General features: G+C 57.4%; 30 protein-coding genes and 1 pseudogene. 16 read left to right on the top strand and 15 right to left on the bottom strand.

The genetic code is table 11. The features are described from left to right. Positions 1-58 precede the first annotated feature (58 nt). Positions 59-1,942, bottom strand: a complete 1,884-nt coding sequence (locus LN996_RS15485; RefSeq protein ID WP_231341251.1) for an FG-GAP-like repeat-containing protein — start codon at positions 1,940-1,942, stop codon at positions 59-61. A gap of 117 nt (positions 1,943-2,059) precedes the next feature. Further along, positions 2,060-3,934, bottom strand: a complete 1,875-nt coding sequence (locus tag LN996_RS15480) for an FG-GAP-like repeat-containing protein (RefSeq protein WP_231341250.1) — start codon at positions 3,932-3,934, stop codon at positions 2,060-2,062. Positions 3,935-4,428: 494 nt separating this feature from the next. Here LN996_RS15480 and galU point away from each other — a divergent pair, with 494 nt between their 5' ends. Then, positions 4,429-5,322, top strand: coding sequence for a UTP--glucose-1-phosphate uridylyltransferase GalU (gene galU / locus LN996_RS15475; protein ID WP_231341249.1), 894 nt, complete (start codon positions 4,429-4,431; stop codon positions 5,320-5,322). Between the two features lie 845 nt (positions 5,323-6,167). Here the strand turns inward: galU and LN996_RS15470 are convergent. Then, positions 6,168-7,244, bottom strand: a complete 1,077-nt coding sequence (locus tag LN996_RS15470) for an LCP family protein (protein ID WP_231341248.1) — start codon at positions 7,242-7,244, stop codon at positions 6,168-6,170. Positions 7,245-7,312: 68 nt separating this feature from the next. Continuing rightward, complete coding sequence (locus tag LN996_RS15465) at positions 7,313-8,974, bottom strand: hypothetical protein (protein WP_231341247.1); 1,662 nt, start codon at positions 8,972-8,974, stop codon at positions 7,313-7,315. A 701-nt stretch (positions 8,975-9,675) separates the two neighbouring features. On the opposite strand from LN996_RS15465, the gene LN996_RS15460 reads away from it, so the two are divergent. From LN996_RS15460 to LN996_RS15420, 8 genes are all read left to right on the top strand, one after another. Continuing rightward, positions 9,676-9,945 carry a hypothetical protein gene (locus LN996_RS15460; protein ID WP_231341246.1) on the top strand — a complete coding sequence of 90 codons (270 nt, stop codon included), beginning with the start codon at positions 9,676-9,678 and terminating at the stop codon, positions 9,943-9,945. Between the two features lie 4 nt (positions 9,946-9,949). Beyond that, on the top strand, positions 9,950-11,224 hold the full coding sequence (locus tag LN996_RS23685; protein ID WP_308102734.1) for a glycosyltransferase family 4 protein: 1,275 nt from the start codon (positions 9,950-9,952) through the stop codon (positions 11,222-11,224). Further along, positions 11,221-12,972, top strand: a complete 1,752-nt coding sequence (locus tag LN996_RS15445; RefSeq protein ID WP_308102733.1) for a glycosyltransferase family 4 protein — start codon at positions 11,221-11,223, stop codon at positions 12,970-12,972. The genes LN996_RS23685 and LN996_RS15445 overlap by 4 nt, the downstream gene beginning before the upstream one ends. Positions 12,973-13,131: 159 nt before the next feature. Then, on the top strand, positions 13,132-14,019 hold the full coding sequence (locus LN996_RS15440; RefSeq protein WP_231341245.1) for an ABC transporter permease: 888 nt from the start codon (positions 13,132-13,134) through the stop codon (positions 14,017-14,019). After that, positions 14,006-14,899: an ABC transporter ATP-binding protein gene (locus tag LN996_RS15435; protein WP_231341244.1), complete on the top strand. Its 894-nt coding sequence runs from the start codon at positions 14,006-14,008 to the stop codon at positions 14,897-14,899. Before LN996_RS15440 ends, LN996_RS15435 begins: the two co-directional genes overlap by 14 nt. A 238-nt stretch (positions 14,900-15,137) precedes the next feature. Then, positions 15,138-16,814 carry a glycosyltransferase gene (locus tag LN996_RS15430; RefSeq protein ID WP_308102732.1) on the top strand — a complete coding sequence of 559 codons (1,677 nt, stop codon included), beginning with the start codon at positions 15,138-15,140 and terminating at the stop codon, positions 16,812-16,814. Positions 16,815-16,827: 13 nt separating this feature from the next. Further along, complete coding sequence (gene wecC / locus LN996_RS15425; RefSeq protein ID WP_231341242.1) at positions 16,828-18,078, top strand: UDP-N-acetyl-D-mannosamine dehydrogenase; 1,251 nt, start codon at positions 16,828-16,830, stop codon at positions 18,076-18,078. Between the two features lie 622 nt (positions 18,079-18,700). Further along, a complete protein-coding gene (locus LN996_RS15420) occupies positions 18,701-19,495 on the top strand; it encodes a hypothetical protein (RefSeq protein WP_231341241.1) in 795 nt (264 codons plus the stop codon). A gap of 49 nt (positions 19,496-19,544) precedes the next feature. On the opposite strand, the gene LN996_RS15415 is transcribed toward LN996_RS15420, so the two are convergent. Together LN996_RS15415 and LN996_RS15410 are read right to left on the bottom strand one after the other, a co-directional pair. Then, positions 19,545-20,690 (bottom strand): DUF6270 domain-containing protein, encoded by a 1,146-nt coding sequence (locus tag LN996_RS15415; protein WP_231341240.1) that lies wholly within the window; start codon positions 20,688-20,690, stop codon positions 19,545-19,547. A gap of 110 nt (positions 20,691-20,800) precedes the next feature. Next, a complete protein-coding gene (locus tag LN996_RS15410) occupies positions 20,801-22,153 on the bottom strand; it encodes a UDP-glucose/GDP-mannose dehydrogenase family protein (protein ID WP_269215753.1) in 1,353 nt (450 codons plus the stop codon). A 212-nt stretch (positions 22,154-22,365) separates the two neighbouring features. Between LN996_RS15410 and LN996_RS15405 the strand changes: the two genes are divergently transcribed. Continuing rightward, entirely contained in the window at positions 22,366-23,202 is an 837-nt protein-coding gene (locus LN996_RS15405; protein WP_231341238.1) for a polysaccharide pyruvyl transferase family protein, read from the top strand. Between the two features lie 52 nt (positions 23,203-23,254). On the opposite strand, the gene LN996_RS15400 is transcribed toward LN996_RS15405, so the two are convergent. The 9 genes from LN996_RS15400 to LN996_RS15360 form a co-directional block, all read right to left on the bottom strand. Beyond that, entirely contained in the window at positions 23,255-23,920 is a 666-nt protein-coding gene (locus LN996_RS15400) for a hypothetical protein (RefSeq protein WP_231341237.1), read from the bottom strand. Then, positions 23,917-25,983: a glycosyltransferase family 2 protein gene (locus tag LN996_RS15395; RefSeq protein WP_231341236.1), complete on the bottom strand. Its 2,067-nt coding sequence runs from the start codon at positions 25,981-25,983 to the stop codon at positions 23,917-23,919. Before LN996_RS15395 ends, LN996_RS15400 begins: the two co-directional genes overlap by 4 nt. A 399-nt stretch (positions 25,984-26,382) precedes the next feature. Further along, positions 26,383-27,108, bottom strand: coding sequence for a hypothetical protein (locus tag LN996_RS15390; RefSeq protein WP_231341235.1), 726 nt, complete (start codon positions 27,106-27,108; stop codon positions 26,383-26,385). A gap of 38 nt (positions 27,109-27,146) precedes the next feature. Further along, positions 27,147-28,103, bottom strand: coding sequence for a GSCFA domain-containing protein (locus LN996_RS15385; protein WP_231341234.1), 957 nt, complete (start codon positions 28,101-28,103; stop codon positions 27,147-27,149). A 131-nt stretch (positions 28,104-28,234) separates the two neighbouring features. Continuing rightward, on the bottom strand, positions 28,235-29,440 hold the full coding sequence (locus LN996_RS15380) for a glycosyltransferase (protein WP_231341233.1): 1,206 nt from the start codon (positions 29,438-29,440) through the stop codon (positions 28,235-28,237). A gap of 62 nt (positions 29,441-29,502) precedes the next feature. Further along, a complete protein-coding gene (gene wecB / locus LN996_RS15375) occupies positions 29,503-30,684 on the bottom strand; it encodes a non-hydrolyzing UDP-N-acetylglucosamine 2-epimerase (protein WP_231341232.1) in 1,182 nt (393 codons plus the stop codon). Positions 30,685-31,273: 589 nt separating this feature from the next. Next, on the bottom strand, positions 31,274-32,923 hold the full coding sequence (locus LN996_RS15370; RefSeq protein WP_231341231.1) for a hypothetical protein: 1,650 nt from the start codon (positions 32,921-32,923) through the stop codon (positions 31,274-31,276). Positions 32,924-33,138: 215 nt separating this feature from the next. After that, entirely contained in the window at positions 33,139-33,717 is a 579-nt protein-coding gene (locus tag LN996_RS15365; protein ID WP_231341230.1) for a YdcF family protein, read from the bottom strand. Positions 33,718-33,777: 60 nt separating this feature from the next. After that, the gene (locus LN996_RS15360) at positions 33,778-34,242 is read right to left on the bottom strand and encodes an Lrp/AsnC family transcriptional regulator (RefSeq protein ID WP_231341229.1); all 465 of its coding nucleotides are present in this window, start codon (positions 34,240-34,242) and stop codon (positions 33,778-33,780) included. Positions 34,243-34,412: 170 nt separating this feature from the next. Here LN996_RS15360 and pdhA point away from each other — a divergent pair, with 170 nt between their 5' ends. The 6 genes and pseudogenes from pdhA to LN996_RS15330 all read left to right on the top strand — a co-directional run. Then, positions 34,413-35,606 (top strand): pyruvate dehydrogenase (acetyl-transferring) E1 component subunit alpha, encoded by a 1,194-nt coding sequence (gene pdhA, locus LN996_RS15355; protein WP_231341228.1) that lies wholly within the window; start codon positions 34,413-34,415, stop codon positions 35,604-35,606. Then, a pseudogene (locus LN996_RS15350) lies at positions 35,603-36,740 on the top strand (alpha-ketoacid dehydrogenase subunit beta). The gene pdhA and the pseudogene LN996_RS15350 overlap by 4 nt, the downstream one beginning before the upstream one ends. 2 nt (positions 36,741-36,742) lie before the next feature. After that, a complete protein-coding gene (locus LN996_RS15345) occupies positions 36,743-38,212 on the top strand; it encodes a dihydrolipoamide acetyltransferase family protein (protein WP_231341227.1) in 1,470 nt (489 codons plus the stop codon). A 111-nt stretch (positions 38,213-38,323) separates the two neighbouring features. Further along, positions 38,324-39,742 (top strand): phosphomannomutase/phosphoglucomutase, encoded by a 1,419-nt coding sequence (locus tag LN996_RS15340; protein WP_231341226.1) that lies wholly within the window; start codon positions 38,324-38,326, stop codon positions 39,740-39,742. Between the two features lie 338 nt (positions 39,743-40,080). Then, complete coding sequence (gene manA / locus LN996_RS15335; RefSeq protein WP_231341225.1) at positions 40,081-41,331, top strand: mannose-6-phosphate isomerase, class I; 1,251 nt, start codon at positions 40,081-40,083, stop codon at positions 41,329-41,331. 405 nt (positions 41,332-41,736) lie between these two features. Beyond that, a partial coding sequence (locus tag LN996_RS15330) for a hypothetical protein (protein ID WP_231341224.1) occupies positions 41,737-42,257 on the top strand: 521 nt, incomplete at its 3' end.

Raw genomic sequence — 42,257 nt, 5'->3', positions numbered from 1 at the left:
GGGCGGCTAGCCCCTGATGGTTCAAGGGCTAGCCGCATTGTTTATCAGGACGGAGGAACTAGAGAATAGCCGTCATGACGTTCCAGCCTGTACCGATTTTGCTCGCCGTAGGCCAGGACGTTCCGCCATGACCAGCGTAAAGCCATAACTCACCGGCCGCGTTGCGCGCGAGGATGTCAGCTCGACCATCACCATTGAAGTCTCCGGGGCCAACGAGGGAGTTCATGGAGTTCCAGCCTTGGCCGACCTGTTGCCGGGGGAGCCAGCCGCCGAATCCTGTGGGTGGGTAGAGCAAGAGAGTCCCAGCAGCGTCGCGAGCCACAAGATCGGTTGCGCCGTCGCCGTTAAAGTCGCTGGCGCCCGTAATCTCTGACAGTCCATTCCACCCAGTTCCAAGCCATGATCGAACATTCCAGCCGCCCTTGCCATCGCCGCGATACACCCACAAAATTCCGCCACTGTCGCGGGCGATGACGTCAGCTTTTCCGTCCCTGTCTACATCCATAAACTCGAGAGCGGTCATTCCTTCCCAGCCGCTACCAACCTGAATGCGGGTCTTCCAGCCGCCAGCGCCGTTTCCGGGGTATAGCCACAGAAGTCCGCCCGAGTCGCGGGCGAGCACATCGGCATTCCCGTCGCCGTCGAAATCACCGGGAGCAACGAGGGCGGTCATGACGTTCCAACCCTGTCCCACTTGGGCACGAGGCAGCCACCCGCCTGACCCATTGCCGGCGTAAAGCCAAAGAAGGCCGGCGGCGTCTCTGGCCAAGACGTCGGACGTGCGGTCCCCGTTGAAATCGTTTTTGCGTAGCTGCTCCGCGTTGCCGTCCAAGACGCCTAGCGAGAAAAGGGCGGTGTTGACCACGTAAACCTTGTTGTTGAGGGGATTTACGCTCACAGCACCTGGATTTTGCGAAACTGACACCGCGGTGGTGCTGTTGTTTTTTCCATCTAGGATGGTGATCCCCCGCTGATCCATGGGGGCGTAAACCTTGTTATTAGTCGGATTAACTACCAAGCTCTGCACCCGCGTTGGTGTAACTATGTGCGCAGTTTCAGTCATCGTGGCACCGTCGATGGCCTTAATGGCGCCCTCCGAGGATTGACGTCCAGCGTCGACGTACACTCTGTCTATAGCCGGGTCAACCGCCAAGCTCCCGAGAGAGCCGCGGACGGTTACTGAGCCAGTGATCGTGTCGCTGGCTCCGTTGATTACCTTCACGCTCGACCCATGTGCTGGGGACGTCGTCACGTAAATCTTGTTCTTGGTCGGATTCACCGCCATGGCGAGAATGCCTCCCTCGCCGATGGACACGGAAGACATCGTTTTGCCTTCCTCGTCGAAGACGGTGATGATTCCTCCCGCGAGAACGTAGACCTTGTTAGTGACGTCATTGACGACTATGTCTTGCGTCTCTGCGCTGGTGGCAACGGAAGTGGCGGTGTTGGAGACACCATCAATGATTGTCAGGGTCTTTCCCGCGCTGCCATAAATCTTGTTGGACTTGTGATTTATCGCCAGGTGGTCGAGGTCAGATTCGCCTATTGGGATCGACGTGGTGGTTTGCGTTGTCTCGTCCACTGCGGCGATGGAACCGTTTGCACTGATATAGACCCTGTTTGTGACGCTGTTCACGGCAATGTCTGTTGCCACGGAATGATCCCACCGGGAACTGCTGTTGCCATCCCTGCCACTAACTCGGTAGACACCTTCGCTGGTGGCTACATAGGCTGTGTCAGTCACTGGATTCACAGCCATCACGGACGGATAAGCACCAACGGAGACGACGTCCGTGACCACGTCTGCTGCAGCGGGTGAGATTGAGGTGCCGGGCAGGAGGGCCAAAGCCAATCCAATGATGACGGTTTGCGGCGTAATCCGGCGTCGTCGTCGTTGGTGCTCTTTCCCGAGCGCGCGAGGTTGATCCAATGCAATGGACATGGAGTCCCCCAAATTTCGTGACGCTATAGCGCGTCGATTTCTATAGCGGATAGTCCAACGGCCAGTCCTGATTTCGATCAAGGCTGGCCGTTGATTGTCCTTCTGGAGCAGGTCGAATTAGAGGATCGCGGTCATGGCGTTCCAGCCTGTGCCGACTTTGCTCGCCGTAGGCCAGGACGCTCCGCCATTGCCGGCGTAGAGCCACAGCTCGCCGGCGGCGTTGCGCGCCAGGATGTCGGGCCTGCCGTCGCCGTTGAAGTCACCGGGTCCAACGACGGTATTCATAGCATTCCAGCCTTGCCCGATGGTCTGCTTTGGCATCCAGCTGCCGTATCCGTTGGGCGGATAGAGCCACAGGGCACCGGCGCTATCCCGGGCCGCAATGTCGGGCAGGCCGTCACCGTTGAAGTCGGCTACCCCGGTGATTTCAGACATTCCCAACCAGCCCGAACCGGCCCACATGCGGGGCAACCAGCCTCCGGCGCCGTCGCCGCGGTAAACCCAAAGCGCACCACCGCGATCACGGGTCGCCACGTCAACTTTCCCGTCTCCGTGGAAGTCGACTCCGACAATGGCGCTCATGCCTTCCCAGCCTTGGCCCGCCTGCACACGAGGCTTCCAGCCTGCTGAACCGTTGCCGGGATACAGCCAGAGGACACCAACACCGTCGCGGGCGAGAACATCCGCATGGCCGTCACCATTGAAGTCGCCTGGAGCCACGAGCGCTGTCATAATGTTCCAGCCTTGGCCGATTTGCACGCGAGGGAGCCAGCCGCCTGAGCCGTTGCCCGGGTAGAGCCACAGCACTCCGGCGCTGTCTCTAGCCAGGACGTCGGCCTTGCGGTCGCCATTGAAGTCGTTCTTGACCGGCGCGGAGGCCCGGCCATCAATAACCGCTACGGAGTCGCTGCCTCTATTGACCACATAGGCTTTATCGGAGGCAGGGTTGACCGCAACGGAACCGGGTTCCTGACCCGTGTACACCGCGGTGATGCTGTTGCTTTGTCCATCGATAACGGTTGTTCCTCGGCCATACATGGGAACGTAAACCTTGTTGCTGGTCTCATTCACCTCGATATCAGTAACCGCCCATGCGGTGGTGAGGTGAGCAACCTCAGAGAGGGATACGGCGTCAATGACTTTGACCGCACCTTCGTACGCGTAAGTCTCCACGGAGGCATAGATCGTGTTGGTAGTTTGGTTGACTGCCAAGTGCCACAGTTTGCTTGCAGTTGCGAATGTTCCACTTACTTTGTCAGTTGCTCCATCAATCACACTGACACCGGATCCGTACTTTGCGGCCCGGGTGAAGTAGATCCTGTTGCTCGCCTCACTGACTGCCAGGTCCTCAATCCCACCAGCGCCGATGCTGACCGACGCCGTGACAATACCGCTGGCATCGATGACCTTGATGATGCCGTCCGACAGAACATACGCCTTGCCCGAAGCAGCATTCACCACAATTTTTTGTGCCCCGGCCAGAGGGACTGAAGTCGTTGTGTTCGTTGCGCCGTCGATGATCTTCAGGGCAGCATTGACGCTGACGTAGATCTTGTTGGTCTTCTCATTTACTGCCAGGGCACTCACGGAGCCTCCGACTGGCACGAGTGTAGCCGCGTGCGTCACTCCGTCAACTACTGCGACCGAGCTTGAATCGCTGACGTAGACCTTGTTCGTCATAGAGTTCACGGCCACGTGCGACGAATGGTCGTTGGGTTGGTACACGTTTCCCGTGCCACCCCCGCCGATGCTGTATATGCCCTCTAGAGTCGACACGTAAGCTGTGTCTGTTACTGGGTTCACAGCAATGGTGGACGGCTGCTCACCGACCACGAAAGTATCCTTGACAGCGTCAGCCGTTGCTGGCGCGGTGGCCGTTCCCAACACCAGCGCCATCGCCAAACCGGCGGTCCCGAATCCAGCGATTGCCCGCCGTCGTCGTCGTGACTTCACCGTCCCAAACGCGCGCGAAACACTCAAATCAGCACTCATAGAATCCCCCAGAAGTCGTGACGCGGAAGCGCGTCTTCAAGGGCATTCTATAGTGGGGCGCCAGTGGCAGTGAACTGCCGGCTGAACCCACTACTGCCTAACAGGCGCCAGCGGTGTCCGAGAAACAATTCAACGGAGGCACTCCCTCAAAGACACATCCTTCACACACGGGCGGGAACGCTCCGGAAGAAGAGTGGTGTCTGCGGTGATTGCATCGAAGGCAATTGTCGGCATTATAGAAAGGCTAGCGAGTGCGCAACGTTCGGAGACGATAGTGGGGCGCAGCCAGGGTCAGGGTTCCCATACGAGAGGCTCTGAGACACGGCCAGCGGACGCCGAGGGAGGCCGAAGTGGGGCAGAGGCTTGTGACCAAAAAGATTGGACTCCTGAAACTTGGCCAACGCTTGTATGGGCTTTCGTCTAGTCCTAGACGCTCTCGGTCTTATGGGTCGCCAAATTCGTATATTCCGAGCGAGTTTTATATGGTTTCGTCCATGACTACGTTGGGTAAGACTGTCCGAAAAGCTGTAATTCCGGCCGCTGGCTTGGGCACGCGTTTCCTTCCTGCTACGAAAGCTATGCCCAAGGAGATGTTGCCGGTGGTGGATGCCCCGGCCATCCAGTACGTCGTCGAGGAGGCTGTCAAATCGGACCTCACCGACATCCTAATGATTACGGGCCGCAGCAAGCGAGCCCTGGAGGACCACTTTGATGGTGCCCCAGCCCTAGAACGGACGCTGGAACTTAAAGGCGACCAGACCCGCTTGGAAGCGGTGCAGTATGCTTCGGCTCTGGGACCTATTCACTACGTGCGCCAAAGCGAACCAAAGGGCCTCGGGCATGCCGTGCTTTGCGCACGTCAGCATGTGGGAGATGAACCTTTCGCGGTGCTGCTGGGCGACGACCTCATTGATGAGCGCGACGAGTTACTCGCCACGATGATGGAGGTACAAGCCCAAACTGGCGGTTCGGTGATTGCATTGATCGAAGTGGAGCCATCACAGATCAGCGCCTACGGATGTGCGGACGTATCCGCCATCGACGGCGAGGGCTACGTTCGAGTTAACAGCTTGGTTGAAAAACCAGACGTGCACGAGGCTCCTTCTAACCTTGCAGTCATAGGGAGGTATGTTCTGCACCCCTCGGTGTTTGAGGTCCTCGAACAGACTGAGCCTGGCCGAGGCGGTGAGATACAACTAACTGACGCCTTGCAGACACTTGCCGCAGGTGACGGCGAAGGCTCTGGGGTTTATGGTGTGGTATTCCGCGGCAGGCGGTTCGACACCGGGGACAAGCTGAGTTACTTGAAGGCTGTAATCACCTTGGCATCAGAACGCCCCGAGTTCGGCGAGGACCTTAAGTCATGGATGAAGGGTTTTCTGGGCTGAACAGGCTGTGTACCTCCTGGCGGCTGGCATAGTTGCGTCTAAACGCTCCACGTTCGGTATAGTGGGCATTCTTCGCAGGCTTGCCCGCGAAGAACCACACACAAGATCCGTCCACACCCTCAAGGTGTGGACGGATCTCTTGTTTGAAGACTCGCTATACGTGTGTGATTTCTCTGATCGTTTGGACGTGACCCTTGAGCCGTGTCTCTTGCGCACGGTTGCCAGAATCGTAGAACCACCACTGAATGTTGCCTTCGGTGGCGCTAGCGGCAAGAATCACTTCTTCTGATTCCAACCCCTCGTTGATTACATATGTCGGCATAATTCCTCCCCAATTAAAAGTGCAACCTTGGAGTGAGTACCTACAATCGGTCCCATGTTCAAGGTGAGTTCGCACTGGATTCTATCTCAGTCCAGGAAGCCCGGCTGTGGCTCCGAATGCGAGGGTCCGCGGTTCCACGAAACGCGTAGTGGTACGACCCGCAGATTCTGTGTCTGCCGCGGTGTGTTGTATCGTTATTGACGAGGGCCCCCCGCTTGAATAGTGGTTTCTAGACATCTCCACTGGCCATCGGGGGGCTTTTCTTGTCTTATTTATGCAGACCCCTGGCCAGCGATGACCTTGGGTGTCGGAGCAAATCCTCTGAGGACTCCAAAGTCCTGGTCCGGAGTCCACGAGCCGGAAGGCTAAATTGCAGGCATGAACTGCTGCCGCGCAGCACCCCCCGAGGCGGGCTTTGCTACCGCGGAAGACGGATTCGCCACCAGAGGCACTAGCTGATGGGCATGGTTACACGGCATGGCCGGGAGGACAGGGCTTGCCTCGGATCCTAGACTTATCCTGGCTAGTTACCCTTTTGAAGGGCATGGGCTGTGACATACGCGCTCATCTGGTCTTTCGAAAGGGCTGTGGAGATCTCTGAGATGGCTGTTGTGTCTGCGACAACAATTGACTGGCCATCAGATGACGTACCGGTGCCGAGCGTGGGCAGCGTGAACATTACTGTGTCGTTCGCTCGAAGGTCCTTCATGCCTAGCGCGAGGCTGCCGATGGCTGCGGCGTCGAAACTCTTGTCGACACTAACGAAGGGTGACACTGCGCTAACCATACTGTTGACCGTTATCGGGTTGGTAAGCGTCTCACGGGCGATCGTCTTGCTGATGATTGCCTTCATGTAGGCCTGTTGGTTTCGCACGCGCTGGTAGTCGCCGTCACTGAAGGACATGCGTTCACGGACAAAGGCAAGCGCTTCGTCGCCGTTCAGGGTCTGCTTGCCTGCTTCGTAATAGTGGCCCTTCATAGGACCCTTTGCTGGCGCGAACGGAATCTTTACGTCGACTTCCACTCCGCCTAAGGCATCAGTGAGGCCCTTGAAGCCTTCAAAGTCGACCATTGCGACATGATCAACGCGCTGCTGGAAAAGGGATTCGACGGTCTGGACCATCAGTGGCACCCCACCAAGAGCCAAAGCAGAGTTGATCTTCGATTCGCCCTTCCCGGGGATATTAACCCAGAGGTCACGCATGAGCGATACTGCGTACACGTTCTTCCGGTCGGCCGGAATATGCACAAGCATCAACGTGTCGGCCCGCTGGTCAGTGGACGCCGGAGTATCGACATCGAGCTCAGCAGATCCGCGGGTGTCGCTGCCCATCACCAGGATGTTCATCGGTGCAGTGCCGTTGACGGGCTCGGTTTTCTGAGGCCGTGTCGACTCTTCCGGGAAGGCCGTCTCAATCTTGGTTGTTCCCGAGTTGAAGGTCTGTGCCAAGTTGAAGACGTAGGCGCCTCCAATGAGGCCGGCCACGAGCACCGCGGCTGCGAAGCCAAGGAGCACGTTGCGAGCCGTTTTCTTGCCCTTTTTCTGACGTCGAGGACGGGACTCTGCAGAAGAAGTTTCGGTATCTGTCGGGAGCGTCATGTGTTCCTTGGTGTCGGCATCAGCAGTAACAATTCTATCAAGGCGCGGAGCCCGCTAGCCTCAGTCCCTCATTGGGCTGACCTTTGGAGTGGGGCCGACGCCATTTGGGAAACAAATTGTGTCTCCTCGTCCCACCCATTTGTTACCGTCACAACGAATTCCCTGCGGTCGTCTATGGTTGTCGCGCCAACGTTGACCGTGATTAGTTCCAACTTGGGGTTAGCCCCCAGCTCCGCTCCATAGGTCAGATCCACACCCGTGGGTTCCACTACCGACCTCTTCAATTCGCCGGCATGGGTGGTCCAGCTCACTCCTACTGCGCCTCCCGTAAGGTTGAATCCTGCTATCTCGACGTCGCCCTTGGATGCATGGAATTTGGTATCCGTAATGATCGGAGTTGCCAATCCGGTCTTGACTTGACTCTTGAGGGGATCGCCGGTGCCCGCACAGGTGTAATACGAATCCCACATGAATGAGACAACTTTGTGGGCATTCGACAACTGTTGGAGCTGCCTATCCAACCTTTGCTTGTTCGACTGTCCCCGCAGACTATTTCCGCAAATATTTGACGGTGTGGCCGGCGCCATGCCTTCTAAATTTGCCCACAGGACGGCGTCAGTCCCTGCAAGTCCAGAGGCAGCTGCCAGGAAGTAGTCCTTGATAGGTGCTACGTATTTATTAGCCCAGGTTCCTTCACCCACAACGGTGGCGGCGTACCGATCGACAGCGGCATCCGCTTCCTGAGGCAAGAACGCACCTGCCTTGCCGGTCCCCATTCCGTCTTGGATGGCTACGTTCAGAAGGAGCCCTCCCGAAGTCTCGGCGATCCTGCGACTTCCTTTGCGAGCCTCCTCGAGGCTAATACTGATGGCGTTTCGCCGCGTGTCGAGGTAGGGACTTACTATGGCACCACGCGTAGGAAAAACACGGTGCACAGCCTCGTTTTGCATTTTGTAAAGCGCAAGTATTGGGTCGAAAGTCTTGCTATCGGTGAGTGGCATTTCGGTGTGGTGGTAGAAGCCTGCCAAGCCGGGCACGTCGTTTACTGCTGCTTGGTACTCAAGGAACCGCTCCGTGAAAAGACCGAGGGTTCGTTGGTAAGAGAGGTCAGGGAGATAGTCGGGGTCCGAGCGTTTCACGGGCGAAGGTAAACCTGCGTAATAGTTCATGTCCAAGTCCGTTGAAGCGGAGGCCAGGGATGTTGAAGGGTCGCCGGCGTCCTCGCTGCTCCCTCCGACAAGGATGACGTCGTAGCTGCCGTTTGTTGAGTCGCAACCGTTGCCTTTGGCCGGGAATACTAGAATTGTGTAGTGCTTCCCATTGCTCGTCGTCGCTCGGTCGCGAGGGCATTTAGCCGCGGGGGTGCCCCACGGACTGCCGTCAGAATATGTGAAGTAGCGGTTTACTTTGATGCCGTCTGCAACGGCATCGGCGCAACTGCGCCCGTCGATACGGCAGTCAGCCGGCATGGCTTCGGCAGTTGCGGGTTTGAGCAGCGTTCCAAAAGTGATGACAGTGTCACCGCCTAGGGCCTTGATGTCCGTCAGCTTCTTTTGGTTCGTTTCGTCACTTGAACTTGCGGAGATGAAGTACCCGCTTATGGGATATGAGGGAGCGGCTGTTGCACCCTCACCGGAACCATCTGGTGCCGGTGATGATTCGTGCATGATTCCGAAAAGCCTGGCCACAAGGGCAATGACAAGCACGGCAACGATGAGACCTGCACTCATCCACCGCTTTCGACGGGGCGTGTTCCCATTGGAGTCGGGAGCAGGATTCGTGGCATGACTCCGCAACCTTCGGTGCGTCATCTTCTCCTCATGTCGGGGTCGGCAGAGATGACTCTATCAATCAGTACCGCTGAGTTGGAGGGACCCGCGGCCGGACGGGCTGGGCACTAAATCATACGATAAACTAATGCGGGTCGCCCTCCGATGGTGACCGTCCGCTCGGCGCCGAGTCTCAGGTGGCGAGCATGATCTGGAAACGTTAGCGTTCCGACAGACACTCAACGGGGGTAAAGATGGGAAAGGTAGTCAGGCGCGTTCAGGCTGCAGGTGCCGTTTTGGTGCTGGCCATTCTCGGGTTCACAGGTACCCAACCTGCCTATGCGACCGATACTGGTCCTGCACCTGGCACAGAACAGCCTGGCGAAACTCCTACCCCTGAGCCTACGGACCGACCTCCTGTAATCCCGCCTGTGGTCCCTGTTCCCGAAGTCCCACCTGTGCTTGTTCCGTCCGATCCGAATCCGGCTCCAGTTGAACCGGATCCGCAACCAGCACCACAGGTACCTCCTGTGGAGCCGCCTGCGCCGACAGAACCGCAGGTTGCCCCGGTTGCTCCGGTTGCTCCGGTGGTCCCTATGGTCTCCCCAGCTCCCGTTTTCCAGCCACCATCGCTTTCGGAACAAGGCGTAGGTGATGAATACGTGGAAGTTGTACCCGCCGAGGCTGAAACCTCTGCTGCCGCAGACCCATCTCCTGCAGCGATCCCTTCACCATTAGCCACCAAGACGGCTTCTCCGCCTATCTCAAGTGCTGAGATTGCCGGGCCACTTAAGGCAGCCTTGGCGCCCGTGGGAGAGAACAACCTTATTGCTCAGGGTCTAACCGTGCTGGTGCTGATTCTGTTGGGTGTTGCATACTTCCGGGCGTTGCGTTCCAAGGGGATCCGCGGACCCCAAGTTAACGGCAAGTAGGCCCATGGTTAGCTCCCTCCCCAGGGATATAGATGCGGTAAACCTGGCATTGCCGATGCGCCTCATGCTCCTCACGCACTCCTACTGGCCGGAACACAGCCCGCCGCAGCGCCGGTGGGTGTCTCTGACACGGGAATTTCGACGTGCTGGATGGAACATCGACGTCGTGGCGCCGGTGGCGCACTATCCGAATGGTCGCCGCAACCTGCCTCGGCGTGAGGCGGGATTTGCTTTTGCACACCAGCGCGGACCTCACGGCGAGATAATTAGACGAGTCCCCTACCTACGCCATCTGGGAACCTCATCATTAGCGCGTTTTGTGGACCAGCTCTTCTCCGCAGTGATGTCTGTCCCAGTGGGACTCTTCGGGCAGAAACCGGACGCAATTCTTGCTACGGCGCCCAGTCTGCCCACCTTAGCCACAGGGTACGTCCTATCCAGGCTCCGCCGGGTGCCGCTCATAGTTGAGATGCGGGACGCCTGGCCCGACTTGGCGCGGGATGCGCGGATGGTCCAGGGTAGCGTGAAAAGTCTCGTGGAACGGGTCGTTGAATTTGTACAACAGCGTGCGGACCTTGTCGTGACCGTCACCGACGGCTTCGCCGCAACCTTACGTGACCGTGGTATTCGGAATGTCGTGACCGTAAGTAACGGACTCGATTTAAGTTCGATTCCTTTCCTGGAACCCCCGGCATCCGACCGAGAGGTCTTTCAGGCCCTATACCTTGGCAACCATGGCAAGAGCCAGCGGTTGGACGTGCTGATTCGGGCAAGCGCTTTGCTGGGTGACGGATTTCATTTGACTTTGGTCGGACACGGAACCAGCCGCCCTCAATTGGTAAAGCTTGCTCGTGAAATCGATGCGCCGGTTACTTTCTACCCCTCGCTCCAGGGGGCGGAGGTCATTGACAAATACCGCGAAGCAGACACGTGCATTGTGTCTCTCCGGGACGACTGGAAGTCGTTTGAAACTACTGTTCCGTCAAAGACTTACGAGGTTCTTGCGATCGGCCGGCATGTGACGGCGGTAGTGCGGGGAGAGGCCGAGCGCATCATCCTTGAAGCCCGCGGCGGAGACGTCGTGTCTGCCAGCCCTGAGGCCGTAGCCCAGCTATGGCGGGAACTCGCTGCTGATCGAAGCCGTCTCACATCAGGCGCCAGCGGACGTGAGTGGGTCCGGAATAACGCCGACTACACAAAGCTGGCTGTTAGATACATGCAGGAAATTTCGGCGCTTGTGCGGCCTGAAAAAGCAGTACCGCAGGAGCGTGGCCAATGATCCATTTCATTCGAAATATTCGATTGGCGGCGGGGACTGTTTCCGAGCATTTGACTGAGGCGCCATTTGTTCTCGCCTTACAGGTCCTACGACGACTTCCCTCCGGTTTAGTACGGCCGTCTGCCCGTGTCGTTTCCCGTTTGGCGCCTGGTTCTTGGCGCCCAATACTCCTTTTGGCCAGTCATGCGGCGGGAGATGCTGAAGGGTTGGCCCGTCGCCTAGATCGCGCTGTAGCGGCCGGCATCGGAGGAGATCGAGCCCGTAAGGCTGCCGAAGTTGCTGTGGCTGCAGGCCAGCCGCAGCATGCGGATCGCCTTTTGCGAATGGTGGCTGATTCATCCCAAACGGCGTCTACTGTAGCTCGGCGCAAATGGTACGACGGCGACATGAGCGGCGCGGTCGGCGTGCTCCATGGTCAGACTGGCAGCATATCCAAGCAGCGGCTCCGTTTGGAATCAGAACTCGCGGTCTTCCAAGGCTGGAACCCTCTGGCACCGACCGTCCTAATGACGCCAGAACCTCGCCGCGTCCTTCACCTAGTAACAAACTCGGTACCCCATACCGGAAGCGGCTACGCGCGACGCACGCAATCTGTTTTATCTGCGCAGCAGGAAGCCGGTTGGGAACCGTTGGCCGTGACCCGAATGGGATACCCCGTCCAAATTGGGGTCCTGACCGCGAAGAACTGGGACGTGGTTGGCGGTGTCAGATACGAGCGAATCCTGCCCGGAGCAATGGCGTCAAAAATGGACGATCGCTTGCAGCAGCAAACGACCGAACTCCTGGCAATTGGCAAGAAGTTCCGGCCATCGGTCCTCCACACTACAACCCATTTCGTGAATGGTCTTGTGGCCAGGGAAGTCGCCAAGGCATTGGATATTCCGTGGGTCTATGAAGTACGTGGACAGCTGGCAGACACTTGGGCATCCAGCCGTAGTGAGGATGCACGCAACAGCGAACGGTACAGGCTCTTTACAGAACGCGAAGCTGAAGTCATGCGGTCAGCTGACCTTGTGGTAACTCTCGGCGAATCGATGAAACGGAATATCGTGTCCTTCGGCGTAGAGAAGGACAAGATTTTGATAAGTCCCAACGCCGTCGGGGGTGCCTACCTCGAGGCTCCAATCGAGCATGGGGAGGCGCGGCGGATTCTAGGTCTTGATCCCAACAATCTCTACATAGGGACAGTCAGTAGCCTCGTTGACTATGAAGGCCTTGACGACCTAGTAGCATCATTTGCGCTGCTTGCGCCTAGACTGCCAAAGTTGAAGCTGGTTCTCGTGGGGGATGGAACGGCTGCTCCCACGCTTCGAGACCAAGTGAAACGTTTGGGGCTCTCGGACCGGACGATCTTCACAGGCCGGGTCTCTCCGGACCAGGCGCGACTCTATCACTTGGCGTTGGACGTCTTTGTCGTGCCCCGAAAGGACCTTGCGGTTACGCGGTCAGTTACGCCGCTGAAGCCTGTAGAAGCTTTAGCCTCTGGGCGACCAGTTGTGGCCAGTGATTTGGAGGCGTTGAGGGAGATCGTGCACGACGGTGTAAACGGCAGATTAACGATGGCTGAGGATCCGGTCCTGTTGGCTGATGTGCTGTTCGAACTACTGGACGATGAAGGTTTGCGGCGGCGGATGGGATCCGCGGGGAGGGTTGAAGTACTCGCCTCGCGGACGTGGCGAGCCAATGCTCTTGCATACGGCCAGGCATATGAAACTTTGGCGTCTAACTATTCGAGGAGGGCCAGCTGATGTTGCGACGACAGCTCGAGAGCCAAGGCACGCTCAGATGAGGCCTGAAACTGAGGACATCGTACAACTGGAGTGGGTTGCGGACAGGCCATCTGTTGAGCAGGACCCTGTGGGGCGAAAAGCCCTTTGTCGACTTGAAGGAACAAGGGGAATCATCTAGTGTCCGCGAAAAAGCCTAGGCTACCAGCGCCTGCGGCCGTCCAGCCAATGTCGGTAGACATCCGGAAGCTGTCTCGCGTCGGCTCAAGGCCTGGCTTCTTGGACTACTTGGTCCGGCTCTGGGATTACAGGCAGTTCATTTTCTATGATGCCCGGGCGCGCGTGCAGAGCGGCACACGCAAGGATCGGCTTGGAAGCGCGTGGCTGTTGCTGAACCCGGTGTTCAATGGCCTCACCTACTACGTGATCTTTGGCCTGTTACTCCAAACAAGTCATGGGATTGAGAACTTTGTCGGGTATCTGGTTGTTGGGATATTTCTGTTTCAGCTGAGTGCAGGAGCGATAACGGCGGGCGCACGATCCATCCGCAACGGGAAGTCCGTGGTCCAAGCCTTTAACTTCCCTAGAGCGGCTCTGCCTCTGGGAGCCAATGTCCGCGAGATGCTCTCGGCCGTGCCCCTCATTCTGGGTATGCTGCTACTCGTAATAGTTCTGCCTCCCGCTGAAGTCATCAGCTGGAAGTGGCTTCTAATAGTCCCTGCGGTTGTGCTCCAGGGAGTCTTCAACCTCGGCATTGGCATGATCCTTGCCCGGATTATTTCAACCGTTCATGACGTGACCCATTTGCTGCCGTTCGTAATCCGGGCATGGATGTATGGATCTGCGGTGTTCTACTCCTACGAGAGATTCATTCAGGATCCCACTGTGCTGGCTGTTATGAAATTCAACCCTCTTTTCAATGTCATCGACATCGTCCGGAGTTGTGTTCTGTATGACAGGGTTCCCGCGTGGGAGTCCTGGACGAGCCTGGCCGTAGTTGCGCTGACAGCACTACTTATCGGCTTCTTCTTCTTCTGGAAGGGGGAGGAGACCTATGGTCGGGATTGACCAAACGGTTTTTTTGGATGGTCCGCCCTGTGTCGTGATCGATAAGGTGAAGATGACTTATCGAGTAGCGTCGTCGGACGAGCGGACGACGTTCGCGCGCAAGGGCCTCAAGGGCAGAATCAGCAGGCTTTTCCGTCAAGCCAACCTCGTCACAGTCAGTGCGCTCAAGGAGATTTCCCTGGTAGTCGAACGCGGTGAGTCTGTCGGGATCATCGGTCGCAACGGATCCGGCAAGAGCACACTAATGAAACTGATCAGCGGGCAGGCAGCACCGTCCGAGGGGGCTGTTTATGCGTCGAGTACCCCAGTCTTGTTGGGGGTGAATGCCGTCTTGGTCCCCGAACTTTCAGGTGATCAGAATGTGGTGTTGGGATGCCTGGCCATGGGTATGAGCATGGAACAGATAGATGAGCAGTTTGACAGCATCGTGGAAGTTTCCGGGCTGGACTCAGCCATCTATCTGCCGATGAAGTCTTATTCTGCAGGTATGGCATCACGCCTTCGCTTCGCGATTGCGGCAGCCGTTAATCCAGAGATCCTCCTTGTCGATGAGGCACTGAATACTGGTGACGCCCAGTTTGGCAACCGCAGCAAGGCCCGGATGGACGAGCTTCGGTCGCAGGCGGGGTGTGTGTTCATTGTTAGTCACAGCCTCGACACCATCCGCGACATGTGTTCTCGCGTGCTCTGGCTGGACAAGGGTGAGCTGATCATGGATGGGGACCCCGAGGAAACAACCAGGCTTTATCAGGAGTTCTCGTCCCATCTTTCGAAGGGAAACAACATCAGCGCGGCCAAGATCAAGGACGACGCTCGAGCAAATCTTGTGGCTACCCAAATTATGGAGAGAGCCAGCGGCAGACGAACGGAGGGACGCTGACATGCTCATAATTGATGAGCTTCGAAAGGCAGCGTGGCATTTGCGCCGAGGCGGGTTCGCTGAACTTGGCGAATGGCGACGACGCCAAAAAATTGAAAACAGGATGAAGAGGGTGCGACACTCGAAAGCTCTGGCCCCCGGCCCGCACAACGAAAAGCCTGAGTCAAAGAAGCAGCAAACATTTGGACCGCACCGTGTACCGGACCGGGCTCCACGGCGAACAGATCTTACAGTTGGCGTGATCTTAGATGATTTTTCAGCGGCCTCCTTTGCCTATGAGTGGAACCTCCTGCATTTGCGTAAGGACCAGTGGCGGGATCAGCTCACCGAGACGAAAGTGGACTTCCTCTTTGTAGAATCGGCGTGGAACGGTAACGACGGATCTTGGCAGTACCAACTCATGGGGAACTCCGGCCCCAAGCCTGAGTTCCTGGCCCTCATGGCGTGGTGCCAAGAGCAGTCCATTCCCACGGTCTTCTGGAACAAAGAGGATCCCCCACACTACGACGACTTCCTCCCGGCCGCGAGGCAGTTTGACGTCATTTTCACAAGTGATTCGGATCGAATTCCGGTTTACCAGGAGGACCTGGGGCATGACAGGATTGCCGCACTTCCTTTTGCAGCTCAGCCAGCCATCCACAATCCCATGCGTGTTGGACAGGGGAGGCACTCCAAGGGCGTGGCCTTTGCCGGCATGTACTTCGCCCATAAATATCCGGAGCGTCGGCAGCAGATGGATTTGTTGCTAAGTGCCGCAAGAGACGCGGCCGCTCAGTCAGGTCCGAAACTCGAAATATTCTCCCGGCAGTTGGGCGGGGACTCGAACTATCAGTTCCCCGTACCTTTCAACGAACACGTGGTAGGTAGCCTGGACTACGCAAGGATGCTTACGGCCTACCGTGCCTACAAGGTCTTTCTGAACGTGAATTCGGTTGTTGATTCGCCGAGCATGTGCGCCCGTAGGATTTTCGAAATCACTGCATCCGGGACCCCTGTGGTCTCCACACCAAGCGCCGCCATCAGGCAATTCTTCGAGGCAGATGAAGTCCTGGTCGCGGACACCAGGCAGCGTGGTGAGCATCAGATTCGCATGCTTGCACGCAGTTCGGAATTCAATGATCGAGTGGTTCACAGAGGTCAGCGACGGATCTGGTCTGAAAACACATATGCTCACAGGGCCGAGACGGTAGTAGCTTCGGTCTTGCCTGAGAGGACTCAGCCAGTAGCTCACCCGTCCGTAAGCGCACTTGTGCCGACAATCCGCCCTCACCAGTTGGAGCATGTCTTCGCTACTGTCGGCAGCCAGTTGGACGTGGATATCGAGCTAGTGATGCTGACTCATGGCTTTGAAATAGCATCAAGCATGGCGCAGAGTCTTGCCGAAAAGTACGGTGTAAGCAGATTCAAGATTTTGTCGGCTCCTAGGGAAGTCACCCTCGGGGAATGTCTGAACATGTGTGTCAGCGCGTCCAGCGGAGAAGTGCTTACAAAGATGGACGACGACGACTACTACGGTCCACGCTACCTGGCAGACTTGCTGCATGCCTTGGAGTTTTCAAAGGCTACCGTCGTTGGCAAGCTTGCCCATCACATGCATTTCTCAGCTACCGGCGCGACAGTGCTTCGCATGCCGCATATGGAGCACCGGGAAAGCCGCCTGGTTATGGGGCCGACGATAACGGCTCGCCGGACGGTGTTTGAGGAGACGCCCTTTGAGGCTCTGAACAGAGGTGAGGACACCGCGTTCCTTAAAGCTGTGACAGATGCCGGGGGGTCGATTTATTCGGCAGACAGGTTCAATTTCTGTCAGCTGAGAAAAGGCGAAGGCCACACGTGGGATGTTTCTGATGAGGAACTGGCTGCGTCCGGTGAGATCAAGTTCTTTGGAGACCCCAAAGAACACTTAACTGTCTAAAAGGGGCAATGGAATGACGTCTATCGAGACAGCTGCGGTAATCGGCCTGGGCTATATTGGACTGCCCACTGCGGCCATCCTCGCAACCAACGGCATCAACGTCATCGGCGTAGATGTAAATCAAAGCACTGTCGACGCAGTGAACCGAGGCGAGGTTCCGTTCGTGGAACCAGACCTGGGCGTCCACGTTGCCGGCGCGGTAAGCCAAGGTCACCTAAAGGCCACACAAGACACTCCAGCTGCCCAGGCGTATATCGTGGCCGTCCCTACTCCGTTCCGGGACGATCGGTCGGCAGACCTTAGTTTCATCGAAGCTGCCGCACGTGGGATTGCACCGCAGCTGCAGGGCGGTGAACTTATTATTCTGGAGTCGACGTCCCCGCCACGCGCCACCAGGCACCTGGCCGAATACCTACTGGACCTTCGGCCTGATCTGTCACTCGATGGTGCTGGCGGGTCTCCCGTGATCCACGTCGCCCACTGCCCGGAGAGGGTATTGCCGGGCCGGGTCATGATTGAACTCGTTACCAATGACCGCATTGTGGGGGGGCTTACGCCCGAAGCTGCCAGTCTCGCGCGCGATCTGTACGCTGTCTTCTGTAAGGGTGAGATCCTGATGACGGACGATGTAACGGCTGAAATGGCCAAGCTCGTCGAAAACTCGTACCGGGACGTCAATATTGCTTTTGCCAATGAACTCTCCGTGATCAGCTCCAAGCTGGACATTGATGTCTGGGAACTAATTCGTCTCGCGAACCATCACCCCCGCGTCAATATTTTGAATCCGGGTCCTGGCGTAGGCGGCCACTGTATAGCGGTTGACCCATGGTTTATTGTTTCTGCTGCCCCGACTGAATCGCGATTGATAAAGACGGCCCGCGAAGTCAACGACGCAAAACCCGGTTGGGTTGTCAGCGAAGTGGTGGCGGTTGTTGAGTCCTTGGTTCATGGAGCTGAAGTTGCAGTGCTGGGTCTTGCATTCAAAGCCAATATCGACGATCTACGCGAATCGCCCGCCATCGAAATTGCTGTTGACTTGGCAAGCAAGTTGACAGGTAACAAAATCAATATTGCCGAGCCGCACGTGAGAGAGCTACCCTCAAGGCTGCAGGGACTTGAAAATGTTGAACTGATGGACCCGATCGCGGCTGTGCGGAGGTCCGCGGCAGTTGTGCTTTTGGTAGACCACGAAGCGTTCAGGGACGTAGCCGTCCATCTTGATGGCAAGCTACTCGTCGATACGCGTGGGTTCTTCAAAGGGTGACGGCACTCCGGACTGTGCGCTAATTTAGCGGCGCGTTCTGGGGGATCTGTTCTGTGCGCCTGATTTGGGAATGGAAGCAGGCTGCCTGGTGCAAATTCTGGGGTAGGAAGACTCTGGTCGGGCGAGAAGAAGCGCAATAGGATTGGAGGTCCAAGGCCATTCTTTCTGGGGACACTCCTTTATGACTGCACGTAAGAAGTTGATCGCAGCGTTCATTGTTTCAGCCTCGCTGGGGGTATGCGGAGCTGCTCCGGCACACGCGGCGAGTGCGCCGGACTATTCGGGTGTGGGTTCCAGCAGCGTGGCACCGGCATCTGCGGGCGGTAGGACGATATACGTGGACGATCAAGGATCGGACGTTGTCGGGGTGAATCAGCCTTGGGGGTACGTCGAGTACAACCGCGTGACCTGCTTGGACACAGGGACAATGCCACCCAACCAGCCGTCGTGTCCCGAACCGACTATCAATCAACCGCTCAAGACCGTGCAGGCCGGCGTCAAGATAGCCAAGCCGGGAGACGTAATCGTAGTTCGGGCTGGTACGTACGATGAGAAGGTCGGATGGGCCGCCCGTCCAGCTAGGTCAGATGCCCCCATTCATCTCCAGTCTTACCCAGGAGAGATGGTTCAAATTAACGGGTATCTGTCCCTCACAGGTGCCGACTATTGGACCGTCCAAGGAATCCGCTGGGGTTACAGTTCAACCAACACCACGGGTCAAGCTATTGTGAGCTACTTTGGTGGGACTGGCTGGTCATTCATTAAGAATGAAGTTGCTGGTACCCGCGGTGTGGCCAACATTCTTGTGCGGGAGAAGACTCCGGCGAACTGGACCAATGAAGGCCGAACGGCGGCGGCGCCGCACAACTACATGATTGCAGCCAACTGCATTCGGGATGCGGCCAAGACCGGGAACGTGGGCGAAATGCATAACATTTACCTCATGCCCACTGTCTACTCCGGCGGGGGCACCATTGAGAATAACCTGATGGGCGGCGCCCCGCTCGGCTCCAATATCAAAGCGTCCGGCAGTACCGACCCCAGTAGTGCACCAAAGGACGTGGTGATCCGTAACAACACGTTGCTTTATGGTGCTTCTGGGATTGTTATCGGGCAACAGGCCGAACGAGTCGAGACCGTTGGCAATCTAATCGCCATGGGAACGCAGTCAGGACCTTACGATGGCGGCGTCAAAACATACGACTTGGTGAAAGCGGACACTGACTCGGTAAAGGACACTCTCATTCAGGGCTACGCGACGCCTATCCGCCAGCCTTGGCAGGCGAGCCCCGTTCTCTACGTTCGTCGAAACGTTACCCCAGCTACGGTAGCCCTGACCGGCTCCCTTGCGAACTGCACGGCTAAAGCTTCAGATCCAGCTGTACGCCTTGCATACGGCCATCTTTCAACTAAGTAAAAGGCTGTTCCACTTGCTGGGTGTGCTCTCTGAAAGTTCATGACTTAAGTCACCGGGCTCCCTTTTTTGCGTTAGTGAAGAGGGACATATTGCCGAGTTCAACGTTTCCCTTTCCGATCTGCCAGCCCTTTACGGTCAGGGACTTGCAGGAAACGCCCTCCGGAAGATCGAAGCCCGCAAAGTACGTGCGCTGGCCGCCATCAAGATTCAGATAGCGAAAATGGCCAATATCTGCCATGACAGATTTAGTGATCCTGTGTTTGTAGAGGTGTAGGCCATCTGCTCCCTCAAGCTCAAGTGACAAAATGAGCCTAACCGCGGAACCCGCACTGCGTGCATCAAATTGAAGCCCGAAAGCCGAAGTGTCAGGCGGAATCGAAAAGGTTGGGGGGTCGGCGACAGCGTCTCGCCAGGCAAGATCCGAAGTGGACACCACGCCCCCCTGTCCCTCTCTACCACTAGACTTCGCCGTCTCCAGAATTTTGAACTTATCCGCTACGACTTCGTAAACATGGTCTTCGTAATGATAAGGCGCCACACCCCATTTGTGGGTTTTGCTGGCCGCCACCTGCGCCCAGGGGATGTCGAGATAGTTCACGTCCATGTGTTGGCGAACGACGGCTACATAACGAGCCAAGACATTGTTCGCTTCATCGGGGAACAAGTCCCAAATCTTTTTGAGCGGAGTGCCTTCGTCATCCCACATGGACCACGGGAGGTTGAATAGTACGAGCTTCGACTGCAAGCCGTGTGCCCTTGTGAACTCGGCGAATTGCCTTACTGACTCCTGCCAAAGTTCATAATGTTCCTCCGTTCCAAACTGAATCCAGGCGGCCTTTTCAAGGTTCTCTATGAGGCCGCTTTGGATTAGCTCGACTGAACGGGTTACGTAGGTGTTTTCCGCGACCTTGATGACACCCAATCGTTCATCTGTAAGGTCCCAAAAGATATAGTCCGCTTGATCCGCAACGTCTAAGAGCGTTCGGAAGATGCTGCCATCGAAGTCACCTTGGAGATTGCGGATTTGGAAGCGGCTTTCCAAGGTGCCTTGCTGTGCTGAGGCCGGGTAAACATCGCCGACTGCACTGATGAGAGACTGCCTGGCCGTATATCCCAGAAGTCGATGCAGGGACATGTCGAGAAACTCGACTGAGTCCCGGGATACACAGCTGCCGTAAACGTAAATACGTGCCAATGGTCGAACACCTAAAGGATAGAGGGTTGCAGTCGTTCCGTGTTGTCGCGGCGACGAACTAAGTTGTAAGGCCACTCGGCCGGCCCGTGGAGAGAGCCGGCCGAATGGTTCTAGCTAAGCGAGTTAGAGGTTGCCAGGGCTGGAACTGATCTGCGGCCGAGCGACTCGAAACGCCATCCACGATCTGTCCACGTGTCAGGGTTCAGAACATTTCGACCGTCAATGATCGCTTTTGACTCGACCAGTGGTTCCAGATCCTGCGGTTCCAAAGCGGAGAACTCCTGCCACTCTGTAAGCAGGATCGTCAGATGGCTGCCCTGAAGCGCCGCTTCAAGAGACTCAGCGTACTTGAGCCGCGGGAATCGTGAGCGCGCGTTGTTCATGGCCTCAGGATCATAGATTGAGACTTCGGCTCCAGCGCTATAGAGCTGTGCCGCTACGTCAAGAGCGGGGGAGTCGCGTACGTCATCGCTGTTCGGCTTAAATGCTACGCCCAGAACGGTAATGGTCCGACCGTCTAGTTCGCCTAGGAGTTCCGTTGCAAGGTGCACAACTCGCTCTCGTCGGCGAAGGTTGATTTCATCCACTTCGGACAGGAATCGCATGGTCCTGTCCAGCCCGAGTTCACTGACCCTGGCCTGCAGGGCGCGTATGTCCTTCGGCAGGCAGCCACCACCAAAACCCACGCCTGCATTCAGGAATCGACGGCCTATCCTCTGGTCAAGACCGATGGCGTCCGCAAGGACTCGAATATCCCCTCCGACATGCTCGGTTACCTCTGCGAACGCATTGATAAACGAAATTTTAGTCGCCAAGAATGCGTTGGCTGCGACTTTGACCAATTCGGCGGTTTCAAGGTCGGTCGTGATGAAGGGTGTGTCGGTAGACAGCGCAGATGCATACACCTGACGGAGGGTGGCGACAGCATCAGCCGAGCCACCGCCCACAACGAGGCGATCCGGCGTCAGAGTATCGCGAACTGCGTATCCTTCGCGGAGGAATTCCGGGTTCCACATGAGCTCTACATTCAGAGAGTCGGTTTTTACCGAGTTCACAAGCTCCTGAAGTCGGCGCGCTGTGCCCACTGGGACGGTGGACTTCCCGACGATCAATGCATCCTTGGTGATGCTCTTAGCCAAGGAGACGGTCGCGTTGTCGACATAGGTCATGTCGGCTGCGTGGTCTCCCGCCTTCTGCGGTGTTCCCACCGCAATGAAGTGAACGTCGCCCCAGGCGCCTGCTTCCTCGTAGGACGATGTGAATCGTAGCCGTCCCGTCGATGTGTGCTTTCTCAGAAGGTCCGGCAGTCCAGGTTCATGAAACGGAAGGACGCCGGCGCTGAGCTGTTCGACCTTTTTCGGATCTGTGTCGAGGCCTAGCACCTCGAAGCCTAGTTCGGCCATGCATGCTGCATGCGTGGCACCCAAATAGCCTGTTCCTATTACGGTGATTCGAAGCGACATACTTCCTTCTCTGCGAAGTCGAAAGCGATAGCCGAGTTGCATCGCCTTGATATGGTGTGGTTGAACCGACGAAAAACGAACTGGTGCTTGCCAATGTTGCTTCATCGTTGGTAAGAACAGATCCGTTCATCGGAGGCTGGATCGGTGACGTGATGTTACGTTCCGCCCTGACAGAATGGCCACGAATGCCTTGAAACGTCAGGAGAACGCAGTTGGTTAGCATCTACGGAGTCGAGGTTTTTGCATGGAACCCCGTTCGGGCGGACGTCTCTGGACGCATGTGTCATGTCAATAACTTCGGTGACCTCCTCGGCCCCGCATTGGTCGGAAAGCTTGCTCAGAAGCAATTTTTCGAGCCCATCTTGTCTGACGATCCCGAGAATGGGTCCGCCATAAGCCCGAAACTGCTGACAGTGGGTTCCATAATGCACTTTGCCGGGGACCTGGATACCGTATGGGGCTCCGGGGTAAACGGAAAAGTCGGTGTGGTGCACCACAAGTTCTCCAAACTCGACCTAAGGGCGCTCCGAGGTCCGCTTAGTGGCAAGTGGCTTGAAGAGCACAAGGGCATTGAGGACCCCGGGGTGTACGGGGACCCTGCCCTTCTCCTGCTCGATGCCATGCCTAACCTCGCTGATTTGAGCCAACAAAAGCGTTTCAAGTTGTCTGTCATACCAAACTTCCACGATTTCGACACCTACCGGGATCTACCGGAAGCAGTTAATCCAAGAGGATCTGTAATCGAAATCCTCACCCGTCTTGCCCAAAGCGAACAGATCGTCGCTTCCTCCCTGCATGGGTTGATAGTTGGGGAGCTGCTTGGCATTCCTACAGCCCTTTTCAAGCCCTCTCAGGAGAGTATTTTCAAGTACGAGGACTATGTCATGGGTACAGGGAGGAAGGGACTTCTTTGCCATGCAACTCTAGATGATGCCGTCAGGGCGCTGGCTGGAGATCGTGAGATCTTTGATGAACCTTTGGCACTTTGGGATCCCGCTCCGCTCCGGCAATCGTTTCCTTCTGACTTGTGGGAGCCCGGGAAGCAGTAGTCATCGAATCGTCAACACGACTGCTTACCGAGCACCCACAGGTGGTGTCAGGCTAGGAAAGATGCTCGGCGCACTCGGCCATGCCCAAAGTCAAGCCAACGCTGTCGAGCAGACGTTGAGCACCCGAGAGGACTGGCGCAGGTAGTGCTTTGCCTGACCGACAGATGGCAACCCCAGCTGCGCTCAAGTCCGTGGACAACAACACGCCACTCGCTATTTTGCATAGATCATCTGCGTATGGCTGCGGCAAGAATTCAGAATGCAACCACGAATTTGTAGCGACGTCCAAGCTGTCCATGGTAAGAAGAGCACCCGAGTTTTTGTCCGTCGGTAGGAGGGCAACATCGAGTCGTCGCTGTTGTCCGATCCGATTCGAACGCGTCGTGTGTTTATGCCCCGAACTCATGTGGAGGATGGAATCTCCATGGGGTGAGTGGTTCTCGCCATAGCTCACAGGCTCAACGCGCACGCCATCCGTCCGGTGAAACGCTTCAATTGCACGGGCTACTTCCGACGACACGCGCCCTGTAAAAGAGAGGCGGTTTCCACTGTACGAACCAAATACCAGGGCCGCCGCAATTGCTAGGCGATCTTGATCGAGGTTCTCGATCAGATAATCCATGTAATACGTTTCGAGTACCGGATGGGAGTCACCCGCCTCAGGGACGGCAAGGATGCCCGATCTCCCGAAATCGTTCTTTGTCCATTGAACTTTCATTTTGTTTCCTCAGAGACTCGAAGCGCTAGGCAGAGGTCACGCGCAGGGTCGGCGGAGCCCTTCGCGACCAGGAACGCTCTACCGTCAGAGTAATTAGCCTCTGCGGTCAACGAATTGATTACCGACACACTCAGGCTGAGATCGTGTTGATCCAGCACTGTGTACTGGTAGGAGGCTTCCGCATCGGAACCACTGAGGACTACGCCCTCCGACTTGTCCACGTCTGCGTCCTTTATCACGGTACTGGCTGATGGGTGGGTCAAGACCAAGTTGTACCGGCTTGAGGCCCGGGTTGCGTGGTCAGCAACGCCTTGCATGAGAATTTCCTGAGCTGAAGCTACTCCGTCTTCAAAGGCCGAGAACTCAACCCCACTAGTTCGGAGAGCTGCCAGCCCCGCCCACGACACTCCGGCAAGGATATTGGTGCGGGGTAGCAGCTCATCCCATGCAGGTTCCACGGGTTCGAGGGCTCCGGTCTGACGCGGACTTGCAGGATCGAGGCTGCTATCGATTTCCCCGGGCATAACATTGCAAGTCACGCGTCGCGTGACCAGGTGGTCAGGCAGATATGGCCTGACCGTCTCTTCAAAGGCCTTGTTGGCCATATTGGAGAGCCATTCCTCGGATGCGACAACCTTTGTTGGGTCACCAGAAACACCGTTGGCAAACTTGAGCATGCGTTGAGACATCTTGGCCGAAGCTTGCTGAATTTCACCGGCGCTACGCGTTATTTGGCCGCCATGAAGACGACGAAGAATGAGGTTTTCACCGGTGTGCTTCATCTTTATGCCGGAACGCACCATTCGAAGCGCAATGTTATTGTCCACACCGCTCTTGAGCGATTCATCGTAGCGGAACCTTCTAAAGACATCCGCACGAATTAACCAAGTAGGGTGTGTGGGATTGTTTCCGTACCGTAGAGCTGTTTGCATGTTGAACAGACGATGCACGAGGCGGTGAACTTCGCCCGTGGCGTTGTCAAAATGCACGGATACACCGAAGCTACCGTGGTCGCCAGGCTCCAAGGACTCAAGCTGGGATTCCAATCGCCAGGGGAGCATAATGTCGTCGTCGTCATGAACTGCGATGAAGGCACCTCGCGCTTGGTCTGCTCCGAAATTCCTCGAGGCAGAGATGCCATGGTTCTCGCGCGGGAAATAGCGGATTCGCTCATCAGCGAAGGCCGTGACAACTTCGCCTGTATTATCCGTACTTCCGTCATCAACCAGGATCACTTCAAAGTCCTGTACCGACTGCGCAACTATCGAATGCAAGCACTCCGCCAGGTACTCACCGCGGTTATAGGTTGAGATGATGATTGAGACTAGTGGACCATCATGGGGCGCAGAGGAACGCCAGCCCAACAGGTCGCCAAACATGCCAGGCTTCGAAGATCCTCCAGCCAGCGAGTTGACATCGACGTTCGGGATCGAATGCATTTTGGTTGCAAAGGTGAAGACTGCCGCTGCCGGAGAGGCCCATTCCTCGCTGAACCCAAAGTGCTTGCCACGCTGGGCAAGATCTTCCAGTGCCGCTGGTACATCGGCTATGGCAGGCTTAAGCCCGCGCAGGGTATGAAGAAGCCGACGCGGGATCGCCACAGCTGAGAACGACGCCTTACGCGGGGCCAGGACCGCGTCGGTTCGCGGCTCTCCTTCTGAAACAATGAGCGCGTCTATCTCTGTTTCATCCAGAGCGCTAAGCGGCCTGACGACTCGCTGAGGGAACCGGATAATCGAATCTGGATGGCTCTCTGCCAATTCCGATAGTGCGGTGCTGGCTTTCTCTGCGAGCACAGTGCCAGCTGCCATTATCAGCACGAAAGGTTCCGAAATCGATGACAGCGCTGTGTTGACGGCTTGGGCTGCTGTCTCGGATGCTGGGTCGTATCGATAGTTCCCACCGTCAACCCCGCCGGAAGCTTCTGTTCGGTCTGGCGTCAAGACAACGGGGTTTATGCCGGCCCAACGCAGAGACTTCAGTGTGCGTTCAACGGTGTCGCTGTCGGTGCCGGGTCCCGCCACCACAAGCGCTCCGACCTTATCGGACAAGTAGTCAGGCATCAGACAAGTCTTCCTTTCACAATGACCTTAAGGTCCTCCGCGTCGTCGCTGCTGAAGTCTGATACCGCCCAGATACTGGATACCGCTCGAGCGGGGGACAGCAGTTTTTGACCCCAAGGAACCACTTGCAAACGGACTTCCGTTACGCAGTTATCGAAATTCAGTCTCGGCAGGGCATAGGCGTTCGGGCCGGCTGACGTGACGTACTTGAAATGCCCTTGGAGTGCGCCAGAGAAGGACCACGTACCGGGGACGACGTTAGCCATTGCAGGTGATTTCACGAGCGCGACAAGTAACTTCTCATCCACAGACGTTTTCAAGTCAACGACGAACTCAACGGACCTAACAGGTTTTGGGAACTCCAAAACATACTCAATAGGCGAAGGTATTCCCGCCATCTTATTCTCCCATGCCAATCTTTAGTTCATTCAAAATATCCTGCGTAACGAGTTCGCCGTAGTGGGAATTCATATGAAAATAGTCACCCTTCGTGTAAGGGCTCTCAGGGGTTTGGTCTTCGACATCAGCCATCCCATAATGAGATTTCGTGAAACCGGGTTCGGCCAGGGTTTGCGGTGGCTGCCGTAGTACACGTACACCCTCATCCTCAAGACGATTCAGCATGACGCCGTAAGTGTCGAGCAGTTGATCTATATCATCTGAGTCGACTATAGATTTGAAGAAGCCAAGATTGCGGTCTTGGCGACCGATAATCCATTCGAGAGGCATGGGTTGCTGAGCGTAGAATACCGGAAGATTCGAGTTTTTTCGAACAGCGTCAATGACTCGCTTTGCCTTGGAAAACTGAAAAAGCTCATCCGTCATGGCGCTGTATGCGGGTTTGGAAAGGAGATAAGCTCCGTTATTTCCTTTGTTCTCAGCGGACCGATATTTGGCATGGGTCTTGGCGAGTGCCGTGAGTGAATAATGCATACCGAAAACAATGAAAGCGTCATAGCTGTTTAGGTCAACATCCGCCGAGTAGGCGCAAGTAATGTCAGGAAACTCCGCAACCTTTGTTGACCCACTCTGCAACGTCAAGGGCAAGGTTCCGTACGTGCGTTCAATGTGGAACCCGGCCTGCATGGTTGGATTTGTCGCGGCCTTCGCCTTCCATACCGGCATGATGTGGCCTAAGTGAGAGTCTCCTATAAAGCACAATTTCATTTCCCAAACACCTCCAGGAGAGCTTCCTCGCAGAGGAGTTCCTCTGCAGTCACAATGTTCTCTGTCTCGGCTCCACCAATTGCCGGATGTGAGCTAAAGAAGTGCGTCATGACCTCGCGAACTCCTTCCGGAGTCACTGACCGCAGCGTGTCGTCCCAGTGGCGGCCGCGTGCAGGGCTGCCGGTAATGATCTCAAACGAAGGGAAATAAGCAACGTCTTCGTACTTCTTTGCGAGATCACCTACTGCGGCTCGCAGTACGGACTTTGAGTAGGTTGTAGAAACCAGAACGTGGTCGTCCGTTGCCGTGGCGGCGAGGGCAACAGGGGAGACAGTCAGCAAGAACTTGATATGCGGGTTGTGGCGTTGGATGAGTCCGCGAAGTTCTTCGAAGTCTGCAACGACTTCCGAGTAGCTGAAGTTCTTGAAGCTGAAGACGTCTGGATCGAAGTCTCCACAGAGCGTTCCTGGCGCTGTCGGGAAAACGGTACCGGAATTGTGATCGACCCATCCCTCAGTCAACCCGAATGTGTAGACCAAGACCGAGGCAGTGCCGAGGAGCTTCCTCACCGCAGCCAAGTGCTGTTCCCGGTGCACTATTACTTCGGACTCGCTGTCCAATCCGACCGGTTCCACTGAAGGTCGCAGGGCATCAAAATACTTGTCACCCTTTTTCCATATCCAGTTGCTCGGCTGACGTTCACCATAAGCTTCTTGAACCAGCTGCAGGAGTTGGCGCACGTAGTATATGTTGCCAAATCGCGCCGAATATACGCCGAAGCCGAACCGTTCTCTGGTTTGGGGTGTCATCGAGCCGGGGGCCGGCTCTGCGTCGACCACGTTGAAGCCATTGGAGCGGAGATTAGTGGCAATGTGCTGAGCGAAGCAGCTGCCGGCAGTAGCGACTGCATCGTCGGGGCCGATGTCGAACTTCTTCTCGTAGAGTCCACTCATGGACGTGCCCTGATTGTCTGATATCGCGGCTCGCCAGAATGAGGTCGCCGGTCTTCCCCGATAGGGTGAGCGGGCTCTGGGTTCCTCGAGCTTGTCGTGAGTATGTGCCATGTTGCTTACTGCTCCTCGCACTAGGGGTTCCTTGAGCTAGATTTCGTGGCGTTGCTGTCGAGCTTCCAAAGCACGCGGCGGGAGAATTCTCTGGATAGCTCGGTAGCGTCGAACTGATCTGCGTAGATTCGGACTTTAGATCGCACATCGTTTTCAAAGAAACGATCCGCCTTTGCGAACGCCGTCACCAGGCTCTCAATTGAGTTGTCCGCCACTCGTTCCCCAATTTCGTCGGACATGTTCTCCCAGATCGCGGGGACATCGGAGGCGATGACCGGCAGATCGAAGCTCTGGTACAACAGGACTGCCCCGCTATTCAACATCCGCGTGTACGGAGCCAAGCCCACGTCTGCCGCTCGCATATAGTTCTGCACTAGATGGTTTGGAACCTTTTTGGGCTCAATCAAGACGTTCGGATGCTTCAAACACTTCTTGACGAAATCGGCTACCTCAGGTGATTCGTCGGCCATGCCGCCGACAAGGAGGACGCGTCGCGTGTCTGGATCTTGAGAACTGAATTCTTCGAACGCCTTCAAGAGGCGATCCAAGCCCTTGTATGCCTTGAGAGCGCCGAGGAGGACGTACACACGATCGTTCGGCCCAATGCCGAACTCAAGCCTCGCGTTACTCCTTGTAACGTAATCTTCGTACGTCAGCCGATAGTTCGGATGAGGCACATTTACGAGCTTGTTCTTGTCAATGGTCAGGGCTGCGGACATCATTTCCGCCGAAGCGTCGGAAAGAACATGGAGCACGTCTGCCTCTTCAGCCAAATACTGCTGAATCTGCATTTCCAGGTCTGGGTAACGGGAGTCATGAGGGATAATATTGTGGAGTGTCCATATGATTTTGCCACCCTTGGACTTTATGTCGCTGACGGCCGCGCGGAAATCTTGAATCTTCTTTTTAGCCGTGGCATAACTCGTAATCCCTTGGAGGATAAATGAGGTCCAATGGATGTGCAAAATTACAGTAGAAGATTCTGCAGATGGCATTTTGAAAAGTTTGTGGAAGTCCCAGCTCTTGACCACTGGAACTGTTGCGATGTTGTAGTCTTCGGCCGCGCGATATAGGAGGGCTTGGTAGGGGTTGGTGCGGCCCACTGGCGTATATCCGAGAACGTGTGGCCTACCCACGGAGTTTGCCTCAAGCATCTCGACCGCCTTGACTGCTTCCGTGATCGGCGAGTTGTCCTCTTTGAAATAGCCCTTTAGTTTTAACTGCATTCTGTTCCTCCTGCCGCGTTCTCACGCGGAGTCAATGATTAAAGTCCAAACTGGGGGCCTGCTTAGTTCGTGCTTTTGGTGCTGTAATCATCTTTGTCAGAGTCGCATAGGAAATCCGCGCACCTGACCCCTATGTTCAGCAACTGCTGCAATGCAGCCACAGTTCGTTCTGCTGCTTTTCCGTCACCATACGGATTCACTGCATTGGCCATTGATTCGAATGCAACATCGTCGTTTAGGAGTCGTTCGACCTCTTTAAAAATTCTCTCCTCGTCAGTGCCGATGAGGGCGACAGTACCGGCATGTACCGCTTCCGGCCGCTCAGTGTTGTCGCGCATCACCAACACAGGCTTTCCAAGGCTTGGGGCCTCCTCTTGAACGCCGCCCGAGTCAGTAAGGACAACGTGCGCCAAAGAAAGCAAGCGAGTAAATTCCCCGTAGGCAAGCGGTTCCGTGACTAAGACATTCGACAAGTTGTCGATTGCGGGGAGGACCGCTTCGCGGACCACGGGATTCTTGTGGGCCGGAAGAACAATTAGGAGGTCCGGTTCGGACTCTGCAATGCGTGCTAGGGCTCTCCCCATTCCACGCATTGCATCACCCTGGTTTTCCCGCCGATGTGTCGTGACGAGCAGAATCCTGCGACCGCTGGCAGCTACGTCCTCAAGCTTGGGGTCGGAAAACGGCAAATTCTTGTTGACCGTGGCCAGAAGAGCATCAATCACCGTGTTACCGGTGACGACGATCGCATCCTCGGAAATTCCTTCGGCAAGGAGATTCGCCTTGCTTGTGTTCGTAGGCGCGAGGTGCAAGCTGGCGATTTGGCTCGTAATCTTGCGATTGGCTTCTTCGGGAAACGGGGACATTGGATCGCCGCTACGTAGTCCTGCTTCCACATGCACGACGGGAATCCCGTGGTAGAAGGCGGCTATGGCTGCAGCGGTGGAGGTGGTCGTGTCTCCTTGCACGATAACAGCGTCAGGTTTGTCCATGGTGAAAAGTCGCTCAAGTCCATCGATGGTGCGGGTCATGATGGCCGATAACGACTGTCCGGGCTGGAGGATGTCGAGATCGTGAACGGGCACGATGCCAAATAGCTCGTTTACCTGGTCCAGCATCTCGCGGTGCTGACCTGTGACCGTAACCACGCACTCGAAGTCTGTGGACTCATTCAATGCGGTGATGATCGGTGCCATTTTGATGGCCTCTGGACGAGTACCGAAAATTGGCATGACTCTGGGCATGGATTCCCCCGGGTGCGGCAGTGGCTGACCAGCCGATGCTACCTCACGGTCAATCGACGTGATTAATTATGTAGAACGGCGAATATTGCTCACCCTGCAAAGATCAAGGTCAGCACCATGATGGGGATACTTAGTGAGACTAGGATCACAGCAACCAGGGCTACTAGCCGCTTCTTGCGCGGAGTGGTCTTTTCGTGACTTTTTGCCCGTGGTAGTTCATCACTGGCCCGTCCGGCAATCAGCTGTGGGTCTTTGGGCGGTCGGACTGCCCCCGGGCCCCTCTGCTCGGGTTTCAGCGGCTTGGCGAGAGCCTGCGGGCTACCGTGCCCAGTCGGAACGTCCCTACCGAAACTGCGTTTGCGCATGTGCCGCGGGGAGGGCGAAAGGGCCGCCGTTTGGCGGACACTATCCGTCATTTCTTCACTCCTCAGATGCGTCCAAAGGAAACATGGCCACAATCAATTCTTGCATCTGAGGAGTGAAGCACCACATCTCGCCCTGCGTTGGCGTCGATTGAAGGCGCGGTGGAAGTCACCGGCCAAAGCGGCGGGCTTACAGTACCTGCTGTCGCCCGCCGCTCGAAGGCCTTTCAGCCGCGGTCGGAGTAGGGGGCGTCGTTCCTGACTCCATAGCTATTGACCACATTGATCATGTAGTACTTACCTGAGCCTAAGGTCGTGCTTCCCAACTGGGCCAAAACGGATTCCAGCCGTGGGTTGATTCCCTGCTGTGCGCCGTAGCTGGGGTTGTAACTTGAGGAAGCAACCGTTTTGTCGAACACCCGGCCATAGGCATCGGTCCACTTGACCTGAACTGTTCCGCCGCTCAGATTGTGCCCTGTTACTAAGACATTGCCATTTCCGTAGAAGATAGAATCTGTGATGACTGGGGTCGTACTCGTGGCTTTGAGTCGGTCCAGCATGGGTGCGTAGGTCCCGTTACACGTGAAGTATGGATCCCACATGAACGATATGACCTTCCCGGGCGTGTTCCCCAACTGCTGGAGCTGCCTGTTGATGCGGCTCGTTGTCGTTTGACCCCTCAGGCTGTTTTCGCAGGGATTCTGGCTCGTAGCAGGGGCCATTCCTTCCAAGTTGGCCCACAGCTCGACGCCCGTGCCTTCAACTCCTTCTGCCATAGCCCAAAAGTAGTCCCGATTAGGTGCTAGATACTTGCTGCCCCAGGAGCCGGTGCCGACGATCGCGGAGGCGTATTGATCGACAGCGTTTCCGCTCTCGTTCCCGAAAAATGCTCCCGCCTTTCCGGTGCCCATACCGTCTTGTACTGCAATAGCGAGGGAAGCTCCGTTCGATGTGTTTGCGATGTTGTGAACAGCCTGCCGAGCTTGGTCGATGGTGATTCTGGCGGCTGCGGACTTCCGGGTGTCGATGTAAGGGCTCACTATTGCCGAGCGGGTAGGCAGTATTTCTTCAATTGCGGCGTTTTGGATGTCATAGATTGTCAGCACCGAATCCCAGACGGGGCTGTCACTCAGAGGCATCTCGGTGTGGTGGTAGAAGCCTGCCAAACCTGGCACGTTGTTCACCTTGGCTTGATACTGGAGGAAGCGATCCGTGAACAGGGAGAAGGTTGCTTCATAGGAGAGATCGGGTAGGTAGGTGACATCGGTTCTCTTCACAGGCGCTGGCATGCCAGCGTAGTACTTCATTCCTAATGCGGTGGCCACCTTACCAAGAGATATAGAGATTGAACCGAGACCACCACTGATCACCACAACGTCATACACTCCGTTCGTCGACGTGCATCCGCTTCCTGACGTGGGTAATACGAGAATTGTGTATACGGAGCTTCCAGAAGTTACGGTCTTGTCCCGTGGGCACATGAGTGCCGGAGCTCCCCACGAACTGTTATCCGAGTATGTGAAGTATCGGTTCACGCTGATCCCAGATGCAGCTGCCTTTGCGCAGTTGACGCCAGATATCGTGCATGCCACCGGGATCGTGGAAAGCGTTGCTGGCTTGAGAAGGGAGCCGAAAGTGATGACTGTGTCACCGCCCACCGACTTAATGTCCGTCAGTTTCTTTGAATTGGTCGCATCGCTGGTACTGCCATAAATGAAATATCCGCTGATGGGATAAACGGGGGCCGGTGCCGCTTGGGCAATGGGTCCGTGAACGAACCCGATTACCAGAATGAAGGCGGCAAAGAGGCTGGCTATAAGATGCCGAGCGTTGGCGAGGTTGGTGGTGGCGGACGGCTTGGGCCGGAATTTTTCCACGATGGATCCTTGGGCTCGTAGGGTGAGACCTTGGACCTATGGCAAAAGGATGCCGCGCTTCATCCTCGAAACTCAAGAGTTTGACAAGAACCTTCAAAGGCCAAGAAATAAATACGGGCGGCGTTCAACTAGTTGACAAAGGCCCCGGTGTGGCCTTCGTGCAATGACGCGAATTGTCATATCAGAGAACTTTTTTGCACGATCCAAAGAGGGTTCTACTGAGAAGAGCACTCCGGTCGCACCCAAGTGTCGATTAATCCGCCGGTTTCGATCACAAACCGGTCCATCCACGCACCCGCGGAAAGGTCCGGCTGGGACCCAACCATCTGCACCTCGACGGACGTACATTGCCCGATCAGGGTGCCGGCGCGCATCACGTGATACTCCGACGTCACCACGGTCACAGACTTCCAATCATGTTCCGCAATCAAGGCGCGGAGGGCTTCAGCCTCGCCCCTCGTATTCAGCGGAGATGGACGGAAGCAAACAAGATCAGGATCGCCTTCGCCCGCCTCCTCCTGACAGAGCGCATCGCCCTCCACGTTGCCGGCCAGGCCTGTCGTTGAGACCACCAGGACGGGGATATCCAGCTCTTGCTGCAGGTTTTGGGCCACCGGCAGCCGCTCCTTGCTCATGCCGCCCAGGACAACGATCGCGTCCGTGCGGTGAGGGGTTGTTTGCGGGGGGTCATAGAAGAATTGAAAGGCTGCGATCAGCCAAAGCAATCCCGCCAAAAAACATGCCCCCATAACAACGCCAATGACACGCGTGGCGGGGGCAATTTTGAGGGGCACGGGGACAGTCTAAGGTTCGGAAATGGGTGCTCCCTCCCAGCCCGGAGCCGCCGGGAGCGCCTAGCGGGTATCAACGTCCTCAAATACAAGGAAAGTCTGCGTATCCAGCACTCCATCCATGGACTGCAATTGGTCGAAGATCACACGGCGAAGGTGGATGTTGTCTGTGGCCCGGACCAGGAGAATGACGTCGAAGTCGCCGCCCACCAGTGCGATGTGGTGAACCTCCGGAATCGCGCGGAGTTGTTCCTTGAGCTCGCGCCAGGAGTGCTGCTGAACCTTTAACGTCACATAGGCGGATGACCGTAGGCCTGCCTTGATGGGGTCTACCAGGGCAGTGAACTTCGTCAGCACCCCCTCTCCGGTGAGCCGGGCAATCCGCGAGTAGGCGTGAGCGCGGCTGATATGCACGTTCTCAGCCACCTGGGTGATGGACATGCGCCCGTCGGTGGTCAGCTCGCGGATGATGTCCCGGTCCACTCTGTCCAGGGGAACGGCGGTCTGGTCCGCCTCACTCTCACTCATGGCACTCCAAATCGTCTACAGCATGGGCGCGTTACCCAGCTCACAATTACAATTTGTCTTTCAGGATAGCCACTTATCACAAGCCCTTCCATGATTCTGCCGAAAGCTGGATACGAAACATCGCCGGGGAACATACTGGAAGCACATAGTGGCTAGAGAAGGACGGACCAATGACGATCCATGCAGACCACTCTGCGCCGGAAACGGCTGTAGAGGACCACGCTGCTGACGTTCGGACAAAATTCGGCATCAGCGTTGAGGATTACATGCTCCCCGCCCGGCACCAGATCCAGATGGTGAATCCGGACGGTACCCTTCGCTCCCATGACGAGCAAGGCACCGAACCCGGCCACGAGTACCCCACACCCAGCGATGCTGAACTGATGGCCGCTTACGAGAAGCTCGTCGTCGGACGTCGCGTCAACGACCAGAACTCTGCGCTGGTCAGGCAGGGCCGCATGGCCGTCTACCCCTCAAGCCACGGGCAGGAAGCCTGCCAGGTTGCAGCCGCCATGTGCCTCAGCGAAGGCGACTGGCTGTTCCCCACCTACCGCGACGCCGTCGCCGTCATGACCCGTGGGGTGGACCCCGTAGAGGTGATGACCATCTTCCGCGGCGACTGGCACGGCGGGTACGACCCCAAAGAGCACAACGTCGGCATCCAGTGCACCCCACTGACCACGCAGTTGCTGCACGCCGTCGGCGTTGCCCACGCGGCCAAGCTGCGCGGCGAAGACACCGTAGTGATGGCCATGTGCGGCGACGGTGCTACCAGCGAAGGTGACTTCCATGAAGCCCTGAACTTCGCTGCCGTTTTCCACCTGTCCGTGATCTTCTTCGTGCAGAACAATAAGTACGCCATCTCCGTACCGCTCAGTCACCAGTCCGTGGCGCCGTCGCTGGCCCATAAGGCTGTTGGCTACGGCATGGCCGGTGAGCGCGTTGACGGCAACGACCTCGTCGCACTGCTCGCCGTGATGGACCGGGCCGTGAAGCTGGCGCGCGAAGGCTCCGGGCCCCTGCTGATCGAGGCCCACACCTACCGCATGCAGGCCCACACCAACGCCGACGACGCCACCCGCTACCGTCCGGACAGCGAAGTCGCCGAATGGCAGGCCAAGGATCCGCTGGCGCGCATGAAGTCGTACCTCACGGACAAGGGTCTCCTCGATGACGAGGCCGGCAACAGGATCGCTGAGCACGCCGAAGCCGTCGCCACCCAGCTTCGTGAGGGCCTGGGCGAGGATGTTCCGGTTCAGCCGCTGGACCTCTTCAAGTACGTCTTCGCCAAGCCCACCCCACAGCTGAAGGAACAGTCCGAACTGCTCGCCAGCGAACTCGCACGAGAGGAGAGCGCAAAATGACCGTCACCACCACTGCCAGTGGCACCACCACAGCCAACGTCAGCGCAGCCACTGCCAGCGCCCCCCCATCCGCGGCGGCCCCCCCCCCGGCCCCGGCGGCGGCGGGGGCGCCCCGCCACCGCAGAGGCAACTGGCCCGCAGAGCCTCACCATGGCCAAAGCGCTCAACACCGCGATGGCTGATGCCATGCGTAATGACCCGTCGGTCCTGGTCTTCGGCGAGGATGTCGGCATGCTGGGCGGCGTCTTCCGCATCACCGACGGACTCATGGCCGAATTCGGCGAACAGCGCTGCTTCGACACGCCGCTGGCGGAATCAGGCATCGTCGGGATGGCAGTGGGCATGGCCATCAACGGCATGCGTCCCGTCATCGAAATGCAGTTCGACGCCTTCGCCTACCCGGCCTTCGAACAGATCGTTAGCCACGTAGCCAAAATGCACAACCGCACCAAGGGCAAGCTCAAAATGCCCATGGTCATCCGCGTTCCCTACGCCGGTGGCATCGGGGGAGTGGAGCACCACTGCGACTCGTCCGAGTCCTACTACGCCCACACTGCCGGCCTGAAGGTTTACACGCCGGCCACCGTGGCCGACGGCTACCGCATGCTGCGCGAAGCCATCGACTCCGATGACCCCGTCATGTTCATGGAACCCAAGAAGCTCTACTGGTCCAAGGACCAGGTGGACTTGGGTGCCTTGCGGGCGGAGCACGACGCCGGCACCTCCACCGAGGGCCGCGCAGCTATTGCCCGTCCCGGCACCGACGCGACGCTCATCGCCTACGGCCCGTCCGTCCCCACCGCACTCGCCGCGGCTGCGGCGGCTGCCGAAGAAGGCCGCTCGCTAGAGGTCATCGACGTCCGCACCCTCGTCCCCTTCGACGACGAGACCGTCTGCGCGTCCGTGCGCAAGACGGGGCGCGCCGTCGTGATTGCCGAGGCACATGGCTTTGCGTCCGTGTCCTCCGAGATCGTGGCCCGCGTTCAGGAACGTGCGTTCCACTACCTGGCCGCGCCGATTCTCCGTGTGACCGGCTTCGACGTTCCGTTCCCGTCTCCCAAGCTGGAGCACTACTACCTGCCGAGCGTCGACCGCATCCTCGACGCCGTCGACGACCTTCAATGGGAGGACTGACCATGAGTTCAGATATGCAGGTCTTCAAACTGCCCGACCTGGGAGAAGGCCTCACCGAAGCCGAACTGGTGAACTGGCTTGTCGCTGTTGGCGATGAGGTCAGGGTTGACCAGCCCATCGCCGAGGTTGAGACCGCCAAGTCCATGGTTGAGGTGCCCTCGCCTTACGCCGGAACCGTTGCAGAGCTGCACGGTGAGGCCGGTCAAACGCTCGACGTCGGTAAGCCGCTGATCTCGATTGCTCGCATTGGTTCTGCGGCGGCTGCGCCCGCTGTCACCGCCGAGTCTGCCGCTCCCACTGCCGTTTCCTCGGGAATCGAGGCCTCACCCGCCGTTGATGCTGCTGCGGAGACGTATCGCACCGAGGAGAAGGCCGGTTCCGGCAATGTTCTGATCGGCTATGGCACCCCTGGTGGAGTGACCGGTGGGAGAACCCGCCCCCGCAAGACGAGTGTCGCCGTCGCCGATCGTGCCGCTGAGCCCGCTGCTGAGTTCCCTGCTGAACCCTTGATGGAGCCGGCGGTTGCCGGGACCCGTATCCCAGGCAGGTTGAGTGCAGTCATCTCACCGCTGGTCCGGAAGATGGCCCGCGACCACGGTGTGTCCCTCGACGCGATCGAGGGTTCTGGTGCCAGTGGGCTGATTATGCGCAAGGACGTAGAGGCAGCCATTTCTGCGCCGGAGGCTCCTGCAGCTCCTGCCGCTCCTCCGTCCAGGGCAGAGGTGCCGGCCGCTGCAGAAGGTTCCGTTGACAGCCGTACGGGCTTGGCTGTATCGGCCCGGACGCCGGTTCGTGGCGTCCGCAAGGCCGTTGCTGCGAACATGACCCGCAGCCGTTCGGAAATTCCCGAAGCGACCGTATGGGTGGACGTCGACGCTACAGCGTTGCTTGAGATGCGGGCAGAGCTCAAGAAGCGCGCTCCGCACGATACCCCCGGGCTGCTGGCTTTCATTGCCCGTTTTGTCACGGCTGGGTTAAAAAAGTACCCGGCCCTGAACACGCGCTTTGAAACTGCCGCTGACGGTGCGCAGGAGATCGTTGGCTTCGACGGAATCAACCTTGGCTTCGCCGCCCAGACCGAGCGTGGACTCGTTGTCCCGTCGGTCCGCAACGCGCATGGGCTGAGTGCCCGTGAACTGGATGCCGAGATCCGCCGGCTGACCGCCGTCGCACGAGAGGGCAAGGCGACTCCAACAGAGCTTGGCTCGGGCACCTTCACGCTGAACAACTACGGTGTGTTCGGCGTGGACGGCTCGGCCGCGATCATCAACTACCCCGAGGTTGCGATGTTGGGCGTGGGCCGCATCATCGACAAGCCTTGGGTGGTCAACGGTGAACTGGCCGTCCGCAAGGTCACCGAACTGACCTTGGCTTTCGACCACCGCGTGTGCGACGGCGAAACGGCCGCGGGCTTCCTGAGGTACGTGGCTGACGCGATCGAGAACCCGGGTGGAGCGCTCGCGGATATGTAGGCGGAGGGGTGACGCAATCGTGCGTCACCCCTTTCTGCGTGTGGGCAATGTCACTATTCATCTAGGTGTGCGTCATCTGGTGATCACGCGTACCACAGTAGGATTGAGCGCGTGATTAGCGAGCAGAACAAGACATTCGACCTCTCGGCATCCTTCAAGGCGTACGACGTCCGCGGGATCGCGGGTGAATCCATCACGGCTGAAATCGTCGAGGCCGTGGGCGCTGCCTTTATCGACGTCCTGGGCCTCGAAGGCGAGACCGTCCTGGTCGGCGGCGACATGCGTCCCTCCTCGCCCGAGTTCAGCCAGGCCTTTGCCAACGGCGCAGCCACGCGTGGAGCGAACGTCCAACTGCTGGACCTGATCTCCACCGATGAGCTCTACTACGCATGCGGCGCTTTGAACGCCGCCGGCGCCACGTTCACCGCCAGCCACAACCCTGCCGAATACAACGGCATCAAAATGGCCAAGGCCGGTGCCCAGCCCATCTCTTCGGAGTCCGGGCTGAAGGAAATCCAGGCCCTCGCAGAGCAGTACCTGAACTCCGGCACCATCCCTGCAGCGGCCAACCGCGGCGAGATCGGCGTGCACGACGTCCTGAAGGACTACTCCGAGTACCTGCGCAAACTCGTGGACCTTTCCGGCTCCCGTCCGCTGAAGATCGTCGTGGACGCCGGCAACGGCATGGCCGGGCTGACCACCCCGGCAGTCCTTGGAGACAAATTGCTCCCGGCACTGCCGTTCGAGATCGTCCCGCTCTACTTTGAACTGGACGGTTCGTTCCCCAACCACCCGGCCAACCCCCTGGAACCGGAAAACCTCCGCGACCTGCAGGCCGCTGTCATCAAGCACGGCGCGGACATCGGACTGGCCTTCGACGGCGACGCTGACCGCTGCTTCGTGATCGACGAAAACGGTGAGTCGGTCTCTCCGTCCGCAATCACCGGCATGGTTGCCCGCCGGGAGATCGCCCGCGCCCAGGCAGCAGGGGAACAAACCCCTGTGATCATCCACAACCTCCTCACGTCCAAGGCCGTGCCCGAGCTCGTGGCCAAGGACGGCGGCCGTGCGGTACGGACCCGCGTGGGACACTCCTTCATCAAAGCCGTCATGGCCGAGGAAGGCGCCGTATTCGGCGGGGAGCACTCCGCACACTTCTACTTCCGGGATTTCTGGAACGCCGACACCGGCATGCTCGCCGCCATGCACGTCCTGGCAGCCCTCGGCGAGCAAGACGGACCGCTCTCCGAGCTCGGCCGTCAGTACGAGCCCTACGTCTCCTCCGGTGAAATCAACTCGGAAATCGAGGACAAGGCAGGCGCAGTCGAGCGCGTCCGCGTCGATTTTGAAACCGAAGACATCGACATTGACCACATGGACGGCAGCACGTTCACGGCCAAGGACGGCAGCTGGTGGTTCAATCTGCGCCCGTCCAATACCGAACCCTTCCTGCGCCTGAATGCTGAAGCCAAGGACCAGCCCACCATGGAAAAGATCCGCGACCGCGTCCTCGCGCTGGTCCGGGCGTAACGGTAGAGCCTCAGCTTCATAGGTTTTGCTTGTGGGTCCTAGGGTGCGGTGTTCTTACATCGCACCCTTCCTTTCTTGTCCAAGCTGAACGCTGAACTTGATGGCCGAAGCCACTTAGTGGCTGACTTTAGGTGTACGGCTACAAGGGCATACAAGCTAACAACGGTGAGCACTTCCCGGCCCACAGACGGAACCACAAATTGGAAAGATCCGGTGACCCATACGTTTGAGGAAGCAAGTTCGGAGCGAAACTTGGACTAACCTCGTGATGCGAGAAGACGCGGTCTCGTCGGTCCAGTCTCTGCCCATCTCAGCCCAAACATTAAGGAACTTCAGACTTGTATCAGATTGAGAATGTATCGCGGCCTTACGCGTGGGGTTCAACGACGGCGATAGCCGACTTGCTCGGTCGTCCCGCCCTAGGCGGGCCGGAAGCAGAACTGTGGATCGGTGCCCACCCGGATTCACCCTCCATGGCCATCCATCCCAATGGCGCGAAACAGCCGTTGGACGAATTGATTGACTCCAACCCGCTGCACTTCCTGGGCACCGAGAGTTTGGCCGCGTTCGGTCCCCGGTTGCCGTTCCTCACAAAGATCTTGGCCGCCGACCAGCCCCTCTCGCTGCAGGTACACCCCAGCCTGGACCAGGCACGTGAAGGGTACGCACGAGAAAACGCGGCCGGTTTGGCTGCCGATTCCACGGAACGAAATTACCGCGACGATAACCACAAGCCCGAGATGATTTTCGCGCTTACCCCCTTTCGAGCACTGTGCGGATTCAGGCCGACAGCAGTTGCCAAAAGCATCTTTCAACACCTCGCCACCATTTTGGATTCAACGGCCAATGGCGTTCCGGCCATCGTCACCGGTGTCATCGCAGACCTCACCAATACCGACGAATCTTTGGCGCTCCAAGCTGCGTTTACTCGCTTGATCGAGGGCGGTAGGAACTCGTCGGACGCCGTGTTGGAGATCGTGGCGGCTCTGCGCTCAGGCGCATTGCGTGAGCCGCACGAGGAGGCCCTCACTGCGATGGTAGAGATCAACGAGGCATTCCCCGGCGATCCAGGTGTGCTCATCTCGCTGCTCCTCAACCACCTATCCCTCCAACCTGGTGAAGCTGTGTATCTTCCAGCCGGTAATATCCATGCATATCTCCATGGCATGGGTGTCGAAGTTATGGCTTCCTCGGACAACGTGCTGCGCGGGGGCCTTACTCCGAAGCATGTGGATGTCCCGGAATTGCTGAGGACGGTGCGTTTCGAATCCCTCGGGGTGCCAAGCGTGTTTGCTGACGGGAGCGAACGCGGACAGGAACTGTACCGACCCCCGTTTGAGGAGTTTCAGCTCCAACGCATTGACTTGAGCCCAACCGATGAACCGGTGGCTCTGGCACAAAATGGACCAATCGTCGTCGTGGTTGTTTCCGGTTCCGTGGTTCTAAGTTCGATTACCAAAGACCTCCTTTTGGAGCGTGGCGCTGCTGCATTCATAGCCGACGCCGAAAGTCCGGTGGTTGTCAGTCCCTGCCGGGGGGTCACGGCAAACAGTGTGGCCTTTGCCGTTACGACGGGACTGGGGAGTTGAGCGCGATGTCAGCTGCAAGCCCCTGCGTTCAAGGTCGTGTGCTCCCTGATTAACGACGGGCACTTGCATGTTGGCAGCGAGCAGAAACCGGCCTTCGAGAGCAACTCGCGCGGCGCACAAACGGTTCGAATTTCTTCGGCGCGTAGCTGACTCAACCGACAGTCCGGGGGACGGATTCATAGACTTACCGTAGGGGTTGGCTCCGGCCGGCTGTTGATGGTTCCCCGGTCTTCGTAATCGGGGTGTTACTTCTTTGCCGTTTTTCAGATTGTCATAAACAAGAGTGCGGCGCAGTGCAAGTCAAAAGTCTGCTTACAATCTCCCGGGGGGGTCAGTTGGTGATCTCCAACTGCCTGCGACCACCCGACTCAGGGTGGGCGCCATGTCCGTAGGATGTCCAGAAACATGCTCAAGAATTTCAGTGCCCGAACGCTTACTGCGTCCGGCACAGTAGTTGCGACTCTCTTATTCAGTGGGGGAGCGACCGCGCTTCCCGCATCGGCTCATCTCGACGAAGGAGGTTCAGTTTCGTCGGCGGCCTTGAATTACCGGGCTGGCCTCCAGGACCAGTTTCTCTTTTTCATCGACGGCGATGAACACGACCCTTCCATTCGCGCAGGAGTTGCAGTGCAGGAGGCCGCTTCTAAGGTTGATGTTGCGGTCAAGAGCCTTAAACGAAACCAATCTGGTGAGTTTGTAGCAACCCTGGAAAGGGCGCTTTCCGCGGCTGATACGCAACTCTTTTTGATTTCTCTACGTTCAAATGCAGCGGTGACTCAAGCTGGAGCGGACTCAGTAAAGCAGTCCGCCAAAAGTGTTGCGGGCGGACCCTCTGACCTGAGTGCGCCGGTGTTGGTGAGTTCGTCAGTGAGTAAGACGTCATTTAACCTGGCTGAGGGGCCTGCGGTGGTGACTGTTTCTGTACG

The sequence above is a fragment of the Arthrobacter sp. AK01 genome (assembly GCF_021109375.1).
GTDB lineage: Bacteria > Actinomycetota > Actinomycetes > Actinomycetales > Micrococcaceae > Arthrobacter.
This window is presented reverse-complemented; position numbering and strand designations above follow the sequence as displayed.

Bases quoted from the DNA above. Each gene is read 5' to 3' on its own strand.
- LN996_RS15410 (WP_269215753.1), bottom strand. From the start codon at position 22,153: ATGTCGCTTCGAATCACCGTAATAGGAACAGGCTATTTGGGTGCCACG.
- LN996_RS15485 (WP_231341251.1), bottom strand. From the start codon at position 1,942: ATGTCCATTGCATTGGATCAACCTCGCGCGCTCGGGAAAGAGCACCAA.
- LN996_RS15395 (WP_231341236.1), bottom strand. From the start codon at position 25,983: ATGCCTGACTACTTGTCCGATAAGGTCGGAGCGCTTGTGGTGGCGGGA.
- LN996_RS15435 (WP_231341244.1), top strand. From the start codon at position 14,006: ATGGTCGGGATTGACCAAACGGTTTTTTTGGATGGTCCGCCCTGTGTC.
- LN996_RS15345 (WP_231341227.1), top strand. From the start codon at position 36,743: ATGAGTTCAGATATGCAGGTCTTCAAACTGCCCGACCTGGGAGAAGGC.
- pdhA (WP_231341228.1), top strand. From the start codon at position 34,413: ATGACGATCCATGCAGACCACTCTGCGCCGGAAACGGCTGTAGAGGAC.
- wecC (WP_231341242.1), top strand. From the start codon at position 16,828: ATGACGTCTATCGAGACAGCTGCGGTAATCGGCCTGGGCTATATTGGA.
- wecB (WP_231341232.1), bottom strand. From the start codon at position 30,684: ATGCCCAGAGTCATGCCAATTTTCGGTACTCGTCCAGAGGCCATCAAA.
- LN996_RS15420 (WP_231341241.1), top strand. From the start codon at position 18,701: ATGGTTCAAATTAACGGGTATCTGTCCCTCACAGGTGCCGACTATTGG.
- LN996_RS15445 (WP_308102733.1), top strand. From the start codon at position 11,221: ATGATCCATTTCATTCGAAATATTCGATTGGCGGCGGGGACTGTTTCC.
- LN996_RS15400 (WP_231341237.1), bottom strand. From the start codon at position 23,920: ATGAAAGTTCAATGGACAAAGAACGATTTCGGGAGATCGGGCATCCTT.
- LN996_RS15480 (WP_231341250.1), bottom strand. From the start codon at position 3,934: ATGAGTGCTGATTTGAGTGTTTCGCGCGCGTTTGGGACGGTGAAGTCA.
- LN996_RS15470 (WP_231341248.1), bottom strand. From the start codon at position 7,244: ATGACGCTCCCGACAGATACCGAAACTTCTTCTGCAGAGTCCCGTCCT.
- LN996_RS15380 (WP_231341233.1), bottom strand. From the start codon at position 29,440: ATGCAGTTAAAACTAAAGGGCTATTTCAAAGAGGACAACTCGCCGATC.
- galU (WP_231341249.1), top strand. From the start codon at position 4,429: ATGACTACGTTGGGTAAGACTGTCCGAAAAGCTGTAATTCCGGCCGCT.
- LN996_RS15360 (WP_231341229.1), bottom strand. From the start codon at position 34,242: ATGAGTGAGAGTGAGGCGGACCAGACCGCCGTTCCCCTGGACAGAGTG.
- LN996_RS23685 (WP_308102734.1), top strand. From the start codon at position 9,950: ATGGTTAGCTCCCTCCCCAGGGATATAGATGCGGTAAACCTGGCATTG.
- LN996_RS15385 (WP_231341234.1), bottom strand. From the start codon at position 28,103: ATGAGTGGACTCTACGAGAAGAAGTTCGACATCGGCCCCGACGATGCA.
- LN996_RS15390 (WP_231341235.1), bottom strand. From the start codon at position 27,108: ATGCCGGTATGGAAGGCGAAGGCCGCGACAAATCCAACCATGCAGGCC.
- LN996_RS15465 (WP_231341247.1), bottom strand. From the start codon at position 8,974: ATGAGTGCAGGTCTCATCGTTGCCGTGCTTGTCATTGCCCTTGTGGCC.